The sequence below is a fragment of the Serinicoccus shuyuelongi genome (assembly GCF_045032955.1).
In the GTDB taxonomy this organism is placed as follows: Bacteria; Actinomycetota; Actinomycetes; order Actinomycetales; family Dermatophilaceae; genus Ornithinicoccus.
Window position 1 is genome coordinate 1 of sequence record NZ_JBJFZU010000016.1, and the last position, 55,521, is coordinate 55,521.

The window sequence follows — 55,521 nt, forward strand, 5'->3', positions numbered from 1 at the left end:
GATCGTGTACTCCACCGTCAACGGGTCCTCAGAGGTCTGCTCGTAGGAGCCGAACCACTCGTTCGGGTAGACCGTGCCGTCCGTGCCCCAGTACCAGAAGCCACTGAGCAGTTGGTTGTTCACCACCGCGTTGTAGGTGGAGTTGGTGCCCGGCGTCTCGGAGTTGTAGGCGTTGTACTCCTCCGCACCGCTGGAGAAGGACACCGTGTCCGACATCGTCTGGACATCGCCGAGGTCGGTCTTGGAGGTGTCCCCCTCGGCCATCCCGTCGGAGGTCTCTTCGGCAGTGTCGTCGGAGGTCTCCTCGGCCCCGTCACCTTCGTCACCTGCACCTGCGTCGGTGGTGCCTTCGTCCTCGGAGCCGGTGTCGGACGTGCAGCCCGCCAGCGCCAGGGCACCGGCCGCCACGACGGCCATCGTTGCGCGCCTGATCTTCATGTTGTGCTCCTCGGTCTCGGTCCGCGGCCAGTCGGTGCGGAAGCAGATGATCTGTGCAGTCTAACTGCACACCAAGGACCGCCACGACGCACGACGCGCCGAGATCCCCTACCCCTGCGACCCACCGCGGTAGGTACGTGTTGCTAGGACGACATCACCCACCGCGGTGGCTGGCGTTGGTGGGCCGACCGCGGTGGGTATGTGTTGCCAGGGCTACCCCTACCCACCGCGGTGGCGTTCCGTCGGGGCTGCGGACGGACGCTTCGATCCCGCCCGTCGCCGTCGTACCTATTCGCTGTTGACAGGGCGTCGAGCCGCGGCGTCCCGGATCGCGCGGACCCCGTGCACGGCGGCATACCCGAGGAAGCAGACCGCGACCAGGATTACACCGACGCGCCTCTGGTCAGAGTCCAGCAAGGCTGCGGCCCTGCCCGCCCAAGGCACGTCGTAGCGGACCACCCCACGGAGCTGGGTCGCCGTCACCGTGTCGGCGTCATCCTGCTCGTTGGCGTCCCCACGGGTGATGAAGGAGGGGTCCCCGCCCGTGGTGGCCCCGACCGCGGTGACCCGGTGGGTGACGAGCGTCGGGTCTTCCGGGCGCGGCATGAAGGTCACCACGTCGCCGACCTCGATCCGTTCGAGCTCGGCGGGGTCCGGACCGACCGGGTCGACCACGACCACGCTGCCGACGGGGATCGCCGGGGACATCGAGCCCGACTGCACGGTCAGCGGGACCCACCCGAGCAGACGGGGGACGACGACGGTGAGGCAGAGGACGAGCAGGACCGTGCCGGCGAGCGTCCACAGGACGGCGGAGAGGACCCCCTTCACGGAGCCGGCTCAGCGCTGATGCAGCTGACCCCGCCGAGCAGGCCGCGTTCAACCCTGACCGTGAAGGTCGCGGGGACGGGCGACAGCGTCGCGTTCGCCGGGACGGCGACGATGCGTACGTCGAATGTGCTCTGCGGCAACAGGCTTCCAGGCACGGAGATCGAGCGCGGCCTCCCGTCGGAGGTGGCACTACCGATGTTGACCCATTGTCCGGACGACAGTCTCTGCAGCCGCCACGCCGCTACGGCAGGGGAGTCGGTCGTCGTCGCGGCCCCGGCCCAGGACCACCTGATCTGAGCGGAGGTCAGGGTCGTGGAGGACTGACACACCGCGCCAAGAGTGAGTGTCGCCCCGGGATGGGTGGGCCGGGGGAAGGGGACCGCGTGCCGGGTGGTGACCGTGTCCTGCGCCGACCACCTCCGGGGCGGGCTCGCCGTCGTGGTCACCGTGGTGTCGACCCGGACCCCGGCCCCGGCGTGGCTGCGCACGAAGGCGTTGCCCTGCAGGGTGGTGGAGGAGACCAGCAGGTCCAGCCCGCTGGTGCCCCGCGGGGTGTACCCGAGCGTCACCTGCGCTGCCAACCCGCTGTTCCACCCCTGCGCCTGGGCCACCCCGGTCCCCGTCGACGTGCCGGACAGGCGCGAAGGGACGACCTGGGTGGAGATGACGCTCGAGGAGGTGGTGCCGCTGAAGGTCGAGTCGGCCGGCGCAGTGGCATCGAGGACCATCGCCGCGTTGCGCACGGGGTCCAGCGCCACCCCACGACTGGCGTCCCATGCGGCGTGGGTGCCTCCCCACGAGGTGAGGGTGAGCAGCACCGCTGCGACGACCGCCAGCGCCAGCGGTCGTCGCAGCGCGCGGTCACCCCGGCTCACGAGCCCGGCCTGCGCGGGTGGCGCCTCATCCCTCCGACGGGTCGACCTGCTCCAGGCTCAGCACCAGGTCCTCCAGGTCGAGGACCGCCAGCTGGCTCTCGTTGCCCGAGCCGACGGGCAGGGTGACGTCGACCTCGATCGGGACCGCGACGCCGCTGTCGGCCTCGGTCAGCTCGGCCCCGCCGTCCGGCAGGGTGGCCGCGATGGTCCAGTGCTCACCTCCACCGGGCACCGTGGAGCTGAGGGTGGCCCGCAGGGTGTCGCCCACGATGGTGGGGGTCACGGTGGCCTCGTAGGTGAGCGTGTCCCCGGGCACCATCCGGAAGGTGGCGACGTCCACCTCGGTCTCCCCCAGGAACCAGGTGCCGCCCCCGACCGCGAGCGCCAGCTCACCATCGGTGATGTCCCCGGCGTCGACGGTCTCCTCGTCCGACCAGAGCGCGAAGGTCCCCGCGCCGCCGCCGAGCAGCAGGAGGCCCAAGGCACCCGCCGCGAGGGCCTTGACGGCAGACGAGCGGGGCCGCGCCGACACTCCACCCATGGTCGATGTTGCGGAGGTGGACTGACCGGGAACAGACATGGATATCCTTCGGAGGTGACGGGTCGACAAAGATCGCGATGGAATCGCGACAAGGGACGCGAGACCCAGACCCTGGCCCCGCCAGATCCGGAATGGCCGACATCGTGACGGCCCCTCGCTGAAATCAAGCGTAACCGCAGGAAATGGGGAAACACAAGACAGCCAGAATGAATCGCACAGTGATACGGGTCACATGTGTTCACCTGAAAGGATGAGGCATGAGCCGCCGATTCGAAGAACTGTCCTGGGCCCCCACCCGCATGGGTGAGGTCAGCCTGCGACGACGCGTCGAACCCCTCACCGGGCAGGACGTGTACGAGGTCAAGCTGGGTGACGAGTTCCTCATGTCCAGCATGTTCACCGCGGCCGAGGAGGCGATGGCCGACCTGGCCCTGAGCCTCTGGGGCTCCTCCCCCGCCCGGGTGCTCGTCGGCGGCCTGGGACTCGGCTACACCGCGGTGGCCGCCCTGGCCCACCGGCAGGTCAGCGCCCTGCACGTGGTGGAGACGCTGCAGCCGGTCATCGAGTGGCACCGGGACCGCCTGCTGCCGTGCTCGGGGGCGCTGATGGAGGACGCGCGCACCACGGTGGTGGAGGCCGACTTCTTCGCGGTCGCGGCCGGCACCGAGTCACCGCGGGCGCTGACCCCGCCCTACGAGTGCGTGCTGCTCGATATCGACCACGCACCGGACCTGGTGCTGGACTCCTCCCACGCGGGGCTCTACACGGCGGCGGGACTGGTCGCCCTCGGTCGGCTGCTGACTCCGGACGGGGTGCTGGCGCTGTGGTCGGACCGTGCACCTGACGCGGACTTCAACACCGTCCTCGCGGGAGCGTTCGAACGGACGCACGCCGAGGTGGTCGCCTTCCCTAACCCCCTCACCGCAGGGACGTCGACGAATACGGTCTACCTCGCCCAGAATCCGCGGAACGACCTCTAGGGTCATCGCGGGAAACGCACTCAGGAAGGATCGGAAAGCAGGCCACGCCGCCGGGCGGCGCGAACGGCTTCGCGCCGGGTGCCGACCTCGAGCTTGCGATTGATCGATTTCAGGTGCTGTTTCACGGTATTCACCGAGATGTTCAGCTGGGCCCCGATCTCGACGTTGGTGCTCAACGTCGGCAGGTATGCCAGGACGGACAGCTCACGCTCGGTGAAGACCACGGACCGGGCCGGGTCCGCCGAGGGTCCCACCGTCAGCTCCCCGGGGCCCTCGCCCTGTGCCAGGACCCGGACGACGAACGCCTCGTGGCCGCCGAGAACCGCGACATGTCTGCGCAGCAGCAACGCCAGCCGCTCGCCGCGGTGCAGGAAGCACTGGACGGCGCCCTCGACCTCGCCGTATCCCAGGGCCCGCGACAGGGACTCCATGGCCGAGGCGTCCTGGCGGAGCCGGTCCTGGGCCAGCGCGGTGATGAGCCAGGCCTCGGCGCTGACCGCTCCACCCGCCCGCAGGAAGGGCTCCACCACCTCCTGCGCCCACCGTGGCCGACCGGTGGCCAGGTGCACGTGCCCCCGGACCAGCTGCACGCGGTCCGGCCCGGACCCGTCGGCGTCCCCGGCCACGGTGAGCCTGGTGTCCAGGTCGGTCAGGACGGCGGCGGCCACCTCCGGCAGTCCCGCCGCCAGCTCGATCTCCACGCCGAGGCATCCGCGCATCACCGACACCAGGGTGAGACCGGGGTGCTCCAGCACCCACCGGTCGACCGCGACCAGGGTCCGCCGGGCTCTGCGCAGGTCTCCGCCGGCCAGCGCACTGCGTGTCTCGACCAGGTCCATCACCGCGCCCAGGAACGGGTCCCGCAGCTCGATCCGGGTACGACGGGCCAGCGCCAGGCACCGTTCGGCGTCGTGAACCTCAGCGCTCTGCAGACCTGTGACTGCGCGCGCCAGCCAGGCGGCCCCCGACTCCTGGGCCTGGCTCCACCCACTCACCCTGGCGGCCTCCAGGATCCCGTCTGCCCGTCTCCGCCCGCACCGGACCTGTCCGCGCAGACTCTCGGACAGGGCGACCAGGCCCTCGTGGTAAGCGGCGGCGCTCGGGCCGAGCACCCCGTCCCCCGTCTCGAGGGTAGAGCTGCGCAGGAGCTCCTCCGCCTGACCCTGGTGCCCGAGCCAGAGCTCTGCGGCACCGAGCAGGCTCATGGCCACCACCCTCAGCTGCGGCAGCACCGGGCTCGCGTCGGCGGGCACCGCCTCGGCGGCCGTCAGCGCAGCCAGCGCGGCGGTGCGCATCCGCCCCGGGTCCCCCAGGCGCCGGGACTGGGCGGCCAGGAGCATCTGCAGCTCCGCCGTGGCGATCTGCCGGCGCGGCTCCGGGAGCACGTCCAGACCGTGTTCGGCCCACCGCAGCCACGTCAGGGTGGCCTCGTCGTCACCGTTGCCGTAGTGCGCGAGCGCCCGGCACAGCTGGCGCTCGGCGTCGTCGGGGTGTGCCGGGGAGGCGGAGAGCGCGAGCAGCGCCTGGGTCAGGCGTGCCCGCTCGGGGGTGAACGCCAGCACCGCTGCCGACCGCAGGGCCAGCTGCGCCGCCAGCTGCTCGTCGCCGGCACGGACGGACTGGGCCAGCGCCTCGAGCCACTCCCCCGCGTCCTCGAACCACCGTTGCGCCCGGCGGTGCAGGTCCGTGACCAGGGTGGGGTCCCCGGACGTCAGCCGGGCCCGGAGCATGTCCAGCAGCATCGGGTGATAGCGGTACCACCCGGTGTCCTCCAGGGCGGAGACGAGCACCTGGTCCGAGACCAGCCGTTGGAGCACCTCGCCCGCGTCCGGGCGGTCGGTCAGGGCATACGCGAGCGGCGCGCAGACCCGGTCGACGACGCTGGTCCGCAGCAGGACCTCGACCTGGTCCGCGCCGAGGCCGCCGACGACCTCCTCCAGCAGGTATGCCGTGGCGAGCGGCGTGCGCCCGCCGAACCGTCGCACCACGGTCGCCGGGTCCCGGTCCAGGTCGACCGCGGCGATCGCCAGCCGCAGCCCGGCCGCCCAGCCCTCCGTGGTCGCCATCAGGTGGTCCACCGCCTCCGCCGGAAGGTCGAGACCAGCGGCGTCCAGGAGCTCGACGGCCTCCGCCCGGGTGAAGGCCAGCTCCGCGGTGCGGATCTCGGCGAGGGTGCCGGCGAGCCGCATGCGCTGCAGGCGCAGCGGCGGGTCGTGACGCGAGATCAGCAGCAGCCGGTGCTGGCGGGGCAGCGCCTTGCGCAGCTGCTCCACGGACACCCGCGCCCTGTCGTCGTCGAGCTCGTGCAGGTCGTCGAGGACCAGGACCACGGGGGTGCTCAGTGCGACCAGCACGGAGCCCAGCCGGTCCACGAAGTCCTGACCCGGTCTGGCCGGCACGGCCAACCCCTGGACCCCCGGTGCGTCGAGCACACTCTGGAGGGCCCCGACCACGGTCAGCCAGAAGCGGCGGGGATCGGCGTCCGCCGCGTCCATCGACGCCCAGCAGACCTGCATACCCTCCTGGGTCGGACCGGCTGACCACATCGCGACCGCGGACGTCTTGCCGGCGCCGCTCGGACCGACCACGACCACGAGCGGTGCGCTGCGCAGCGCCGCGGCGATCCGGCGCGTGAGACGGGGGCGGGCGACGGCGTCCTCAGCGGGCACCGGGGCGGAAGACCGGGCGTCGTGGAAGCCGACCGGGGAAGCATGGAGCGTCACGGGCCCTCCTCTGCGCCAGGGCGGCCACCGCCCTGCCGGTCACGCTACCGGACCTGAACCACCCGGAACGGGTGTCCATTCGGCCCCGAGACCCCCGCACCCTGGTCGGGGTGCCGCGCTCGCGGTGTCCCGACCGCGACCAGGGAGCAGCGCATGTCAGAACTCATCATCATCGGCTACGAGGACCACCGGACCGCCGACCGTGCCTTCGCGCGGGTCGAGCAGCTGCAGCGTGACTTCGTCGTCGACCTGGCCGGCCTGGCCGTCGTCCGGGTCGACGAGGACGGCAAGAAGCACGTGGACACCGCCGCTCCACCCCGGGGCACATCCACCGCCTCGGGAGCCCTGTGGGGGATGTTGGTCGGCATCCTCTTCCTCGTCCCCGGGCTCGGTGCCCTGGTCGGCGGTGCCATGGGGGCGCTGAGCGGCAAGCTGGCCCGCAGCGGCATCGACCGTGCCTTCCGCGAGCGCGTGGACGGGCTGCTGCAGCCGGGTGGTGCCGCTGTCGTGGTGATGACCCGCAAGCTCACCGAGGACAAGTTCTCGGCGGCGATGGGCGAGTTCGGGGGGACGGTCCTGCAGACGTCGCTGTCCGACGACGACGAGAAGGGACTGGCCGAGGAGCTCGCCACGGCGGAGCACTGATCCCTCAGTCCGGCTCGTCCAGCATCCTGCGCACGGTGGCGCGGCAGAACAGCAGGGTGACCACTAGCAGGGTGACCGGGACGAATCCCCCTAGGTCCACCGCGTCACCGAAGACCAGGTCGATCAGGGTCAGCAGCACCAGCTTGCTGCCGGCGGCCACCACCCACAGCAGGGCGCCGGCCACCACTTTCCCCGTCCGGGTCCGCGCCGCACGGAACCGGGCGAGGACGGCCGCCTTGAGCAGCAGGACGCCCTCCAGTACGACCTTCAGCAGGACGGCGGTCAGCAGGGACAGCGTGAACGTCTCGCTGATCACCGAGGGCAGGTACTCGACGGCGAGGTTGAGCACGACGACGTAGACGGCGACGTCGACGAGGTCGAGCGGTCGACCTCCCAGCCAGCGCACGGCGCGTCGGACCGGGCCGCCGTGCCGGATGTCGGTCACCACGGGTCGTCCTCCGTCCCTGGGCAGGTCGGGCATCGCACTGCCCCAGTTGCCAAGGCTGCCCACATCTCGGCTGCGGCGGACCACCCGGAACGGGTGAGCACCGCTGCGTCCGGGGCGGAGCACGCTGACCACCATGGAGACCCTCACCGGCGTCAGCGCCGTCGCACCCTCCCTGCAGCACCCGGTCCAGATCCGGGTGGTCGCCCACGACGACCCGCTGGAAGGCATCGACGCCGTCAGCGTCCCGGTCACCAGCACGCACCCGGTGCCACCGCTGCTGGGGGTGGACCACGAGGGCCTGCGTCGGGCCGGGTTCCGGCCCACGGTCGGTCACGCGCTGCCGTTCCCGGGCGGCGGTATGCCCGTGCCGGTCGCCGTGGGGGTGGGGGACCTGGACGCGCTGGACGCGGCCGGCGTCCGGGACGCGGCCGCCGCGTTCGCCTCGGCGGTGCCCTTCGACGCCCACCTGGCGACGCGGGTCCCGGTGTCGGAAGACCTCGGCCCGGCTGCGGCGGCCGCGGCGGTCGTCGAGGGGGTGCTGCTCGCGCGGTACCGGTTCAGCCTGCGCAGCGCCACGACCGAGGTGGTCGACGTCGCCACGCTGACGCTCGTGGCACCGGCCGGCGAGGAAGCCGCGGTCCGGGAGGGTGCGGACCGTGGGCGACTGATGGCCCGGGTGGCGATGCTGAGCCGTGACCTGGCCACCTGCCCGGCGGGGATGCTGACCGCCACCGCGATGGCCGACCTGGCGCTGGCACTGGGCCCGGACGCCGGTCTCGAGGTGCAGGTGTCCGGCACGGAGGAGCTGGAGGCGATGGGTTGCGGGGGCCTGCTGGGGGTGAACCGGGGAAGCGTGCAACCACCCAGGATGGTCCGGCTGTCATACGTGCCCGAGGGCGGCGGGTCCGAGGGCCATCTCGGTCTCGTCGGCAAGGGCATCATGTACGACTCCGGGGGCATCAACCTCAAGCCCAGTGACGCCTCGCACTCCCAGATGAAGAACGACATGTCCGGCGCTGGGGCCGTGCTGGCGGCGATGACGGCGCTGCGCGAGATCGGCTGCCGGAGCCGGGTGACGGCATACCTGATGTGCACGGACAACATGCCGTCCGGCTCCGCGGTGCAGCTCGGGGACGTGCTCGTCACCCGCAACGGCACCACCGTCGAGGTGATGAACACCGACGCCGAAGGACGGCTGGTCATGTGCGACGCCCTGGCGCTGTGCGTCGAGGACGGGGTGGACGCCATCGTCGACATCGCCACCCTCACCGGGGCGTGCCTGCGGGCGCTCGGTACCGAGGTGGCCGGGGTGCTCGGCAACTCCCCGCGGATGGTGGACCTGGTCCGGTCCGCGGGTGAGGCGACCGACGAACCGGTCTGGGAGCTGCCGCTCATCCGCCGCTACCGCGCGCAGCTGGACTCGACGGTCGCCGACATGACCAACCTCGGCGGCCCGTATGCCGGCTCCATCACTGCCGGGCTCTACCTCGAGCACTTCGTGGACGGCACCCCCTGGGCGCACATCGACATCGCCGGGACGGCACAGGTCGAGACCGGCAGCCGGTGGCTGCCCAAGGGGCCGACCGGCTTCGGTGCGCGCCTGCTGGTGGAGCTGGCGACAGGCTTCGGCGCCGGGCGGCCATGGGCCCGGTGACGCTGACCCTGCTGATCCTGGTTCTGGCGGTCCTGGCGTTCATGTCCAACCGGATCCCGCTGGGCGTGGTGGCGATCGGGGTGTCGCTGTCGCTGTTCCTCACCGGGCTGCTGGACCTGGACCAGGCGCTGGCGGGCTTCAGCGACCCGACGGTGATCTTCATCGCCACCCTGTTCGTCGTGGGCGAGGCGCTCGACTCCACCGGGGTCACGGCCTGGGCCGGCCAACAGGTGCTCACCCATGGCGGCGGAGGACGCCGTTCGCTGCTGGTGGTCATCGGTGTCCTGGTGGCGGTGCTCACCGCACTCATCAGCGTCAACGGCGCCGTGGCGGCACTGCTGCCGATCGTGGTGGTGGTCGCCGCGCGGGCCGGGATCGCACCGTCCCAGATGCTGATGCCGCTGGCCTTCTCCGCGCACGCCGGGTCGATGCTCGCCCTCACCGGCACCCCGGTCAACATCATCGTCAGCGAGGCCGCCGCCGACGCGGGGGCGCGCCGCTTCGGCTTCATCGAGTTCGCGGCCGTGGGGGTCCCGCTGCTGGTCGGGACGCTGGCGGTGGTCGTCCTGCTCGGACACCGGCTGCTGCCGGAGCGGGCGCCCACGTCGCTGCCCCAGGACCTGGGTGAGCTGGCGGAGACGCTGCGCACCCAGTACGCGATCCCGGTGGGCAAGGAGCTGGTCGGTCTGGAGCGGGGCGTCGCCGAGGTCCTGGTCCCGCCCCGCTCCCCGCTGATCGGGACGCACCTCTTCCCCGGCATGGCCACGCCCAGCGGAGACCTGGTGGTGCTGGCCGTGCACCGCGGCGGGGAGGACCTCCGGGATCCCGAGGACGTGCTCCGCACCGGGGACACGCTGGTCCTCAGCGGTGCCTGGGACAAGCTCGCCCAGCACACGAGCGGCGAGGAGGTGCTGGTCGTCGACGACCCGGGCGTGCTGCGCCGCAGCGTGCCCCTGGGCAGGGCCGCCCGGCGCGCGACGGGCGTGCTGCTCGTCATGGTGCTGCTGCTGGCGACCGGCCTGGTGCCCGCGGTGGTGGCCGGCCTGCTCGCCGCCACCGCGGTGGTGCTCACCGGCGTGCTCAGCCCGCACCAGGCATACCGGTCGGTGTCCTGGACCACGGTGGTGCTGGTGGCCGGGATGATCCCGCTGTCGACCGCATTCGTCGTGACCGGCACCGCGGACGTGATCGCCGCCGCGCTGCTGGACCTCGTCGGCACCGGGTCCGCGCACCTGGCCCTGCTGGCGGTGTGCCTGCTGACCATGGTGCTCGGCCAGCTCATCAGCAACACCGCGACGGTGCTGATCATGGCGCCGATCGCGACCGTGGTGGCAGCGGACCTGGACGTCTCCGTACTGCCCTTCCTGATGGCACTGGCGGTCAGCGGCGCCGCCTCCTTCCTCACCCCGGTGGCGACCCCGGCGAACACGATGGTGCTCGAGCCGGGCGGGTACCGGTTCGGCGACTACTGGAGGCTGGGACTGCCGCTGCTGCTGCTCTTCCTCGGCGTGGCCGTGCTCTACGTGCCGCTGGTCTGGCGCTTCTGAGCCTGCTCCTCGTAGCGCCGCAGCCGTCCCAGCACGAGCACCCAGACGGCGACCGCGGGTGAGGACAGCATGGCGCCCAGCGCACCGGCCAGCGCTGCCCCCACGATCGTGGCCCCGAGCGTGACGATGGGGTGCAGCCGGAGCGCGGTGCTGGTGAGGCGGGTCAGCACGATCGTCTGCACCACGTTCTGGACGACGAGGACGACCAGCAGCATGAGGAGGGCGGTCCCGGCGTCGGTGGCGCCCAGGGCGATGAGGGTGGCGAAGGCGCCGGAGAAGATGGCCCCCAGGTAGGGGACGTAGGAGGTGACCAGGGTGACGACGGCGATGGTCAGTGCCAGCGGCACGTCCAGCACCAGCGCGGCACCACCGATGAGGACCGCGGTGACCAGGGCGGACAGGGTCAGGCTGCCGAAGTAGGTGCGGACCGCGCCGATCGTGTCCAGCACGATGCCGGTGCCCAACTCCGGGTCCGGACCCAGGTGCCGGGCAACCCACGCGGTGAGCGCGTGCCAGTCGGTGATCACGTAGTAGACCAGGAAGGTCCCGACCGCGGTGCCGAGGGCGAAGGAGGCGGTGCCGGTGAGCAGGCCGGGGAGGTAGGCGGACGCGCCACCGAGGGAGGCCGAGACCAGCTCGTCGGCCTGCTCGCGCAAGGACCCCTCCACGACCGGGACGCCGCGCGCCCCCAGCCACCCCTCGACCGCGTCCAGCCCGGCCGCCATGGACGCGCCGATCTGCGGCGCCTGCTCGGCGACACCGACCACCATCAGCCATCCGGAGACGGCCAGCACCCCGGCGAGGAAGGCGATGACCAGCAACCCCCCGACCGACCGGGGCACCCGGTGCCGGGCCAGCAGGTCGACGGCCGGCGCGAACAGCGCGCCCAGCACCATGGCGATCACCAGGGGCACCGCCAGGCCGGAGACCTGCCCGAGCACGGTGACGACGACCGACGCCCCGACCGCGACACCGCCCAGCAGCCAGCCGCGGACCCCCCACAGGTGCAGCCGGGAGGGCCTCCCGGCCGGGATCGAGGTGCCCACGTGCGCGGTCCCTCGGGTCTCAGCGGCCGATGGCGCCGGCGAGGATGCTCGTCACGACCACCGAGGTGATGGTGACCGTGGAGAACCCGGCCACGATCATCTTCGGCAGGATCTCGCCCTCGATCGCGGCGACCTCCTCGGGGCTCTCCCCCGCTCCCTTGGCCGCCTCCTGGGACAGGATCATCGTGCCGGGGAAGCCGTAGAGCGAAGTCAGCCCGATCGCCACCGACATCGGCACGCTGTAGCCCACCAGCTTGCCCACCAGGGCCGCGAAACCGGCGATCCCGACCACCCCGAACAGGAAGGCCAGCAGCAGCGGGAACGCCAGGGCCGCGACGTCGGAGGGCTCGACCGTCGCCAGCGGGGCGAAGACGAGGATCATGATGGCGAGCATCATCAGACCCAGCGCGTCGATGCCGGAGAGCACCGAGGGCCGCAGCACACCGGCCGTGCGCAGCGCGATGCCGAGCAACAGCGCCACCACGAAGGTGTTGAGGATGCCGTCGGTGAGGTTGTTGACCCCGAGGCTGACCAGGACGACGACCCCGACCACCACCAGGGTCCCGGGGGTGGTCTGCAGCGCGGCCGGCAGGCGCGAGGGCGCGACCTCCGCCTGCTCCTGCGTCGCGGGCGCGGCGAGCCGCCCGGCGCGGTACTCCTCCCGGAGCCGCCCGGCCTCCTTGCGCAGGATGAGCGAGGTGAGCGGGAACCCGACGAGCCCCTGGAGAGCGGCGATGAGGACCGGGAAGATCGCGATGCTGGTCAGCCCGACCCCGAGGGCGGCCTCCTGCACGATGAGCACAGAGATGGTGCCCCCGCTGAGCGAGCCGGTGCCGGCGACGATGAAGTCGAGCGCCTGGGCATACCCGTCCGCGGCGGTGCCGCTGATCCGGGGACCGAAGATGAGACCCGCCAGCAGCAGGGACACCCCGATCCCCAGCACGGTGGCCACTCCGACGAGGAACGTCTTCCACTGCTTCTTGAAGTCGTCGAGGCTGATCATCGTGCCGAGGTGAACGATGATGAAGCCGACCACCACCCCGGCCAGCCCGAGCAGGGAGGAGCTGGAGAGCAGGTCCTCGGGGAAGATGTCGGTGAGGAAGCCCACCAGGAAGATGATCGAGGCGACGAAGAGCGACGACAGCAGGGACTGGGTCCTCTTCGCGACGAAGTCGCTCACGGTCCAGACCAGCATGACGACGACGAAGGCAAGGATGGGGTTCATCGGTCCTCCCCTCGAAGGCGGCGACAGGTCGTGACCAGCGTCACCGCGGTGGAGGAGGTCGGCACCACCCGCTTCGGGTGGCCCGGGCAGGACCGGATCGGCGCAGGCTGGGGCCATGGTCCGCTTCCTCGCGTCTACGGCTCTCTACCTGCTCGCGAACGCCCTCGGGCTGCTCGCGGCGGCCACTCTGCTCGACGGCTTCACGCTGCGGCCGTTGGGGTTCGTGCTGAGCGTGCTCATCTTCACCGCGGTGGAGACCCTGCTCGGACCGTTCGTACTCAAGGTCGCGATCCGGTATGCCCCCGCGCTGCGCGGCGGGATCGCCCTCGTCACCACCTTCGTCGGTTTGCTGCTGACCAGTGTCCTGACCGACGGACTCCGGATCGAGGGGGTGCTGACCTGGGTGCTGGCACCCTTCGTGGTGTGGGCCTTCGTGCTGGTCGCCGCCATCCTGCTCCCCCTGGTGCTGTTCCGGAAGGTGCTGGGCGAGCGCAGGTCCGAGACCCGCACCGTGCACCGGGCCTGAGGACCTGCCCGGCCCCTCAGCGGCCCCGGCGCCGCCCGCCCACGACCGACCACGCCAGGGGCAGCAGGGAGGCCCCCATCAGGATCTGCCCGAAGCCCGGGTCCGAGGAGTGCAGGACCGCTCCGGCGAGCAGGAGTGCGGCGAAGACCAGCACCGAGGTCAGCCGTACCACCGACCGCTCCACCCTCGCCACCTGGGCGGTCAGGGTGGGGATCCGGACCACCAGCTCGCCCCGCTCGGCCTGGGTCAGCACCCGATCGGCGCGGCCCGGCAGCACCAGCGCCAGGCGACCCAGAGTGAGGGCCTCGTCGGCCACCGTCCGGGGAAGGCCCTGCCGCTCCTCCTCGAGCAACCTGCTCGCGTAGGGGGTGATGGTGCCCCAGGCGTCGAACTCGGGGTCCAGCCCGGTGCAGATACCGGAGAGGATCCCCATCGACCGACCGAGCAGCAGCAGGTTCTCCGGCACCTGGAACGGCAGCTCACGCAGCAGCTCCCGGAACTGCAGACCGAAGCGCACCAGGTCCTCCGGCGGTATCTGCTGGAGCTCATCCATCCGGAGCCCGCCGAAACGCTGGAACACCTGCTCGGCCGCGGACTCGACCAGGGAGAGGTCGGCGCCGGGGAGCAGCAGGTCCAGCCGGGTGAGTCCCCCGACGAATCGGCCGGCGTCCCGCAGGCCCACCGAGACCAGGATCTCGCGCAACCCGTCCCGCAGCTCGCCCGGGACGTGGCCGACCATGCCGAAGTCGATGAACGTCAGCGTCCAGTCGGGCGCACCGGGTGCCGCGCCCTGCCGGGGGGTCACGAAGAGGTTGCCCGGGTGCGGGTCGGCGTGGAAGAAGGCGTCCGTGAAGATCTGCTGCAGGAAGGCCTGTGCCAGCACCTGGGCGACCTCACCGCGGTCGATGCCGGCGGACGTGATCGCGGCGGTGTCCGCCAGCTTGATGGCCGAGACGTCCTGCAGCGTGAGCACCCGGCGGCTGCTGAGCTCCCACACCACGGCGGGCACACCCACCCTGGGGTCGTCCGCGAAGTTCGCGGCGAAGGTCTCCGCGTTGCCGGCCTCCGCGACGTAGTCGACCTCCTGCAGGGTGGTGGTGGCGAACTCCTCCACGAGCGCCCGGACGTCGGCGCGCTGACGGATGGGGCGGTAGCGCTCCATCCAGCCGCCGACGCGCCGCAGCGCGGCAAGGTCGACCTCGATGACCTGCTGGATGTGCGGACGCTGCACCTTGACCACGACGTCCTGGAAACCCAGCTCGTCAGCCTGCACCTGCCGCAGCCGGGCGCGGTGCACCTGTCCCAAGGACGCCGCGGCGAGCGGGGTGTCCTCGAACCAGGCGAAGCGTTCGTCCACGGGACGGTTCAGCTCGGCGGCGGCGACGGCGCGGATCGCAGCCACGTCTTCGGCGGGAACCTCGTCCTGGAGTCCTGCCAGCTCCTGGGTCACCTCGGGCGGCAGCACGTCCAGGCGCGCCGACAGGAACTGGCCCACCTTGATCATCAGGCCCCCCATGGACACGGCGAGCGCGCGGAAGCGGACGGCCGTGCGGCGGGCCCGCTCGGTGCGGGTGCGCTCCGTGAGCCGTCGCAGCCCCAGCCGCCGCAGCACGATCTCCCACCAGATGAAGGCCAGTGTCACCTGGGCGAAGAACAGGACGATGCGCCAGTAGCGGATGCGCAGGTCTGCTGGCCTCATCGGGTCTCCGGACGGGGTCGGGGAAGGGTAGGCGCCGGTGGCGCCCACCTCAGCCTGCCCCACCGGGGCGGCCGGTGCCCGGCGGGGTCGTCCGCCTGGCACGGCCCACCGGGCGATGACAGGGTGCGAGAGGACCCCACGGCCACCCGTACGGCCGTCCGCCCCCTACCCAGGAGGTCATCCTCATGGACGCACCCCGCTACGACGACCTGCGCGCCCTGCTCGTCAACTGCTCGCTCACCCCCGATGCGGACCGCTCCCACACCGGGCGGCTGCTCGACGTGGTGGACCACCTCATGACCGGCGCCGGGGTGCAGGTCGACCGGCTGCACGCGGTCGAGCACGAGATCGCCCCCGGTGTGCAGCCGGACATGCGTGGGCAGGGCTGGGAACGTGACGCGTGGCCGGACCTGTGGCCCCGGGTGGCGGCAGCAGACATCCTGGTCATCGGAACCCCGCTGTGGCTGGGTGAGGAGTCCTCCGTCTGCCGACGGGTCGTCGAGCGGCTCTACGCCATGTCCGGCGAGCTCAACGAGGCCGGACAGTCGATCTTCTACGGAAAGGTCGGCGGAGCGGTCATCACCGGCAACGAGGACGGGGTCAAGCACACCTCGATGTCGTTGCTCTTCGCCCTCCAGCACCTCGGCCTGATGATCCCGCCCCAGGCGGACGTGGGCTGGCTGGGGATGATCGGCCCCGGACCCTCCTACGGCGACCCGCAGGAGGGTGAGACCCCGGTCGGGTTCGACCACGCCTTCACCCGCCGGAACGCGACGATCATGAGCTGGAACCTCATGCATACCGCCGCCATGCTGCGCCGCGCCGGCGGCCTCCCGACCTATGGCAACGACCGCGACGCGCTGCAGCAGGGCGAACTCTTCGGCTACGCCGACCCTGACCCCGTCCGCACGCAGGAGTGACCGTCCCGAGCGGCCGCCGAGGTGTCCCTAATACCCCTAGGGGGTATACGCTGAGGCATGACCTCGCACCAGCACCACGGTGGGCAGACCACCTCACCGACGCCCGGCGACCACGCGGAGAACGGCGGGCACCCCGCTCACGGTGACCATGTCGCCCAGTTCCGGCAGCTCTTCTGGCTCATGCTGGCCCTGGCCGTGCCGGTGGTGGGGTTCAACGAGACCTTCGCGCACCTGATCGGCTACCACCTGCCCGAGGCCGGGTGGGCCCGCTGGGTCTCCCCGGTGCTGGGCACGGTGATGTATGCCTGGGGCGGGCGACCGTTCCTCACCGGTGCCGTCGACGAGGTCCGTTCCCGGGCACCCGGGATGATGCTGCTCATCGCCCTGGCCATCACCGTCGCCTTCCTCTCCTCCTGGGGAGCGAGCCTCGGGGTGCTGGACGCCGAGCTCGACTTCTGGTGGGAGCTGGCGCTGCTGGTGGTCATCATGCTGCTGGGCCACTGGATCGAGATGCGTTCCCTGGCCCGGACGACCTCCGCGTTGGACTCCCTGGCCGCGCTCCTCCCGGACGAGGCGGAGAAGGTCGACGGCGACGACGTCGTCACGGTGGCCCCCACCGACCTGGTGGTGGGGGACGTGGTGCTCGTCCGCCCCGGCGCGAGCGTGCCGGCCGACGGACGCATCATCGACGGGTCGGCGCACCTGGACGAGTCGATGGTCACCGGTGAGTCCCGGCCCGTGCGACGCGAGCGAGGGGACGACGTGGTGGCCGGCACCGTGGCGACCGACTCGGCCCTGCGCGTGGAGATCACCGCGACCGGGGGTGACACGGCGTTGGCGGGGATCCAGAAGCTGGTGTCGGATGCCCAGGGGTCCTCCTCCCGGGCGCAGCGCCTTGCTGACACCGCTGCGCGATGGCTGTTCTGGTTCGCCCTGTCCGCGGCCGCGCTCACGGCGCTCGTCTGGAGCCTCGCGGGTCTTCCGGACACGGCGGTGGTGCGGGCCGTCACCGTGCTGGTCATCGCGTGCCCCCACGCGCTCGGCCTGGCCATCCCCCTGGTGGTCTCCATCGCCACCGAACGTGCCGCCCGCGCAGGGATCCTCGTCAAGGACAGGCTCGCGCTGGAGTCCATGCGGAACGTCGACGTCGTGCTGTTCGACAAGACCGGCACCCTGACCGAGGGGCAGCCCACCGTCACGGGCGTCGAGCCGGTGGGAGAACACGGGGGCGACGAGGTGCTCGCCCTGGCGGCGGCCGCCGAGTCGACGAGCGAGCACCCCCTGGCCAGGGCTATCACGGGAGCCGCGAAGGACCGCGATCTGGACGTGGCCCACGCGCAGGACTTCTCGTCCTCGCCTGCGGTCGGGGTGAGGGCCGTGGTCGCGGGCGCCGTGGTCGAGGTCGGCGGCCCCCACCTGCTGGAGCAGCACGGCCTACCGGAGCTACCCGTCGCAGACACCTGGCGTGCCGAGGGCGCCATCATCCTGCACGTCCTGGCCGATGCCGAGGTCATCGGCGCACTCCGGCTGGCCGACGAGATCCGGCCCGAGTCCCGCCACGCCGTCGACGACCTGCACGCCCGGGGTGTGCAGGTCGTCATGATCACCGGCGACGCTCGGGCCGTCGCCGACACGGTCGCCCGGGAGCTCGGGATCGACCGTGCCTTCGCCGGGGTCCGACCCCAGGACAAGGCCGCCACGGTCGCCGAGCTCCAGGCCGAGGGACGCGCTGTCGCCATGGTCGGCGACGGGGTCAACGACGCCCCGGCCCTGGCCCAGGCCGACGTCGGCATCGCCATCGGTGCAGGCACCGACGTGGCCATCGGCTCCGCCGGGGTCATCCTGGCCAGCTCGGACCCGCGCGCGGTGCTCTCCGTCATCGAGCTCTCCCGAGCCAGCTACCGCAAGATGAAGCAGAACCTGTGGTGGGCCGCCGGCTACAACCTGCTCTCCGTCCCGCTGGCCGCCGGGGTCCTGGCCCCCGTGGGCTTCGTGCTGCCCATGAGTGTCGGCGCCATCCTGATGTCCGCCTCCACCGTCGTCGTCGCCCTCAACGCCCAGGTGCTGCGCCGTCTGGACCTGACGCCCGCGACGGTGGCGGGGAGGCAGCCTGGCGGGCACCGTGTCATCGGCTCAGGATGACCTTCAGCGCCCCCGTGTCGGCCGCCCGGGCGAACGTGTCGTAGGCCTCCAGGATGTCGGCCAGTGCGAAGTCGTGGGTCACGAACCGTTCGGCGGACAGCTTGTCCTGGGTGACCAGCTTGAGCAGCATCGGCGTGGTGGAGGTACTGACCAGTCCCATGCTGATGGTGAGGTCCATGATCCACAGGTCCTGGAGCGCCAGCTCGACCGGTGCACCGTGCACCCCCACGTTGGCCACCGAGCCGCCGGGTCGGACGATCCGGGTGCAGGCCTCGAACGTCTCGGGAATGCCGACCGCCTCGATGGCGACGTCCACACCCAGTCCGTCGGTCAGGGCCATCACCTGCTCGCGCCAGTCGTCGGTCGAGCTGTCGACGCCGTCGGTCGCCCCGAAGCCCGTCGCCTGCTCGAGCCGGTGCGCGTTGGTGTCCAGCGCGATGACGCGCGCCGCGCCGTAGAGCTCCGCCGTCATCATCGCGGCCAGACCCACCGGCCCCGCCCCGACGACGGCGACCACGTCACCCGGGGTGACCCGGCCATACCTGACCCCGATCTCGAACCCGGTCGGCAGGATGTCGGAGAGCATGACCGCAGCCCGGTCGCTGACGCTGTCGGGGAGCCGGTAGACCGAGTTGTCGGCGAAGGGGACCCGCACCAGCTCCGCCTGGGTGCCGTCGATGAGATGGCCGAGGATCCAGCCGATACCGCTGGCGCCCTCCTCCGCCAGGCAGTGGGCGTAAAGACCCTGGTGGCAGTACGAGCAGGCACCGCAGGCGCTGATGCACGAGATCAGCACCCGGTCCCCCACCGCCACCGAGGTCACCGCGGACCCGACCTCGGTGATCGTCCCGACGCCCTCGTGCCCGAGGGTGCGCCCGTCCGTGACGGCGGGCACGTCACCCTTGAGGATGTGCAGGTCGGTGCCGCAGATGGTGGTCGTGTCCACCCGGACGATCGCGTCGGTGGGCCGCAGGAGCACCGGGTCGGGGACCTCCTCCCACGCCGTGCGACCGGGGCCGTGGTAGACGAGCGCCTTCATGATGCTTCCTCTCGACGGGGGGCGGCCGGTCTGTGCCGGCTCGGCTTCCAGCCTGCTCCCGGCCCGCAGGGCGTACCAGGGTCGAAGGTCCTCACCTGCGTTCCGCGTCCGTGATCAGCTGGGAGACGAGCCTCTGGCCACGGTCCAGGGTCTCCTCCAGCGCGACCAGCGCGGCGTCCACCCGTCCAGCCTCCATCGACCACTTCGCGGCGGCCATGCCCTGGATCAGGTTGTCGTTGATCTCCACCGCCTGCCGGTGGCGCAGCTCCCGCCCCTCGAGCCGCGACCGTGACTCCTCGGCACGGGCCAATCGCTCCGACGCGTCTCCCAGCAGTGCGCCGACCATCACGACCGGCACGGTCTGGGACAGCCACGCCAGCCACGACAGTGCCTCCGACGTCCCCGCAACCCCCACGACGACGAGCCCGGCGGCCACCAGACCGGTGCCGATCCCGCCGGCCCGACCGCACCCCATCGCCACGAGGCTCACCGGGAGCGCGTAGAGCATCGCCACGCTGACGGACGCGTCGTCGAGCACCACCCCCAGCAGGGCGACCGTGAGGAGGAGCGCGGCGCCGACGGCGACGGTGAGACCGGGTCGTCGCCGGAACCAGGGGCCGGCGCGGGCCTGGGTGGTCATGGGAACCTTTCGGTCGTCGTGCACTCCATCCTCCGGTGCACCGGGGGCTGACGGCAGAGGCCTTCGGGACCGATCAGCAGGGCCCAAAGGCCCGACACCGTCGCTCTGGACCGCCCACCCGATACGGTGAAGGGCATGACCACCACCCGCGCGGCCCCCGAGCACATCCGGGTCTACCTGCTGGACGACCACGAGGTCGTGAGGCGGGGCATCCGGGAGCTGCTGGAGGCCGAGCCGGACCTCGAGATCGTCGGCGAGTCCGGACTCGCGGCCGAGGCGACCCGGGGCATCGTCGCGCTGCAGCCGGACGTGGCGATCCTGGACGCGCGGCTCCCCGACGGATCCGGCATCGACGTGTGCCGGGACGTGCTCTCCCAGGTCCCGGGTGTCGCCGCCCTCATCCTCACCTCGTACGACGACGACGAGGCGTTGTTCGCCGCGATCATGGCCGGTGCCTCGGGGTACGTCCTGAAGCAGGTGCGCGGGAGCCGCCTTGTCGAGATGGTCCGCACCGTCGCCTCCGGCCAGTCGACCCTCGACCCCGCGGTCACCGCGAAGGTCCTGGACGGCGTGCGCCGTGGCCGTTCCGGGGGCGCGGACGTGCATGCGCTGACCGGGCAGGAGCAGCGCATCCTCGACCTCATCGCCCAGGGCCTGACCAACCGGCAGATCGGCGCCGAGCTCTTCCTGGCCGAGAAGACGGTCAAGAACTACGTCTCGTCGATGCTGGCGAAGCTCGGCCTCTCCAGCCGGACCCAGGCCGCCGTGTTCGCCGTCCAGCACCCGCCGCACCCCCCGCGATGACACCCCCTGGCCGACCGCTGTGACGGGCACCGACGCGAACTACACGGACCAGGGACCGGCGGTCGACCGGCCCCTCGGCGAGGCCGACTTCGAGGACCTGGTCCAGGAGGTCCGCCACCGGATGGACGGCGCCCGCGATGAGCAGGCTCGTCTGCGCCTGCTCATCGACGCCGTGGTCACGATGGCCGCCGACCTCGACCTGGACAGCGTCCTCGCCCGGATCGTCAGCATCTCCAGCCGTCTGGTGGATGCCCGGTATGCCGCGCTGGGGGTGCTCGAGACCGGACCCGGGCAACGGCTGCGCACCTTCATCCACCACGGGGTCGGCGCCGAGGTCGTCGCCGAGATCGGGGAGCTCCCGGCGGGACACGGGCTGCTCGGTCGTCTGATCGACCACCCTGAGCCGCTGCGCCTGCACGACCTGGCCGACCACCCCCAGTCCTACGGTTTCCCCCCCGGCCACCCCCCGATGCACTCCTTCCTCGGGGTCCCGGTGCGCATCCGCGAGACCGTCTTCGGCAACCTGTACCTCACCGAGAAGGGGGGCGGGGTCGACTTCACCGCCCAGGACGAGGCGATCGTGGTCGCGCTGGCCGGCGCCGCCGGTGTGGTGATCGAGAACGCCAGGCTGTACGAGGAGGCGGCCCGGCGGGAGCGCTGGCTGCAGGCCACCGCGGAGGTGACGGCGCTGCTGTCCGGCTCCGACGACCTGACCGAGGCCCTCGCGATGGTGGTCGGCACGGCGCGGGTGGCCGCCGAGGCGGACGTGGTGTGGATCGTGACCGGCACCGACACGACCACGTTCAGCATCCGGGCAGTCGCAGGCGTCGGCATACCGGAACAGGACGGGCTCCCGTCGGCACCCGCGTCCCCGACGGTCCGCCACGTCATCGAGCAGGGAGAGTCCGTCTCGATCGAGGACCTGGACCAGGAGGAGGGGTTGTTCCCCGACGGCCACCCGCAGGGGTGGCCGCTGCTCCGGTCGGCGGTCCTGGTGCCCCTGGGGCCACCCTCCGGTCTTCAGGGTGCCCTGGTTCTCGCCTGGACGCCCGAGCACGCGGACCGGCACCGCGTCGTCCAGGAGCAGATGCCGGCCGGGTTCGCCCGGCAAGCCGCGCTGGCGCTGCAGGTACTTCGAGCCCGCGAGGACCAGTTCCGGCTCGCCGTCCTCGAAGACCGGGACCGGATCGCCCGGGACCTGCACGACCTGGTCATCCAGCGGCTGTTCGCGCTCGGGCTGCGGCTGCAGGTCATCGCCCCGCAGACCGGTCCGGAGATCGGCCCTAGGCTGGAGAACGCCGTCGACGAGCTGGACACCACGATCAAGGACATCCGGCGGACCATCTTCGCGCTCGGCGCCGCGCACCCGACCGAGGACGTGCAGGCCGAGGTGAGCCGCATCGTGGACCGGGCCGCCGCGACCCTGAAGTTCCGCCCCGAGCTGCGCTTCGACGGACCGGTGCGCACGCTCATCCCCGAGGCCCTGGTGCCCGACCTGCTCGCCGTCGTCGGGGAGGCGTTGTCGAACGCCAGCCGGCATGCCGACCCCTCGAGGGTGCACGTCGTGCTGGCCGTCGGTGACGAGGTGGTCCTCACGGTCACCGACGACGGTCGCGGGATCCCTGAGGGCGTGTCCGAGAGCGGGATCGCCAACCTGCGTCACCGCGCCGAGCATCACGGTGGGGACCTCGCGGTGGAGTCCGCCGAAGGAGGGGGTACGACCCTGCGGTGGCGCGTCCCCCTGCGGTGATCCTCGGCTCAGCGCACGACGTGGACCGGGCAGCGCGCCGACTCCAGCACGCCCCGGCTCACCGACCCCAGCAGCAGCGACCGGAGGTCACCCCGGCCACGGGCTCCTACGACGACCACCGCCGCACCCCGAGAGGCCTCCGCGAGCACCGACGCCGGTCGGCCCTGCAGCACGTGCTCCTCGATGACGAGACCCGGGTGCTCCTCCTGGAGCTTCGCCCGCGCCGCCGTCACGTGCGCCTCGGCGCCTCGCCGGGCGGACTCGAGGCTCTCCTGCCGCCATTCGTCGTCGAGCAGGTACACCCGGCTCCAGTGGTCCGCGGCAGGAGCGTCCCAGGCGCTGACCAGGTGCAACGGGGCATCGTCACGGACGGCAAGATCTGCTGCAGCCGACAGGGCGCGTGCACTGCCCTCGGAGCCGTCCAGGCCGACCACGACCGGTGCCTGCGTGCCGGACTGCCCGGGTGTCTCCGGGGGCACGACCACCACCGGGCAGTCCGCGCCGGCCGTCACCGCGAACGCTACCGACCCGACCACGGCCCCGGTCACCCGATCGTGACGACCGTCCCCGACGACGACCAGGTCGGCCCGGTGGGAGAGGCCGACCAGCGCCGCGGCCCCCGCCAGCGTGCTGGTGCGACCGCGGACGACGAGGCCGGGGGCGACCTCCCGGGCGAGCCGGACACCCGAAGCCACACGCTCCTCGGCCCGGGTCCGCGCATCCGAGGGAGTCCAGGCCCGGACGAGGTGCGGTGCCGTCCACAGGTCGAGGTCGTAGGCGAAGACGACCACGAGCTCCTTCCCGCGTCGGCGTGCTTCGTGCGCAGCCCAGCGCACCGCCGCCTCCGACTCCGGTGACGCGTCGTAGCCCACGACCACCGTGCCCTCGGTATCGTTCATCGGTCCTCCTCCGGTCCTCCGGCCGGTATGCCGGGACCCCTGTCGACGCTAGGCGCGGGTGCGCGGCCGCACCAGGGGCGAAGGTCCCGGAGGAAGGGCCTCCCGGGCCGGGCGGGGAGAGCCTGCAGGCAGACCCGTCGCTGGGTCGGTTGCGGATCACGCCCGGATGGGCGATCCTGGTCTCGCCTCTAGAGGGATGGGCAGCCACCACCGCCGAAAGCGTGTGCATGTCCAGCTACCCCTCCTTCCGCGACCGCCCCCGGATCGCCGTGCTCACGGCCGCCTCGCGGGACCACGACCACCTCCTCGGCCACGTCGACGGCCTGGCCGTCAGCACCTGGCCACCCGACGCACACGTCGTCGTCTCGGTCCAGGACCGCGCGCTGACCCGCGGGCGCCTGCCGATCCGCAGCGACCGGTGGAGCACCGACGTGCACGTCCTGGCGTCGCGGCACCCCCACTGGCTCCTTCCGGCGATGCATCTCGCCGCAGCTCGGGCGCTACGGCATGCACCCGACGTGCTGATCTACCTGTCGGTCCACTGCATACCGTCCCCGCGCCTGATCAGGACTCTGGTGGAGGAGGCGATGGCCAACCCGTCCACGGCACCGACGCTGTGGTCCGGCAAGGTGGTCCCACTGATGCCCTGCCCCGGTCCCGCCTACCCGGTGCGTCAGCTGGATGAGCTGATCCTGCGGGCACCGGGCATCCAGGAGGACAGCACCTCCCCACCCTGGTCGGAGGCCTTCGCTGTGCGTGCCACCGACTGGTCCTCCGTCTGGTCGAGGGTCGAGCAGGAGCTGCCGTTCACCAACGACCTGGCGGCCGTGACCCAGGTGCTGCGCGATTGCCGGGTACAGATGCGCACGGTCAGCGGCGGCGTCGCCTACCGTCAGCACGGGTCTCCCGCGCGCACCGCCGTCGCAGCGGCTGCCGGGGCCTGAGGAGCGACGGGCAGGGGCATGGGCCTGTCGGACTCCGGGCCGACGGCTCGGTCGCACCCCGACCTCCCTGTTCCTGCATGCTGCTGACCTCTCCGCCGACGGCATGGACACCGACCGCCGCCACCTGGACCGGCGTGCAGCGAGCCCACCCGAGGGAGGACATCAGGGCTCGCTGCGGAGCGGACACCCGTCGAGACCAGGGTGTGCCGACGCCGGTGGGCTGGGTAACGTGTCCGCCATGCCAGGAGGAGATATCCACGCGCGCATGCGTCAGGTCGCCCGCGAGGTGGACGCTGCCGACGACCTCGAGCAGGCCGGCGACCGGATCTGTGCTGCAGCCGTGGAACTGCTCGGAGGACATGCTGAGGCTGGGATCTCCTACGCCCAACGTGGTCGGGGGGTGGAGAACATCGGTGCCACCTCGGACTCTGTCCGACACGGGGACGCGCTGCAGGTGGAGCTGGGCGAAGGTCCGTGCCTGGACGCCGCCTGGAACCAGGAGCAGGTCGTCGCCTCCGACCTGGCCCACGAGCAGCGGTGGCCGCGTTGGGGTCCGACCATGGTGCGTGAGTACGGGATCACCAGCATGCTGTGCACGCAGCTCTTCACCACGAGGGAACAGCTCGGTGCCCTGAACATCTACTCCACCGACCGCGATGCCTTCGACGAGGAGGCACAGGAGCTCGCGCGGCTGCTGGCCGTGCACGCGGCGCTCACCGTCGCGGCGGCACAACAGGTCCAACACCTGACGATCGCCATCGACAGACGAACGACCATCGGCAAGGCGTTGGGCATCATCATGGTCCAGCACGACCTCGACGACGCGCGCGCCTTCGCCGTCCTACAGCGTCTGTCCAGGCACGGGAACCGGAAGCTCTACAGCATCGCCGAGGAGGTCGTCCGCACCCGTCGGCTCACCGGCATCGACTCCTGAGCTCGGGGTGGCGCGGTCTCTTGCACACGTGCGCCCCGGTGCTCTAGCGTCTACCCGTCGCCACTTGTTGGCGGTCGTTGCCCCGGACCCGGCAGCGCGTCCATGCACGCCTGACGCAGCTACCAGTCACGGGGGTCTTCCTTGTCAGCACATCTAGATCGTCGTCCGCCACCTCTCGCGCTCCTGGCGCCTGCGCGCACCCACGCCACCGACGAGGTCGACGAGATCTCCTTGCCGCCGCTGCTCCGACAGGACCGCACCGACAGGGGGGCTCGCAGATGATCCCCTACCCCTGGGAGATCGGCCGTACCTGTGAGGACGTGCCGCAGGAGGAACGCCGGGCACGGCGGAACCCGGGCAGGTCCCCTGCACCGGATGAGCCGCATCCCGAGACATCGCAGACTGCATCCACCTCGCCTCGACCGCGCACCTCGCCACCGTGGACCGAGCGTCGGTAGATGGTCGGCGGAGGCGTCGGGAGAGCGTCGTCGTCGGAGCGGCGGGCGCGGGCATACTGCGGGCCTGCTCACGGGCAGGCGTGGGACCTCCAGGGGGCTACCGCTCCGCCCCTCCTGTGGGAGTCAGGTGCGGACACGGGGAGTGTGAGCTACCGGCTGGTGCACCATCCGGTGACCCGCCGGCCGGCCCGTGACCATGGGGGAAACCTCATCTACATGCCGGTCAGGTACGGGTTCGAGACATGAGGCGACCGGTGGCGGACGCAACTGGTGGCGAGTGCGCCCGAGCGACTACGGTGAGGGCCGACGTCCGGACACACCAGTTCAGAGCTCGAGCGGCACGGGAGCGACATGGATGAAGGGCGGATGGGCCGTATCCGGCACCTGTTGAGCCACGAAGGGGATGCGGACACGGACCCCAGCACTGCTGTCGGCCAGCTGACGCGGCAGTGCCGCGCCCTGGCTCGGGCGGTGTCGGCCTGCGGTGCTGGGATCAGCGTCATCGACGCGGAACGCCTCGGGATGTCCCTGGCCACCTCCGGGCCGCGGGCCACCGAGCTCGACGGACTGCAGTTCACCGTCGGGGAGGGCCCGTCGCTCGAGGCCTTCGACCTGCGCCGTCCTGTGCTGGAGCCGGACCTCAGCATCGGCGGTGGGACACGCTGGCCGGGGTATACGCCGGCGATCTCCGAGCTGGGGGTCCGGTCCGTGTTCGCGTTCCCGATGCAGGTGGGTGCCGCGCGGCTCGCGGTGCTGGCCCTCTACCGTGAAGAGACGGGGCCACTGCCCTCGGCATCCTTGAACGACGCGCTGGACTTCGCCGCCCTGGGGGTCGAGACCATGCTCACCAGCGCACCCAACGGCGACCTCATCCAGGACGCCGAGGGTGTGCTGGACCACCACGCCGAGGTCTACCAGGCCCAGGGCATGGTCATGGTGCAGCTCGGGATCCCCTTGGACGAGGCCATGGTCCGGATGCGCGCGCACGCCTATGGCCACAACATCCCCCTGTCGCGGCTGGCCACCGATATCGTGGCCAACAGGACCACCCTGGACGGGGATCACGTCGATGGGACCCGACCAGATGCTTGAGGAGACGCAATGAGCACCATTCCCGCTGACCGTCTGGCGGCGGCCTTCGTCGAGATCGCCGACACCCTGGTCGACGAGTTCGACCTGATCGAGTTCCTCCAGATGGTCACCACCCGGACTACCGAACTCACCAGTGTCGCTGCCGCCGGTCTGCTCCTCGCGGACCCGCAGGGCAACCTGGCCTTCATGGCGGCCTCGGACGAGTCGGTCAAGCTTCTGGAGCTGTTCCAGGTCCAGAAGGTGGAAGGTCCGTGCCAGGACTGCTTCCGGCAGCGGGCACCGGTCGTCAACGCCGACCTACGCCACGCGCGCGACTCCTGGCCGGCTTTCGCCCCCCGAGCTGTCGCCGCCGGCTACCGCTCGGTCCACGCCATCCCGTTGCGCCACCGCTCCGAGGTCATCGGAGCCCTCAACCTCTTCGGCACCGATGTCGGCCACCTGGCGCCCAGCGACGTCCGCATCGTGCAGGCGTTGGCTGACATCGCGACGATCGGGCTGCTCCAGGAGCGCAGCATCCGACGGAGCCACGTGCTCTCGGAGCAGCTCCAGGGGGCCCTCAACAGCCGGATCATCGTGGAGCAGGCGAAGGGTGCGCTGGCCCAGCTGCGCGGGGTCAGCGTGGACGAGGCCTTCCTGATGCTGCGGGCGTACTGTCGCCGCACGGGGCAACGGCTCGGTGAGGTGGCCTCCGAGGTCATCGTGGACACGTCCAGCCACCCGGACCTCACCCGAAGACCCTGAGAGAGCAGCCTCGTCGCACGCGGGTGCGAGGCTCGACCGTCCGATGACGATATGGACGATGTCCCCCGACGTTCGGGCACGAGGAGGGTGCGGTGGTGACACGGCGTCACGACTCGTCGCGGCCGCCGAGCAGGGGTGAGGGCGCTCTCCTGGCCGGGGTGGTGGCCCTGCTCTTCGTGATCGTCCCCGTCATCGGTGACGTGGTCGCGGTGCCGGTCGCCCTCGTCGCGGTGGTCCTGGGACTGCGGGGCTACCTGCGCGAGGAGGCGGGCAGCTCCTGGCGATACGTCGTCGGCGCGGCCGCCGGGCTGTTCTCCCTCTTCGCCATCCTGCTGATGATCGCCGCGACGGGGCTGCCGTGAGTGGAACTGATCACACCTTCACCAGCCGCATGAGCGGCTTCCGGTCGTTCTGGTGTCCGGAGGGGGACTTGAACCCCCACGCCCGTTAAGGGCACTAGCACCTCAAGCTAGCGCGTCTGCCATTCCGCCACCCGGACAGGGTGTGCTGCTCACTCGTGGGGAGTGGGCAACGACAGACAAGGCTAGCACGCTCAGGAGGGCGGTCCGCGCCAGTCCGGAGGCCCGGTGCGGACCAGTGCCGGGTCGTCCTCGGCGAAGCTGCGCACCGGCCCCGGAGGGGTCAGCGGGCCCTCGAACCGGACCGTGACGACACCCCTACCACTCCCCCACACCCACCCGGCACCGTGCTGCGCGTGGTGCACGTCCTGACCGGTCCGCCACCCCGGGCGTTGCCCGTCGGCGCCCTGCTCGACCAGGTCGTCGGCGCCCGCCGGCACGGGCTCGTCCGCTCCGCCGACGACGTCGGGCAGGTCCGCGACGTCCGCACCGGGGTAGGCGGTGTCCAGCAGGAGCTCCTCCTGCGCGTGCGCGGTGAGCCCTGCCACCCCCAGGCCCAGCAGCCGCAACCCCGAGCTCACGTCGACGGCCCCGAGCAGTCTCCGCGCCTCCCGGAGGATGACTGCCTCCTCCCCGGTGGCGAAAGCCAGGGTCCCGGAGCGGGTCTGCGTGGTGAAGTCGTGCTGGCGGGCCTTGACGGTGATGGTGCGGGCGAAGACCCCGGTGGCCGCCAGCCGGCCGGCCAGGCCGTGCGCCATCCGGGCCAGGTCGGCCTCCAACCGGGCCCTGTCGGTGACATCGGTCTCGAAGGTCTCCTCCGAGGAGATCGACTTCGCCTCCCGCTCGGTGACGACCGGACGCTCGTCCTGCGCGCGGGCCAGCCGGTGCAGCGCCCCTCCCTGGGCGGCACCGAAGATGGCGACCAGGTCCGGCTCCGACATCCGCTCGAGCTCGGCCACGGTGTCCACCCCGAAGCCGTGCAGCCGGGAGGCGGTGGCCGGTCCGATGCCCGGGATCGCCCGCACGGAGAGGGCGTGCAGCACCCGCAGCTCCTCCCCCGGGGGCACCAGGGTGATCCCGGCCGGCTTGTCCATCTCGCTGGCCAGCTTGGCCATCATCTTGCTGGTCGCGACGCCGATGGACGCGGTCAGCCCGCCGGTCTCCGCGGTGATCCGGTCCAGCAGCGCGGTGCACCAGCCCCGCAGCTCGTCGCCCTCCCAGCCCGGCGGGTCCGGGGCCGCCCCGAGATCGACGTAGGCCTCGTCCACGGAGACCTGCTCGACCAGCGGGGACTGCTCCCGCAGCAGCTCCATCACCACCCGCGAGCTGGCCCGGTATGCCTCGAAGCGGCCACCCAGGAACGCGGTGCCGGGCGGGCACCGGCGCCGGGCCTCCGCGGTGGGCATCGCCGACCGCGCCCCGAACCGGCGCGCCTCGTAGGAGGCGGTCGCCACCACCCCGCGGCCCGCGGTGCCGCCGACGACCACCGGGCGCCCCCGCAGCGAGGGCTTGTCGCGCTGCTCCACCGCCGCGAAGAAGGCGTCCAGGTCGAGGTGCAGGATGCACCGACGCGTCTCACCCGGCATACCGCCAACTGTGTCACGCGGCACCGACCATCGTGTGCGGCGCCGACCGGCCCGGGTTAGGTTCGGAGCATGAGTCTTGAGCGCACCCTCGCACCGCACCCGACCGAGAACCTCCCCGCCGCACCGGCGGAGCTGACGGTCACCAGCACCGACTTCACCGACGGCGGGCCGCTGCCGGAGAGCGCCGGCTTCGGTTTCGGCAACACGTCCCCGCAGCTGTCCTGGAGCGGCGCCCCGGAGGGCACCCGCTCCTACCTGCTGGTCTGCCACGACCCGGACGCCCCGATCGTCGGCGGCTTCACCCACTGGGCGATCGTCGGCCTCCCGGCCGAGGTCACCGAGCTGGCCACCGGCGCCGGCAGCTACGGCAGCCAGCACGGGGAGGGCTCCGCGACGCTGGCCAACGACTTCGGGACCAAGGACTGGGCCGGCTGCGCCCCGCCCGAGGGCGACGTGGCCCACCGCTACGTCTTCACCGTGTGGGCCCTGGACACCGACAACACCGGCCTGGACTCCTCGGCCTCGGTCGCCAAGGCGCAGTTCCAGACCCTCGGCAACGTGCTGGCCCGGGGTTCGGTCACCGGCACCTACCAGCTGTGAGCACGGACTGGGTCCCCGCCCTGGATCGCCCGGACCTGCTGGCCGCACCGGTCCTGCACGCCCTGCGGTCGATGCAGGACGCGGGCACCGACGTGGACCGGGTAGAGGTCACCGAGATCGACCCTGACCAGGCCGACACGGCCGTGCTCGTCGAGGCCACGGGGTGGGCCATGGAGGACATGGCCAACTGCATCGTCATCTCCGGCAGCCGGGCCGGGGAGGAGCGGGTGTGCGCGGCGCTGGTGCTCGGGCATACCCGGGCCGACGTGAACACCACGATCCGCAAGACGCTGGACGTCCGAAAGTGCTCGTTCATGCCGATGGACGCCGCGGTGGAACGCACCGGCATGGAGTACGGCGGCATCACCCCGGTCGGCCGCCCCGACGACTGGCCGGTGCTGGTCGACGCCCGGGTGACCGGTCGCGAGCACATCGTCATCGGCTCCGGGGTGCGCCGCAGCAAGCTGCGTCTGCCGGGGGCGATGGCGGCGGAACTGCCGGGCGCCCGGGTCGTCGACGGGCTCGCCGTGGAGGTCCCGGCCGGATGAGCGTCACGACCGCGCCGACGGCCGCCGAGGACCGCAGCGCCTACCGGGCGGTGACCATCTTCCCGCTGCTGGTGCTCGCCGCCGGCGCCCTCGGGTATGCCTTCGCCGGCCCGATCTCGACCCAGTCCGGGCTGATCACCCCGCTGCTCGGGGTGATCATGTTCGGGATGGGCCTGACCCTGACGCTGCCCGACTTCCGTCTGGTGCTGACCCGCCCGCTGCCGGTGGTGCTCGGGGTGGCCGCCCAGTACGCGGTGATGCCGCTGGTCGGCCTGGGGATCTCGCTCGCGCTCGGGCTGCCGGACGAGATCGCCGCCGGGGTCATCCTCGTCGGCTGCGTCCCCGGCGGCACCGCCAGCAACGTGGTGGCCTACCTGGCGCGCGCCGACACCGCCCTGTCCGTGACGATGACCTCCGTGTCCACGCTGCTCGCGCCGGTGCTCACACCGCTGCTGACGTTGTGGCTGATCGGGGAACGGCTCCCGGTGGACGGGATGGGGATGGCCACCACGATCGTGCAGATCGTGCTGATCCCGGTCGTCGGCGGACTGCTGGTGCGCACCTTCCTGCCCGGCCTGGTCCGGCGGGTGCTGCCGGCCCTGCCGTGGTTCTCGGTGCTGGTCATCTGCGTCGTGGTGGCCGTCGTGGTGTCGCTGTCGGCGGACCAGCTGCTGGCCGCCGGTCTGCTCGTCACGGTCGCGGTCGTCCTGCACAACGGGCTCGGTCTCGGCCTGGGGTATGCCCTGGGCCGGCTGACCGGTCTCGGCGAGCGCTCGGCGCGCACCATGGCGATCGAGGTCGGCATGCAGAACTCAGGCCTGGCCTCCGGGCTGGCCGCGACCTTCTTCACCCCGGTCGCGGCCCTGCCGGGCGCGGTCTTCTCGGTCTGGCACAACCTGTCCGGCGCGATGCTCGCCGGGTGGTTCCGGCGCCGGGACGCCCGCGCCGCGCGGGACGCTACCTGAGGGCCCAGAACGCCACCGCGGAAGCCGCGGCGACGTTCAGGCTGTCCACTCCCCCGCCCATCGGGATCGTCACCACCAGGTCGGCGGCCTCGACGGTGCGGGGGGACAGCCCGTCCCCCTCGGTGCCGAGCACCAGGGCCAGGCGCCCTGGCGGGTCCCGCTCGAGCTCCGCCAGGCTCACGGCCCCGTCGGCCAGCGCCAGGGCCGCCACCGTGAAGCCGCGCTCCTGCAGCGCGGCGACACCCTCCGGCCAGGGGTCCACCCGGGTCCAGGGCACCTGGAACACGGTGCCCATCGACACCCGCACGGACCGGCGGTAGAGCGGGTCCGCGCAGCGGGGGGTGACCAGCACCGCGTCGACCCCGAGGGCGGCGGCGGAGCGGAAGGCGGCACCGACGTTGGTGTGGTCCACCACGTCCTCGAGGACGGCGACCCGGCGGGCGCCGGCGAGCACCTCGTCCAGGGCGGGCAGCTCGGGGCGGTGCATGGCCGCGATCGCCCCCCGGTGCAGGTGGAAGCCGGTCATCTCCTCGATCACCCGCGGGTGGCCGATGTAGACCGGGGTGCCCGCGGCCAGCGCCGGCCCGACCAGGTGGCCGAGGTCGCGCGCCCAGCGGGGCGTGAGCAGCAGCGAGCGCATCCGGTGCCCGGCGCCCAGGGCCCTGGCGATCACCTTGTCGGACTCGGCCAGGTAGAGGCCCTGCTCCGGCTCCAGCACCCGGCGCAGGGCCACGTCGGTGAGCCGGAAGTAGTCGCGGACCCGGGGGTCGTCCGGGTCGTCCACGAGGACGACCCCGTCCGGCAGGTCCTCGGGCGCCACCTCGCTCATGTGAGGAGCAGGTTGACGATGGCGACGGTGCCGATGACGACGATGACGCCGCGCAGCAGGGCCGGTGGCATCCGACGCCCGACCCGGGCCCCCAGCACCCCACCGAGCAACGAGCCGCAGCTGATCAGCAGCACCACCGTCCAGTCGACCACCTCCGGCGCGACGACCAGGAAGACGAGGGCGGCGACCAGGTTGACGATCATCCCGAGCACGTTCTTGATCCCGTTGATCTGCTGCAGCGAGTGCGGCAGCAGGATGCTCATCAGGCCCAGCAGCAGCACCCCCTGGGCGGCGCCGAAGTAGCCGCCGTACATGCCGGCCACCAGGACGCCCAGCAGCAGCGCCACCCACCGTCCCGTGCTCACCTGGCCGGTGCGTCCGGTGCTCGTCGTGGCGGCCCAGCGCTGCAGCCGCGGCCCGGCCAGCACCAGCACCAGCGCGAGCAGGATCAGCACGGGCACGATCGCCTCGAAGGCCGCTGGCGGCAGCACCAGCAGCAGCAGGGCGCCGGTGACCGAGCCGAGCAGGCTGGCCGGTGCGAGCCGGCGCAGCATCGGGCCCAGGCTGCGCAGCTCGTGCCGGTACCCCCAGGCGCCGGTGAGGCCCCCCGGCACCAGTCCCAGGCTGTTGGAGATGTTGGCGGTGACCGGGGCATACCCGAAGAACAGCAGGGTGGGGAAGGTGATCAGCGTGCCCGAGCCCACGATGGTGTTGATGGTGCCGGCCGCGAGGCCGGCCAGCACGATCGCCGCGATCTCGAACGCGCTCACCGCGGTTCCGGCTGGGGCGCCTCCGGCTGCGCGGCCCGTGCCGCCCACCGCTGGCCGTGCCGCTCCACGACCAGGGGTATGCCGAAGGTGCTGGACAGGTTCTCCGCGGTGAGGGTGACCTCGATCGGGCCGGCCGCGACGACCCGGCCGCCGCTGATCATCAGGATGTCGGTGAAGCCGGGCGGGATCTCCTCGACGTGGTGGGTGACCAGCACCATCGCCGGGGCCTCCAGGTCGAGGGCGAGCTCGCTGAGACGACCCACCAGGTCCTCCCGGCCGCGCAGGTCGAGGCCTGCCGCGGGCTCGTCCAGCAGCATCAGCTCGGGGTCGGTCATCAGCGCACGGGCGATCTGGACCCGCTTGCGCTCACCCTCGGAGAGGGTGCCGAAGCGGCGGGTGGCCAGGTGCGAGACCCCGAGCGTCGAGAGCAGCTCTGCGGCGCGGCGCTCGTCGTGCTCGTCGTACTCCTCACGCCAGCGGCCCAGGACACCGTAGGCGGCGGTCACCACCACGTCGCTGACCCGTTCCTCGGCGGGGATCCGGTCGGCCACCGAGGCGCTCGAGACACCGATCCTAGGGCGCAGCTCGAAGACGTCGACGGTGCCCAGCACCTCACCGAGGACCCCGGCGACGCCGGTGGTGGGGTGCATCCTGGCCGCGGCCAGCTGGAGCAGCGTGGTCTTGCCGGCGCCGTTGGGGCCGATCACCACCCAGCGCTCACCCTCCTCGACCGACCAGTCCACCCCGGTGAGCAGGTCCGTGCTGCCCCGGCGCACTCCGACACCGGCGAATTCCAGGACATCGCTCATGGCGGATCACTCTAGTCAACGCCCGACGACCTACCATCGCCCCCATGCCCGATCACGAGCTGCCCGCCAGCGTCCGCGTCGCGCTGTGGGCCACCACCGCCCTCTCCGGTCGCATCGACCCTGCCGAGGTGGCGCCCAGGGCGTTGCCCGACCTCGACGACTGCACCGGCCTGCTGGAGACGTTGACGCTCTGGCAGAGCCTCGGGGAGCATGCCGTCCTGGTGGCACTCCCCCGCCCGGGCGACCTCACCGGCCTGCCGCCGAGCGGGCCGGAGCTGCAGGCCGCCGCCGCGCTGGCCCAGGAGTGCGTCTACATCCCGGCGCTCGGCGGGGCGCTGGTGCCGACGCTGGAGGAGTACGGTCCGGTCGCGGACCGCGGCTGGTCCGTCCGCTGGGACACCTACCCCGCGGGGCCGGTCGCCACCCACCGGGTGGAGGCCCTCGACCTCGGGCAGGTGGAGCTGTCGCTGCGCACCGAGCTGGCCGAGCTCACCGAGCAGCTGCTGGCGGTGGGCGGCGCGCCCTTCGGTCCGGGAGCCGGCGAGGGCCTGGCGCGGGCCCGCAGCGCCACCGACCAGGGCAGGTGGGGGCTGCCCGAGGGCATACCCGGGCGGGCGGCACGGCTGATCAGCCTGGCGGGGACGGTGCTCACGCTCACCGACGCCGGGCTGGACCCGGCCTCGGAGTCCGCGGACCTGGCCACCACGCGCAGCCGCGCCCAGGCCCTGCAGCAGCTGCAGCGCAGAGCCTCAGGGGCCCTGGCCGATGCCACCAACACCGCTGTTCTGCACCTCGCGGGGTGGCGCTGACCTGCACCGATGTAGGTGAAGGGTCAACAGACCCAACTTTTGCCCAGTGCATACCCTCCCTTGACCCACAGCCGAGCGCGACCTCCCTAGCGTCGTGGGTATCCACTGGACGCAACGGGAGGAATCGTCATGGACACGGCCAGCACCAGGGATGACCACGGGGCCGGGGAGCACGAGACCGGGAACCAGCAGGACGGACGGGGGTGGCGGGTCAGTCGCCGGACGGTGCTGGGGGCCATGTCGGTCGCCGGTGCCGGCATGCTGGGGACGCCGGCCTGGGCCGAGGAGACCCGGGACGCTGCGGCACTGCCCGCGGAGCACCTGCCGAGCGCACGGGAGATGGACGCGCAGGCGATGCGCAGCTTCTCCCGGATCCGCGGGGTGGAGGTCTACTACGGCACCCAGACCTCACCGCTGCGCACGTGGAGCTGCACGTCCGGTTTCTACGGCCGTCTGGGCGACTGGATGGACACCTTGTCGGCGTGGTCCGGCCAGGCGGGTCACGGGCCGGTGAAGTCCATCGGGAGCGCCGGGTTCTACGTGAACAAGGCCGGTCAGCACGGGGCGGGCACCGCCATGGACCTCAGCATCGTGCGCTGGTCCGGCGGGCGGAACAGCAACATGTTCAACGGCGATCACGCCTCGGGGAACCGCACCCGGCGGCGGCGTTACTTCGCGGTGGAGGCGACCTTGCGGCGGCACTTCCGCTACTGCCTGGACGGCAACTACAACGCGGCCCACGCCAACCACTTCCACGTCGACGTGGGCGGTCTGCCCAACCGCCGGCTGCTGCACGGGTCCCGCGCGGACACCGTCTTCGTCCAGGCGGTCGCCAACAACTTCCTCGGGGCCGGGATCGCGGTCGACGGGGTCTGGGGGTCGCGCACCCAGCAGGAGGTCACGAAGCTGAAGAACCGGCTCGACGTCTCCGGCGACCTGCAGCGCAACCAGGCGGCGGTCGGCAAGCTGCTGCGCGGGATCGCCGTCCACGGCTTCCGTGACCAGGCCATCTGAGGGGAGCTGACGATGACGCACGGATCACAGGACGGAACCCGGGCCGATCGGCCGGGCCGGCGGATGTCACGACGGGCGGTACTCGGAACTGCCTCGGTGGCCGGGGCCGGCCTGCTGGGCGTCCCCACGGCCGCACGCGCCACCACGGGCCGAGGGTCGCACGTCCCGGCCCCCGCGTCGATGGCACCGCTGGACCTCATCGCCTTCTCCAGCATCCAGGGCGTGCCGGTCTACTTCGGGCTGCAGACCTCTCCCCGCACCTGGTACTGCACGTCGACCTTCAGCAGCCGGTTGCAGACCTGGATGAGCACCCTGGCGTCGTGGTCCGGCGCCGCCGGCTACGGCGCGGTGTCCTCGATGGGCAGCGCCGGCTTCTACGTCGACAAGGCCGGTCAGCACGGCGCCGGCACGGCGATGGACGTGAGCATCGTGCGGTGGACCGGTGGCCAGGTCAGCGACATGTTCACCGGTGACCACGCCTCCGCCAGCCGCACCCGGCGACGCCGGTACTTCGCGGTCGAGGCCACCCTGCGCCAGCACTTCCGGTTCGTGCTGGACGGCAACTACAACGCCGCCCACGCCAACCACTTCCACGCGGACGTCGGGGGTATGCCGGAGCGCCGGCTCCTGCAGGGCTCGCGCTCGGACGTCGTCTACCTCCAGGCGGTGGCCAACGACTTCCTCGGTGCCGGCATCGCGGTGGACGGGATCTGGGGCCCGCAGACGCAGGGACAGGTGGACACCCTGAAGAGCCGACTGGGGGTCGCCGGGGACCTGCAGACGAACCAGACCGCGGTGGGCACCCTGCTGCGGGGCATCGCGGCCCGCGGGTTCGCCGACCAGGCGATCTGAGCCGGACCGGACCTCTGGGCCGGAGGGCGGGGCGCTCAGCCCAGGCGGGGTGCCCTGCCCTCCAGCACGGCCCGGTAGACCTCGACCGTGCGCTCGGCCACCGTCGTCCAGCTGAAGTGCTCCACCGCGCGGGCGCGTCCCTCCTCGCCCCGACGGCGCGCCTCCTCCGGGTCGGCGACGGACTCGACCAGCGCGCGACCGAGGTCCGCGACGAAGGCCTCCTCGTCGACCGGGGTGCCGGTGCCGTCCTGAACCTGCTCGATGGGCACCAGCCAGCCGGTCGTCCCGTCCACCACGACCTCGGGGATGCCCCCGGTGGCGGTGGCCACCACCGCCGCGCCGCAGGCCATCGCCTCCAGGTTCACGATGCCCAGCGGCTCGTAGACCGACGGGCAGACGAAGACGGTGGCGTGCGAGAGCACCGCGATCACCTTGTCCCGGGGCAGCATCTCCCCGACCCAGACGACCGCGGCGGCATCCGGGCCACGGTCCTCGCGCAGCTGGTCGACGAGGGCGATCACCTCGGCCTCGATCTCGGGAGTGTCCGGGGCACCGGCGAGCAGGATGATCTGCACGTCGTCGTCGAGGGCCCGGAGCGCCTTGAGCAGGTAGGGCAGGCCCTTCTGACGGGTGATCCGGCCGAGGAAGACCACGCTGCGCGCCTCGGGGTCGAGGCCCCGGTCGCGCAGCACCTGGGCTGCTCCCGGGGAGGTGTCCCGCTGCCAGAGACCGGCGTCGATGCCGTTGTGCACGACGTGCACCTTCCCCGGATCCACCGACGGGTATGCCGTCAGGATGTCCGAACGCATCCCGGCCGAGACGGCGATGATGCCTGCGGCGCCCTCGTAGGAGACCTTCTCCGCCATCGAGGAGATGCCGTAGCCGCCGCCGAGCTGCTCGGCCTTCCACGGCCGCAGGGGTTCCAGGCTGTGCGCACTGACCACGTGCGGCACCTCGGCAAGCAGACCCCCCAGGTGCCCGCCCATGTTGGCGTACCAGGTGTGGCTGTGCACCAGGTCGGCGCCTCCCTCGGCGACGTCCCTGGCCATCAGCAGGTCCACCCCCAGGGTGCGCAGCGACCCGTTGGCGTCGACGAGGTCAGGCGGGACGGCATACCCCGTGGTGCCGGGCTCGTCCACCGGCTCGTCGAAGGCCCTGACCTGCACCTCCATCCCCTCCCGGGCGCGTAGCGCACGGGTCAGCTCCGCGACGTGGACACCGGCCCCTCCATAGATGTGGGGCGGGTACTCGCGGGTGAGGATGTCGATGCGCACCCGCCCAACCTAGCCGGGCGGAGCCGCCCCTCGCCAGAGGTTGACGCAGCGTCTAGGTTGTTCCCATGGCAGCGCAACGAGGCACTCGGCTGAAGGTCCTGGCGATCGTCCTGGCGGGCGGGGAGGGGAAGCGGCTGATGCCGCTGACCGCCGACCGCGCCAAGCCGGCGGTCCCTTTCGGCGGGATCTACCGCCTCATCGACTTCGCCCTGTCGAACATCGTCAACTCCGGCTATCTCAAGATCGTGGTGCTGACCCAGTACAAGTCGCACAGCCTGGACGCGCACATCACCAAGACCTGGCGGATGTCGACGCTGCTCGGCAACTACGTGGCGCCGGTCCCGGCGCAGCAGCGGCTGGGCAAGAACTGGTTCGCCGGGTCCGCCGACGCGATCTACCAGAGCCTGAACCTGGTGCACGACGAACGGCCCGACATCGTCGTCGTGGTCGGCGCGGACCACGTCTACCGGATGGACTTCGCGCAGATGGTGGAGCAGCACGTGGAGACCGGGGCCGCATGCACGGTCGCCGCTATCCGGCAGCCGATCGGGCTGGCGGACCAGTTCGGCGTGATCGACGTGCAACCGGAGGACCCGCGCAAGATCAAGGAGTTCCTGGAGAAGCCGCAGGACCCGCAGGGGCTGCCGGACTCCCCCGGCGAGGTGCTGGCCTCGATGGGCAACTACGTCTTCACCGCGGACGCGCTGGAGGACGCGGTGCGCACCGACGCGCTCAACCAGGGCTCCAAGCACGACATGGGCGGTGACATCGTCCCGGCCTTCGTCGAGCAGGGGGACGGCTGGGTCTACGACTTCAAGAACAACGAGATCGCCGGCGCGACGGACCGGGACCGCGGGTACTGGCGCGACGTGGGGACGCTCGACTCGTACTACGAGGCGCAGATGGACCTCATCTCGGTGCACCCGATCTTCAACCTCTACAACGAGGAGTGGCCGATCTACACGAACGCCGGGCCGCACCCGCCGGCCAAGTTCGTGCACGGCTCCGGGGACCGGGTGGGCCACGCCGTCAACTCGGCCATCTCCCCCGGCTGCGTCATCTCCGGCGCCACGGTCAGCGACTCGGTCCTCTCGCCGCGGGTGAAGGTGCACAGCTTCAGCCACGTCACCGGTTCGGTGCTGATGGACCGGGTGGAGATCGGGCGGTCCTGCCAGATCCACCGCGCGATCGTGGACAAGGACGTCTTCGTCCCGGCCGGGGTGCACATCGGGGTCGACCACGACCACGACCGGGCGCGCGGGTTCACCGTGACCGACTCCGGGATCGTCGTGGTCGGGAAGGGCACCGTCATCGAGTCCTGAGCGTCACGGCGCCCGCCCCGGCAGGACGACGACGGCCGACAAGGTCTGTCGGTGGGGCTTCGTACGGTTGTCCTATGTCGGAGTCGTGGGGTGGTGAAGTGGTCCGGGGGCGGGCCGCCGAGGTGCTGCGCGAGGGGTTGCCGGCCGCGGCGCCGGTGGGTGAGGTGCTGCTGGGCACGCTGCGCTCGGCGCAGCGGGAGCTGGCCCTGGGCGTGCTGGCGGGGATGCAGGTCGGTGAGCTGGCCGACGCTGACGTGGAGGCGGGTCTGGTCGCGGTCGCCTCCGCTCAGGAGTTGCTGGTGCGGGCCCGGTTGCGGTTGGCGTGCGAGGTGGCGCGGCGAGGGCTGCACGTGGGCAGCGGCTTCGGGTTGGCCGACTGGCTGCAGATCCGCTGCCCCGAGCTCGAGGCGCCGGTGGTGCGCGACCTGGCGAGGTTGGCCGACGCGTCACGCGAGGGCGTGCACGCCCCGCTGGTGGACGCGGTCCTGGACGGGGGTATGCCGATCGCGCGCGCCGCGCGGATCCACCGGGCCACCGAGGGGATCCGGGGTGCGCTGACCCCGGCGCAGCACCAGGACGCCGTGCAGCTGCTGACCGAGACCGGGACCGACGAGGTGTTCGGGGACAAGGACGTGCAGCGGGTCATCGACGAGGTGGTCCGCCGGTGTATGCCGGAACGTGAGCACGAGGACCGGGCACTGGCACAGCGGGGGCTGCGGGATCTGCACGAGTCGTCCCCGGCCGGTGGGTCGCTCCGGCGGATGATCCTGACGTTCGGCGACGACGCCGACTACGAGGCGGTGCGGGCGATCATCACCTCACCGCTGGCCGCGCCCGCCTCGCTGCAGGAGCAGCAGGCCACCGGGCAGCCGGAGACCCGGACGCCGGGGCAGCGCCGCTACGACGCGTTCATGACGGTCCTGACGCGAGGGGTCGCCGGGACCCAGGGACAGCCGGCCACGCCGAAGGCCACGCTCATCGTCACCATGGACCTGGAGGCGCTGCGCCGGCAGGTCGGGACGTCCTCCGCCGATGGTGCACCCGGAGCGGGTGCGACGCTGGAGGGCGCCAGCATCGCGGCGTCGGTGATCCGGCGCCTCGCGTGCGAGGCGGAGATCATCCCGATGGTCCTGGGCGGACCCAGCGAGATCGTCGACCAAGGACGCGCCCGACGCCTCGTCACGCCGGGGCAACGGCTCCAGCTCGCCGTCCGGGACCGTGGGTGCACGATCCCGGGGTGCACCGTGCCCGCCACCTGGTGCGACGCCCACCACGTCGTGCACTGGGCCCGCGTCGGCCGATCAGACCTGTCCAACTACGCCCTGGCCTGTCCCAGGCACCACACCTTCGTCCACGAGCACGACCACAGCGCCACCATCGACGAGTTCGGCGTCCGATGGCACCTGCGATGACCCCGCCCCGCACCCGACCAGACACGGTCGGGCCAGAAGCATGCCCGGGCGTCAGAAGCCGGTCGCGTGGAACCCGCCGTCGACGTGCACGATCTCCCCGGTCGTCATCGGGAACCAGTCTGACAGCAGCGCCACGCACGCCTGCGCGGCGGGCACCGGGTCCTTGACGTCCCAGTTCAGCGGGGAGTGGTCGCTCCACTTGGCGAACTGGTCGAACTCCGGGATCGACTTGGCTGCGGTCGTGCCGATCGGTCCCGCCGAGACCAGGTTCGACCGGATGCCCTTCGGTCCCAGGTCACGCGCCAGGTAGCGGTTGGTGGCCTCGAAGGCGGCCTTGGCCACACCCATCCAGTCGTACACCGGCCAGGCGTACTGCGCGTCGAAGGTGAGACCCACGACGCTGCCACCGGCACTCATCCGGGGCAGCGCGGCCACCGCCAGGGCCTTGAGGGAGTAGGCGCTGACGTGCATCGCGGTCGCGACGTCGTCCCACTCGGCCTCCAGGAAGTTGAAGGCACCCTGCGGCGCGAAACCGATCGAGTGCAGCACCCCGTCCAGATGGTCGACGTGCTCGCCCACCCGCTCGGCGAGGGTGTCCAGGTGCTCGGTGTTCTGCACGTCCAGCTCGACCACCGGCGCCGGGCGCGGCAGCCTCCGCGCGATCGTCTGCGTGATCCGCATGGTCCGCCCGAAGGAGGTGAGCACCACCTCGGCACCCTGCTCCTGCGCCAACCGGGCGACATGGAAGGCGATGGAGGAGTCCATCAGGACGCCGGTGATCAGCAGTTTCTTTCCCTCGAGGAGCATGAGGAGGACTCTAGTCCGTGCCGGACCGAACCCGTGGAAGGCGTCCCGTGGTGGTCAGTGACCCATGCCGAGGCCGCCGTCGACCGGGATGACCGCGCCGGAGATGTACCCCGCGTCCGGGCCGGCCAGGAAGAGCACCGCCCCGGCCACCTCCTCGGGGGTCGCGAAACGGCCGGCCGGGATGCCCGCCAGATAGCTGGTCCGCCGCTCCGGCGGCAGCTGCTCGGTCATCTCGGTCTCGATGAACCCGGGGGCCACCACGTTCGCGGTGATCCCCCGCCCCCCGAGCTCCCGGGTGATCGACCGCGCCAGACCCACCAGGGCCGACTTGGACGCGGCGTAGTTGGTCTGCCCCGGGGAACCGTAGAGCCCGACGACCGAGGAGATCAGGATGATCCTGCCGGCCCGCGCCCGGATCATCCCCTTGGAGGCCCGACGGGCGCAGCGGAAGGCCCCCGCCAGGTTGGTGTCGATGACGCTGTCGAACTCCTCGTCGCTCATCCGCATGAGCAAGGTGTCCTTGGTGATGCCCGCGTTGGCCACCAGCACGTCGACCGGACGCCCCAGCAGCTCCTCGGCCCGGGTGAACGCCGCGTCCACGCTGGACGAGTCGGTGACGTCGCAGACGACCCCTTGCAGCCCCTCGGGAGGCTGTCCGCTGCGGTGCGTGATGACCACGTCGTCACCGGTGGCGGCGAACGCCCTCGCGATGGCCAGACCGATCCCCCGGTTGCCCCCGGTGACCAGGACGGCGGACGGTGTGCGGGTGCTGCTCTGATTCGTCACCCGGACACCGTAGCCGTATCGTGGAAGGGTGCCCAGCAACTCCTCCGGCCGCGTCCGCGCGCGTCGTCCCGCGCAGTCGGCGACGAGCGCACGCCGCTCCGTCGAGGACGACCGCAACCGCCGGATGTGGCAGTACCTGATCGCCATGGGCATCCGTACGGCCGCCTTCCCCGTGGCGGTGTGGGCGTTCCTCAACGAGCACGTCGTGCTGGCCTGGATCGCGGTGTTCCTCGCCGTGGTCATCCCGTCCTTCGCCGTGATGCTGGCCAACGCCGTCGACACCCGCCAGGGGCCGAGCTCCACGCCGCGCTCCCCCACCCGAGGGCTGGGTCCGGCCCCCGAACCGGCCCCCGCCCAGGACCGGCGCCCCGCGGGTGAGGTGATCAGCGGCACTGTCGTCGGCGGGCCCTCGCCACGCGACCCCGGCCCGCCCAGCTCCACCGGGAGCACCACACCCTCGTGACGCCCAGGGAGCCCGCCGACCTCGTCTGCAGCGCCAAGGCCTGCCGTGGAACCGCCCGGCACGCCGTCGTCTGGCGCAACCCCTCCCTGCACGTGCCGGGACGGCGCAAGGTCTGGCTCGCCTGTGAGGACCACCGCGAGCACCTGCGGGACTTCGTGCAGCTGCGCGGCTTCCTGCTCGAGGTCAAGAGCGTCGACGAGCTCACCGAGGAGGACGGCTGACGTGTGGCGGGTCCTGCGCCGCCCCCGGTGGATGGGCTACCTGGGGCTCGCGGTCGTCTTCGCCGTGATCACCTCGCTCCTCGGGCTGTGGCAGTGGAACCGGCACGAGGACAAGGTCGAGCGGCGGGCCGTGGTCGAGTCGAACTACTTCGCCGACCCTGTCCCGGTCGACAGCGTGCTGCCCGACGCCGAGCCGTTGGACCCGCAGGACCAGTGGACCCGGGTCAGCGTCACCGGTAGCTACGCGGTCGACGACGAGCACCTCGTCCGCAACCGTCCGCACCAGAGGGTCTACGGGTACGAGGTGCTGGTCCCCCTGGTCCTCGGCGACGGCACCGCGCTGGCCGTGGACAGGGGGTGGGTGCCCAACGCCGCCTCCGCCCAGCAGCTCCCCGAGGTGCCTCCCGCCCCGGAGGGAGAGGTCACCGTCACCGGGTGGCTCCGCCCCTCCGAGCCCGACCTGGGGCGCGAGATGGTCCCCGGCCAGCTCGCCTCCATCGACCTCCCGCAGCTCGCGGAGACCACCGGCGAGCAGCTCCGCGGAGGGTATGTCGTCCTCGAGCAGGAGACGCCCGCCCCGGCTGCGCGTCCCGCCCCCCTGGACCCGCCGGACACCGGCCTGGGGTCGCACCTCGCCTACGCGCTGCAGTGGTGGCTCACCGTGCCGGTCGGGCTGGTGCTGGTGCTGGTGATGGCCCGCCGCGAGGCGGAGGAGCCCACCGAGGAAGGCTCACCGGCGCCCGCGTCCGGCCGACGGCGCGAGCGGGCCGGCCGCCCCCGGAAGGTCCGGATCTGGGACGAGGAGGACGCCTGAGCCGGTTCTGCTCACTCGCGGAACTGGGTGCGGTAGAGCGCGTGGTAGAGCCCGCCCTCGGCGAGCAGCTGTTCGTGGGTGCCGCGTTGCACGACGCGTCCGCCCTCCATCACCAGGATCAGGTCCGCGTCCCGCACCGTGGAGAGCCGGTGCGCGATCACCAGCGACGTGCGGCCCTGCAGCGCCTCGTCCAGCGCCCGCTGCACGGCCGCCTCGGACTCGCTGTCCAGGTGGGCGGTGGCCTCGTCCAGCACGACCACCGCCGGTGACTTGAGCAGCAGCCGGGCGATCGCCAGCCGCTGCTTCTCACCGCCGGAGAGCCGGTGCCCCCGGTCCCCGACGACGGTGTCCAGACCGTCCGGCAGGCGCCGCACCAGGTCGCCGATCCTGGCCCCGTCCAGGGCTGCCCACAGCTGCCCCTCGGTGGCCTCGGGGCGGGCGTACACCAGGTTGGCGCGCACGCTGTCGTTGAACATGTGGGCTTCCTGGGTCACCACCCCCAACGTCTCGCGCACCGAGTCGAAGGACGCCTCCCGCAGGTCGACGCCGTTCATCGTGATGCTCCCGGCGGTGGGGTCGTACAGCCGGGTGACCAGGGTGGTGAGAGTGGTCTTGCCAGCCCCGGACGGCCCCACCAGGGCCACCATCGAGCCGGCCTCGATCTCGACGTCGACGTCGGTGAGCACCTGGTGGCCGTCCAGCGTCTCCGCCTCGGGGCGGTGCTCCAGCGAGGCCAGCGAGACCTCGTCCGCGGCCGGGTAGGCGAAGCTGACGCCGGACAGCTTCACCGCGACCGGTCCGCCGGGGATGCGACGGGGGTGCTCGGCCTCACGGACCAGCGGCCGCAGGTCCAGCACCTCGAAGATCCGCTCGAAGCTGACCAGGGCGGTCATGATGTCGACCCGCACGTTGGACAGGGCGGTGAGCGGCCCGTAGAGCCGGGACAGCAGGGCCGCCATCGCCACCAGGGTCCCCGTAGTCAGCTCCCCGGAGACCGCCATCAGGCCTCCCATCCCGTAGACCAGTGCCGTGGCCAGGGCCGCGACCAGCCCGAGCCCCGCCATGAAAACCACCCGGTTGACGGAGATCGACACCCCTGCGTCACGCACGCCGGCGGCCCGCTCGGCATACTCCTGGTTCTCCTGGGCGGGGCGGCCGAAGAGCCGGACCAGCAGGGCGCCCGCGACGTTGAACCGCTCCGTCATCCGGCTCTGCATGTCGGCGTTGAGCATCATCTGCTGGCGGGTCAGCGACGACAGCCGGGCCCCCATCAGCCGGGCCGGGATGAGGAAGATCGGCAGCAGCAGCAGCGCCAGCAGGGTGATCTGCCAGCTCATCGTGAACAACGCGCCCAGGATGAGCAGCATCTGGACGAGGTTGCTCACCAGGCCGGACAGGATCGAGGTGAAGGCGGTCTGCGCACCGATGACGTCGGTGTTCAGCCGGGAGACCAGGGCCCCGGTCTGCGCCCGGGTGAAGAAGCCGATCGGTTGGCGCAGCACGTGCGCGAAGACCTCGCGGCGGAGGTTGTAGATCAGCCCTTCGCCGATCCGGGACCCGAACCACCGGCTGACCACGGTGACCAGCGCCTCCAGCACCGCCAGGCCGGCCACCACCCAGCCAAGCTGGATGACGACCTCACGGACGCCCGGGTCGACACCGTCGTCGATGATCCGGCGCAGCAGCAGGGGGACCGCGGTGACCAGCGCACCGGCCAGGATGGTCAGCGCCAGGTAGATCGCGATGTCACGGACGAACGGTCGTCCGTAGCCGGCGACCCGCAGCGCTGTCTCCCGGCCGATCCTGTGGTTGCGGACGTCCCGGTCCTTGGCGAACGACCGGAAGGTCCCCCCGCGCATCCCGACGCTGCTCATCCGGCCCTCCCGTCATGGTCCCGGCGGCCCGCCGGTGGGGGTTCTCGCCGGCGCGGACTCATGCCAGCGAGATCAGTTCCTCGTAGTCGCGGCCCCAGAGGTCCTCCACGCCGTCCGGCAGGAGCAGCACCCGCTCGGGTTCCAGGGCCTGCACGGCACCCTCGTCGTGGCTGACCAGGACGACCGCACCCTCGTAAGAACGCAGGGCGCCCAGCACCTCTTCCCGCGAGGCGGGGTCGAGGTTGTTGGTGGGCTCGTCGAGCAGCAGCACGTTCGCCGCCGAGACCACCAGGATCGCCAGCGCGAGACGGGTCTTCTCCCCGCCGGAGAGCACCCCGGCCGGCTTGTCCACGTCGTCGCCGCTGAACAGGAACGAGCCCAGCACCTTGCGGGTCTCGGTCTCGTCCAGGTCCGGCGCCGCGGACTTCATGTTCTGCAGCACGCTCCGGTCGACATCCAACGTCTCGTGCTCCTGGGCGTAGTAGCCCAGCCGCAGGCCGTGCCCCGGACGCACCTCCCCGGTGTCCGCCGCGTCCACGCCGGCGAGCAGCCTCAGCAGGGTGGTCTTGCCCGCACCGTTGAGTCCCAGCACCACCACCCGCGAGCCGCGGTCGATGGCCAGGTCCACGTCGGTGAAGATTTCCAGGCTGCCGTAGGAGCGGGACAGCCCCTGGGCGGTGAGGGGCGTCTTGCCGCACGGGCTCGGGCTGGGGAAGCGCAGCTTGGCGACCTTGTCCGACTGCCGCTCCCCTTCCAGCCCGGCCATCATCCGCTCGGCCCGCCGGGCCATGTTCTGCGCGGCGACGGCCTTGGTGGCCTTGGCCCGCATCTTGTCGGCCTGGGCCAGCAGCGCGGTCGCCTTCTTCTCGGTGTTGGCGCGCTCCCGGTGCCGACGCCGCTCGTCCGCCTCGCGCTGGGTGAGGTAGGCCTTCCAGCCCATGTTGTAGATGTCCATGATCTGGCGGTTGGCGTCCAGGTAGAAGACCTTGTTGACCACGGTCTCGATCAGCTCGACGTCGTGCGAGATGATCATCAGCCCACCGGTGTAGGTCTTGAGGTGCTCGCGCAGCCAGACCACCGAGTCGGCGTCCAGGTGGTTGGTCGGCTCGTCGAGCAGCAGGGTGTCGGCACCGGAGAAGAGGATCCGGGCCAGCTCGATGCGGCGGCGCTGACCACCGGAGAGGGTGCTCAGCGGCTGGGCCAGCACCCGATCGGGCAGCCCCAGGCTGCTGGCGATGGTGGCGGCCTCGGACTCGGCGGCATACCCGCCGCGGCTGGTGAACTCCGACTCGAGCCGCGCATACCGCGACATCGCCTTCTCCCGCTGCTCCGGGTCGGTCGCCGCCATCCGCTCCTCGGCGGTCCGCATCCCCCGGATCACCTCGTCCAGCCCTCGGGCGGACAGGATGCGGTCCCGGCCCAGCACCTGCAGGTCCCCGGTGCGCGGGTCCTGCGGCAGGTAGCCGACCTCACCGTTGCGGGTGATCGTGCCGGCGGCCGGCTGCCCCTCCCCGGACAGGATCTTGGTCAGCGTCGTCTTCCCGGCACCGTTACGACCGACCAGGCCCACCCGGTCCCCGGCCGCGACCCGGAAGGTGACGTCCTCCATGAGCAGGCGGGACCCGACACGGATCTCGACTCCGGAGGCGGCAATCACGAGGGGCACTCTCTTCCACGGGCGGGCGCGACCTCGTCACGGAGGGCGCAGATATGGGGGTGGGGGTCGTACGGTCCGGCGGAGCGGGTTCATCCACAGGACTGCTCTAGTCTACGCGCTAGGCCGGGGCCCCTGTCCCGGCCCCCGAGACCGGAGGCGAGCGGTATGACGTTCAGGGAGAACGCGAACATCAGCACCGGACGGGCGAGCCGGGGCGGCGGTGGCGGGACGGGGCTGGCCGTCGGCGGCGGCCTGGGTGCCCTGGTGCTGGCGCTGGTCGTGCTGCTGCTCGGCGGCGACCCCGGGCAGGTGCTCGGCGGCGGGCAGTCCTCCTCGCCGGTGGCCCAGGAGAACACCGACCTGCAGGAGTGCCGCAGCGGCGCCGACGCCAACGCCGACGTGGACTGCCGGATGAAGGCGACGATGGTCTCGCTGGAGGACTACTGGACCCAGGTGCTGCCGGACGCGCCGGCGACCGAGTCCGTCCTCTTCAGCGGGGGCGTGGAGACGGGGTGCGGCTCGGCCACCAGCGCGGTCGGCCCCTTCTACTGCCCGCTGGACTCCCGCATCTACCTGGACACCTCCTTCTTCAACCAGCTCGAGGGGCAGCTGGGCGCGGACGGGGGCGCCTTCTCCCAGATGTACGTCCTCGCGCACGAGTACGGGCACCACGTGCAGAACCACACCGGCGCGTTGCAGGCGAGCCGCCAGGATACCCAGGGACCGGAGTCCGGGGCGGTCAGGGTGGAGCTGCAGGCCGACTGCTTCGCCGGAGCCTGGGCGGGGAACGCGACCGCCACCACCGACGACGCCGGCACCGCGCTCCTGGAACCGCTGAGCCGCCAGGACATCGAGTCGGCGCTGTCCGCGGCGGCCGCCGTGGGCGACGACTCGATCCAGGAGCAGGTCCAGGGGGAGGTCACCCCGCACACCTGGACGCACGGGTCCTCGGAGCAGCGGATGGGGTGGTTCCTGCGCGGCTACGAGTCCGGCGACGCCGGGACCTGCGACGTCCTGAATGCCGCCAGCGTGGACGACTTCAACGGGTGATCGACCTCACAACCCCAACGCCGGAATAGGACATCGATAAGCACCTGTTGGGACGAGGGTGCCCTGCTCCTCCGTGCGTGGGCACCGTCCCCGGCCACGATGGCCGGGTCCTGCCCGACGGAAGGTTCTCCCCGTGTTGTCCCGACTTCGCCGTGTCTCGTTCGGCGCCCAGGTCCTGATCGGCCTGGTGCTGGGTGTCGTCCTGGGGCTGGTGGCCCGCGCCACCGGCGCCAGTGCCGACAACCCCACCTGGCTCTCCGAGACCCTGAGCATCATCGGGTCCTCGTTCGTCACCCTGCTGCGCACCATCGTGCCCCCGCTGGTGTTCCTGGCCATCGTCTCCTCGATCGCCAACCTGCGGGAGGTCACCAACGCGGCCCGGCTCGCCTGGCAGACCCTGCTGTGGTTCGCCATCACCGCGCTGATCTCCGTCTCCATCGGCCTGGTCGTCGGCTGGCTCATCGACCCGGCCAGCGGTGCGGGCGTGACCTCGGCCGACGCGGCCGCCCCGGCGAGCACCGGCGGCTGGCTGGACTTCCTCACCGGGCTGGTCCCGGCCAACGCCCTGGGCCTCTCGGCGGACGCCGGTGACGAGGGGGTCAGCCTGTCCTTCAACGTGCTGCAGATCCTCATCCTGGCGATCGCCGTCGGGATCGCCGTGGTCAAGGTCGGCAAGGACGCGGACCCCTTCCTCTCCTTCACCCGGTCTGCGCTGACGGTCGTGCAGAAGGTGCTGTGGTGGGTCATCCTGCTGGCCCCGCTGGCCACCGTCGGCCTGCTCGGCAACGCGATCGTGTCCTACGGCTGGGGCACCATCGGCTCGCTGGGACGCTTCACGCTGGCCATCTACGTCGGTCTGCTGCTGGTGGTCGGCGTGCTCTACCCGGTGCTGCTGCGCCTGCACGGGCTCTCGGTGAAGCAGTTCTTCACCGGCGTGTGGCCGGCCATGCAGCTCGGTTTCGTGTCCCGGTCCTCGATCGGCACGCTGCCGGTCACCCAGGCCGTCACCGAGCGCAACCTCGGGGTCCCACGTGCCTACTCCGGCTTCGCCGTCCCGCTCGGCGCGACCACCAAGATGGACGGCTGCGCCGCCGTCTACCCGGCCATCGCCGCGATCTTCGTCGCCCAGTTCTTCGGCGTCTCCCTCGGGGTGACCGACTACCTGCTCATCGCCTTCGTCGCGGTGATCGGCTCGGCCGCCACGGCCGGCGTCACCGGGGCCACGGTCATGCTGACGCTGACCCTGTCGACGCTCGGGCTGCCGCTGGAGGGCGTCGGTCTGCTGCTGGCCGTCGACCCCATCCTGGACATGGGCCGCACCGCCACCAATGTCACCGGTCAGGCCCTGGTGCCGACCATCGTCGCCAAGCGTGAGGGCATCCTGGACCGCGAGGCCTACGACGCCGACCGTCAGGGTCTGCCATGGCGGCAGGAGGAGCCGGCGACGGCCGACGCCTGAGATCAGGCGTTCCGGACCTCGACCCTGACCGCACGGCCGGAGCGCACGGCGTCGTCCAGCACGGCGCGGCGAGGGTCCGGCAGGTCCCACAGCTCGCGGCGGGGAACCTCCAGCACACGGCGGAGGTTCCCCGCCGCGAGCATGTCCAGGGTCTGCCCGGCCAGGCTCCGGTCCCCACCCAGCACGAGACCTGCGGCCCGGCGGCCGAGCCTGGTCTCCCCCTCCTCCAGCACCCGGGCCCCGTGCCCGGCGACCGCCTCCACCAGGGCGTCGGCCTGGTTGCCGCGGCGGCGGGCATACCGCTGCTGGGACCAGCCGCCGGCCGCGGTGCGCGACTGGACGTGCCGGGTGCCGACCTTGTGCGCGACGAGCTCACCGGCCTCGGAGACCAGGGCGACGGCATACCCGCCGCGCCGCACGAGCACCACGAGCAGCACCGGCGGCCGCGGCCAGGACGGGTCCTCGGCTTCCTGCCAGCCGGTCAGCCTGGCCCAGGAGCCGTCGGCCGCGGCCAGCTCCCACGACGACGGGGAGGTCCCCCGGTCGCATGACCGGAAGACCTCCCCGTGCGCGGTGCTGAACCTCTCGACCCACCCGTCGAGGCGCTCGGGGGCGACCTCGACGAGGCGGGGTGCGTTCATCGGTGTCGGAGCATCCTCAGACGTTGAACCCGAGGGCGCGCAGCTGCTCGCGGCCGTCGTCGGTGATCTTGTCCGGTCCCCACGGCGGCATCCAGACCCAGTTGATCCGGTGGCTGGTGACCAGCCCCTCCAGGCTCTGGGCGATCTGGTCCTCGATGACGTCGGTCAGCGGGCAGGCGGCCGAGGTCAGGGTCATGTCGACCACGGCGTGGCTGGCGGCGTCGACGGTCACCCCGTAGACGAGGCCGAGGTCGACGACGTTGATCCCGAGCTCGGGGTCGACGACGTCGCGCAGGGCCTCTTCCACGTCGGCGACGTTGGGCGGTGTGGTCTGGGTCATGGTCCCTCCAGGATATCCGGGGTCGGGGTGGTGGGTGTCGCGGTCAGGGTTCAGGTGTCCCGGCTGGCGCCGGAGATGTCGACGCCGGCCCGGGCCAGGGCGTCCAGGTAGGCGGTCCAGGGCAGCAGGGCGCACTTGACCCGCGCGGGGTAGCGGGCCACCCCGGCGAAGGCGACTCCGTCACCGATCTGCTCGGGGTCGCCCGGGTCGGTGCCGCGGCTGGTGAGCATCGCGTGCAGGTGCCGGTAGGTCACCAGGGTGTCGGGCACCGGCTCACCCAGGGTCTCCTCGGCGAGCACCGAGGCGGAGGCCACGGAGATCGAGCAGCCCAGCGCGTCGTAGGAGACGTCCTGCAGCACCTGCTGGCCGTCCTGGGCGCCGCCGGTGACGGTGCGCACGTGCACCCGCAGGCTGATCTCGTCACCGCAGGTGGGGTTGACGTGGTTGACCTCGGCGTCGAAGGGCTCCCGGAGCCCGGCGTGCTGGGGTCGCTTGGCGTGGTCGAGGATGAGCTCGCCGTACAGGTCCATCAGGCGCTCACCCCCATCCCGAAGATCTCCGGCACCCGGTCCAGGGCCTCGGCGAAGGTGTCGATCTCCTGCGGGGTGGTGTAGACCCCGAAGCTGACCCGGGTGGACGCGGGGACCCGCAGGCGCCGGTGCAGCGGCCACGCGCAGTGGTGGCCGGTGCGGACCGCGACGCCGGAGTCGTCGAGCACCTGCCCGACGTCGTGCGGGTGCACCCCGTCCACGACGAAGGCGACGCAGCCGACGCGCCTGGCCGGGTCGGCCGGGCCGAGCACACGCACCCAGGGCCGCGCGGACAGCACCTGCAGGGTATGCCGCATCAGCTCCTGGTCGTGCTCCGCGACCCGGTCCAGCCCCAGGTCCGTCAGGTAGTCGAGGCCCGCGGCCAGGCCGACCGCCTGGGCGGCCATCGGCACGCCGGCCTCGAACTTGGCCGGCGGCGGCGCCCAGGTGGAGCCCTCCATCCGGACGATCTCGATCATCGAGCCGCCGGTGAGGAACGGGGGCATCGCCTCGAGCAACTCACGGCGGGCCCACAGCACGCCGACACCGCTGGGGCCGAGCGTCTTGTGGCCGGTGAAGACCAGCGCGTCCACCCCGGAGTCCGGGGCGGTCAGCGCGGTGATGTCCAGGTGCGGCGCGGACTGGCAGGCGTCCACGACGACCAGCGCACCGACCGCGCGGGCCGCGGCGAGCACGGGCGAGGTGGGGCCCAGGTCGTTGAGCGTGCCCAGCACGTTGGACACGTGGGTGAGGGCGACGACCTTGGTCCGCTCCCCCACCACTGCGCGCGGGTCCTCGAGCTCACCGTCGTCGGTGACCCCGACCCAGCGCAGGGTGGCGCCGGTGCGTCGGCACAGCTCCTGCCAGGGCACCAGGTTGGCGTGGTGCTCCATCTCGGTCACCACGACCTCGTCACCCGGGCCGAGGCGCAGCCGTCGCGCCCAGTCCTCGTCGACGCCGTCCAGGGCGCCCGGCGCGGCCGCGTTGGAGAAGGCGTAGGCCAGCAGGTTCAGGCCCTCGGTACCGTTCTTGGTGAAGACCACCTCGCCGGCGTCCGCACCGAGGAAGGTCGCCACCCGGTGGCGCGCCCCCTCGAAGGCGTCCGTCGCCTCCTCCGCCAGCTGGTGCGCCCCCCGGTGCACGGCGGCGTTGTGCCGTTCGTAGAACTCGCGCTCGGCGTCCAGCACCACGCGCGGCTTCTGGGAGGTGGCACCGCTGTCCAGGTAGACGAGCGGCCGACCGTCACGGACGGTCCGCGCGAGCAGCGGGAAGTCCGCCCTGACGCGGGTGAGCTCCACCTCGCTCAGCGGCTGCGTGATCGGTCGGCCGGTCGTCATCGTCACTCGGCTCAGACGTCCGCCGTGGTGAGGAAGCGGTCGTAGCCCTCTTCCTCGAGGCGGTCGGCGAGGTCGCGCCCGCCGGACTCGGCGACCCGACCGTTCACGAAGACGTGCACGTGGTCGGGCTGGATGTAGCGCAGGATGCGGGTGTAGTGGGTGATGAGCATGACGCCCAGCCCGGTCTTCTCCTTGACCCTGTTCACGCCCTCGGAGACGACCTTGAGCGCGTCCACGTCGAGCCCGGAGTCGGTCTCGTCGAGGATGGCGATCTTGGGCTCGATGAGCTCCATCTGCAGGATCTCGTGGCGCTTCTTCTCACCGCCGGAGAAGCCCTCGTTGACGTTCCGCTCGGCGAAGGTCGGGTCCATCCGGAGCAGCTCCATGGCGCCCTTGACCTCCTTGACCCAGTGGCGCAGTTTGGGGGCCTCGCCGTCGATGGAGGTCTTGGCGGTCCGCAGGAAGTTCGAGACGGTCACGCCGGGGACCTCGACCGGGTACTGCATGGCCAGGAACAGCCCGGCCTGCGCACGCTCGTCGACGCCCATGGCCAGCACGTCCTCGCCGTCCAGCAGCACCTCACCACCGGTGACGGTGTACTTCGGGTGGCCGGCGATGGCGTAGGCCAGGGTCGACTTGCCGGAGCCGTTGGGGCCCATGATGGCGTGCGTCTCGCCGGAGTTGATGGTCAGGTCGACGCCGCGCAGGATCTGCTTGGCTGCATCCTCTGTCTGAACGCTGACCTGCAGGTTCTTGATCTCCAGGGTGGTCATGCTCTCTCCTTGGTATGACGTGGGGTGGGTGCGTCAGGCGCCGGCGGCCGAGCCGTTGACCGTGACGTAGACGCCGCCGTCGTCATCGACCGTGAGGTCGTGGACGGCGATCGGCTGGGTGGCGGGCAGCTGGACGGGCCGGCCGGTGGTCATGTCGAACTGCGAGCCGTGCAGCCAGCACTCGATGAAGCCGTTCTCGATCTCGCCCTCGGCGAGGGAGACGTTCGCGTGGCTGCAGGTGTCGTCGAACGCATGGAGACGTCCCTGCGAGTCCCTCGCGATGGTGACCTTGCGGCCGTCGACGAGGGCGACGACGGCCCCCACCGAGGTGGGGAGCTCGTCGACCGTGCAGACCCGGACGGGTGCGCTCATGCCTCGCGCGAGGCTGCCTCGGCACCCATGGTGAGCGCGAGCTCCTCGTCGATCGCGACCATCAGGGTCTCGACCACCTCGGTGACACCGATCTTGGCGATGATGTCGGCGAAGAAGCCGCGGACCACCAGCCGGCGGGCCTCGTCCTCGGTGATGCCGCGCGACATCAGGTAGAACAGCTGCTCGTCGTCGAAGCGACCCGTCGAGCTCGCGTGCCCGGCCCCGGCGATGTCCCCGGTCTCGATCTCCAGGTTCGGGACCGAGTCGGCGCGGGCGCCGTCGGTGAGCACCAGGTTGCGGTTCAGCTCGTAGGTCTCGATGCCCTCGGCCTCCTTGCGGATGAGGACGTCGCCGACCCACACGGTCCGCGCGGACTCGCCCTGCAGGGCACCCTTGTAGGTGACCAGCGACGTGCAGCGCGGGGCGTTGTGGTCCACGAAGGAGCGGTGCTCCAGGTGCTGACCGGCGTCCGCGAAGTAGACGCCGAGCAGGGTGGCCTCGCCGCCGGGACCGGCATACCGCACGTTGGAGTTCATCCGGACGATGCTGCCGCCGATGCTCACCGCGATGTGCTTGTAGGTGGCGTCCCGGCCGACCAGCGCCTCGTGCTGAGCCAGGTGCACCGCCTCGTCGTCCCAGCGCTGCAGGGAGACCACGGTGAGGTTGGCGCCGTCACCGACGACGATCTCGACGTTGCCGGTGTGGTCGGCGGAGCCGGTGTGGTCCAGGATCAGCAGCGCCTTGCTGTGCGCACCGGCCTCGAGGACCACGTGCGAGTTGCTGCGGCGACCGGCACCCAGACCGTCGACCGTGACCCGCAGGGGCGCGTCGTGCTCCACCCCGTCGGCGATCTTCAGGTGCAGGGCCTCGGCGGTGTTGCTGCTCGCGACGGCTGCGCCGCGGTCCTCGGGGACCAGCACGCTGCCGCGCGGGGCCTGGCCGGGGGCCAGCGGGGCCTGCAGCACGCCGTCGGGCAGCTCGAGGGCGAAGTCTGCCGCCTCGACACCGTCGCGGACGTCGGTCGGGGCGTCGCTGAAGACGTTCCCGAGCCGGTCCACCGGGGTGAAGCGCCACTCCTCCTCGCGGCCCGTGGGCACACCGAAGGCGTCGACGTCGAAGGACCGGGTGCGCGCGGCGCGCGACTGGTCCGGGATGCGGTGGTCCCCACCCAGCTGGGACTGCGGGTCCAGGTGACCCGCGTGGGTGTCTTCCTCGTTGATCAGCAACGACATCAGCCGACGGCTCCTTCCATCTGCAGCTCGATGAGGCGGTTCAGCTCGAGGGCGTACTCCATCGGCAGCTCACGGGCGATCGGCTCCACGAAGCCGCGCACGATCATCGCCATGGCCTCGGTCTCGGACATGCCTCGGGACATCAGGTAGAACATCTGGTCCTCGGACACCTTGGAGACCGTCGCCTCGTGCCCCATCTGCACGTCGTCCTCGCGGATGTCGACGTAGGGGTAGGTGTCGGACCGGGAGATCTGGTCCACCAGCAGGGCGTCGCAGACCACCGAGGAACGGCTGTGGTGCGCGCCCTCGTTGATCTGCACCAGGCCGCGGTAGGAGCTGCGGCCACCGCCACGGGCCACCGACTTGCTGACGATGGTGCTGGAGGTGTGCGGTGCGGCGTGCACCATCTTCGAGCCGGCGTCCTGGTGCTGGCCCTCGCCCGCGAACGCGACCGAGAGGGTCTCGCCCTTGGCGT

General features: G+C 71.7%; 55 protein-coding genes, 1 tRNA gene and 1 pseudogene (1 of these 57 only partly in view). 27 read left to right on the forward strand and 30 right to left on the reverse strand.

Annotation, left to right across the window (positions count from 1 at the left end):
* From ACI3EY_RS15945 to ACI3EY_RS15960, 4 genes and pseudogenes are all read right to left on the reverse strand, one after another.
* Positions 1–438: pseudogene (locus ACI3EY_RS15945) on the reverse strand (ABC transporter family substrate-binding protein); the annotation flags it as partial.
* Positions 439–726: 288 nt separating this feature from the next.
* Positions 727–1,269: a signal peptidase I gene (locus tag ACI3EY_RS15950; RefSeq protein ID WP_405041079.1), complete on the reverse strand. Its 543-nt coding sequence runs from the start codon at positions 1,267–1,269 to the stop codon at positions 727–729.
* The gene (locus ACI3EY_RS15955) at positions 1,266–2,144 is read right to left on the reverse strand and encodes a hypothetical protein (RefSeq protein WP_405041080.1); all 879 of its coding nucleotides are present in this window, start codon (positions 2,142–2,144) and stop codon (positions 1,266–1,268) included. Before ACI3EY_RS15955 ends, ACI3EY_RS15950 begins: the two co-directional genes overlap by 4 nt.
* A gap of 25 nt (positions 2,145–2,169) precedes the next feature.
* Positions 2,170–2,685, reverse strand: a complete 516-nt coding sequence (locus ACI3EY_RS15960) for an alternate-type signal peptide domain-containing protein (RefSeq protein ID WP_405037278.1) — start codon at positions 2,683–2,685, stop codon at positions 2,170–2,172.
* 257 nt (positions 2,686–2,942) lie between these two features.
* Here ACI3EY_RS15960 and ACI3EY_RS15965 point away from each other — a divergent pair, with 257 nt between their 5' ends.
* Positions 2,943–3,665 (forward strand): polyamine aminopropyltransferase, encoded by a 723-nt coding sequence (locus ACI3EY_RS15965; protein WP_405037279.1) that lies wholly within the window; start codon positions 2,943–2,945, stop codon positions 3,663–3,665.
* A gap of 20 nt (positions 3,666–3,685) precedes the next feature.
* On the opposite strand, the gene ACI3EY_RS15970 is transcribed toward ACI3EY_RS15965, so the two are convergent.
* The gene (locus ACI3EY_RS15970) at positions 3,686–6,388 is read right to left on the reverse strand and encodes a LuxR C-terminal-related transcriptional regulator (RefSeq protein WP_405041081.1); all 2,703 of its coding nucleotides are present in this window, start codon (positions 6,386–6,388) and stop codon (positions 3,686–3,688) included.
* Positions 6,389–6,541: 153 nt separating this feature from the next.
* Between ACI3EY_RS15970 and ACI3EY_RS15975 the strand changes: the two genes are divergently transcribed.
* A complete protein-coding gene (locus tag ACI3EY_RS15975) occupies positions 6,542–7,033 on the forward strand; it encodes a DUF1269 domain-containing protein (protein ID WP_405041082.1) in 492 nt (163 codons plus the stop codon).
* Positions 7,034–7,037: 4 nt separating this feature from the next.
* Here ACI3EY_RS15975 and ACI3EY_RS15980 read toward each other — a convergent pair whose 3' ends face one another.
* Positions 7,038–7,481: a hypothetical protein gene (locus ACI3EY_RS15980; protein WP_405041083.1), complete on the reverse strand. Its 444-nt coding sequence runs from the start codon at positions 7,479–7,481 to the stop codon at positions 7,038–7,040.
* Between the two features lie 133 nt (positions 7,482–7,614).
* On the opposite strand from ACI3EY_RS15980, the gene ACI3EY_RS15985 reads away from it, so the two are divergent.
* Complete coding sequence (locus ACI3EY_RS15985; RefSeq protein ID WP_405041084.1) at positions 7,615–9,135, forward strand: leucyl aminopeptidase family protein; 1,521 nt, start codon at positions 7,615–7,617, stop codon at positions 9,133–9,135.
* On the forward strand, positions 9,123–10,682 hold the full coding sequence (locus tag ACI3EY_RS15990; protein ID WP_405041085.1) for an SLC13 family permease: 1,560 nt from the start codon (positions 9,123–9,125) through the stop codon (positions 10,680–10,682). The genes ACI3EY_RS15985 and ACI3EY_RS15990 overlap by 13 nt, the downstream gene beginning before the upstream one ends.
* On the opposite strand, the gene ACI3EY_RS15995 is transcribed toward ACI3EY_RS15990, so the two are convergent.
* Complete coding sequence (locus tag ACI3EY_RS15995) at positions 10,655–11,728, reverse strand: AI-2E family transporter (RefSeq protein ID WP_405041086.1); 1,074 nt, start codon at positions 11,726–11,728, stop codon at positions 10,655–10,657. The two genes, ACI3EY_RS15990 and ACI3EY_RS15995, sit on opposite strands and share 28 nt — an antisense overlap.
* A 19-nt stretch (positions 11,729–11,747) precedes the next feature.
* The gene (locus ACI3EY_RS16000) at positions 11,748–12,953 is read right to left on the reverse strand and encodes a hypothetical protein (RefSeq protein ID WP_405041087.1); all 1,206 of its coding nucleotides are present in this window, start codon (positions 12,951–12,953) and stop codon (positions 11,748–11,750) included.
* A gap of 115 nt (positions 12,954–13,068) precedes the next feature.
* Here ACI3EY_RS16000 and ACI3EY_RS16005 point away from each other — a divergent pair, with 115 nt between their 5' ends.
* Complete coding sequence (locus ACI3EY_RS16005) at positions 13,069–13,479, forward strand: phage holin family protein (protein WP_405041088.1); 411 nt, start codon at positions 13,069–13,071, stop codon at positions 13,477–13,479.
* 16 nt (positions 13,480–13,495) lie between these two features.
* Here ACI3EY_RS16005 and ACI3EY_RS16010 read toward each other — a convergent pair whose 3' ends face one another.
* A complete protein-coding gene (locus ACI3EY_RS16010; RefSeq protein ID WP_405041089.1) occupies positions 13,496–15,178 on the reverse strand; it encodes an ABC1 kinase family protein in 1,683 nt (560 codons plus the stop codon).
* 185 nt (positions 15,179–15,363) lie between these two features.
* On the opposite strand from ACI3EY_RS16010, the gene ACI3EY_RS16015 reads away from it, so the two are divergent.
* A complete protein-coding gene (locus tag ACI3EY_RS16015; protein ID WP_405037289.1) occupies positions 15,364–16,098 on the forward strand; it encodes a flavodoxin family protein in 735 nt (244 codons plus the stop codon).
* 57 nt (positions 16,099–16,155) lie between these two features.
* Positions 16,156–18,240 (forward strand): heavy metal translocating P-type ATPase, encoded by a 2,085-nt coding sequence (locus tag ACI3EY_RS16020; protein WP_405041090.1) that lies wholly within the window; start codon positions 16,156–16,158, stop codon positions 18,238–18,240.
* On the opposite strand, the gene ACI3EY_RS16025 is transcribed toward ACI3EY_RS16020, so the two are convergent.
* Complete coding sequence (locus ACI3EY_RS16025) at positions 18,224–19,279, reverse strand: zinc-dependent alcohol dehydrogenase family protein (RefSeq protein WP_405041091.1); 1,056 nt, start codon at positions 19,277–19,279, stop codon at positions 18,224–18,226. The two genes, ACI3EY_RS16020 and ACI3EY_RS16025, sit on opposite strands and share 17 nt — an antisense overlap.
* Positions 19,280–19,370: 91 nt before the next feature.
* Complete coding sequence (locus tag ACI3EY_RS16030) at positions 19,371–19,919, reverse strand: hypothetical protein (protein ID WP_405037292.1); 549 nt, start codon at positions 19,917–19,919, stop codon at positions 19,371–19,373.
* Positions 19,920–20,054: 135 nt separating this feature from the next.
* Between ACI3EY_RS16030 and ACI3EY_RS16035 the strand changes: the two genes are divergently transcribed.
* Together ACI3EY_RS16035 and ACI3EY_RS16040 are read left to right on the forward strand one after the other, a co-directional pair.
* Entirely contained in the window at positions 20,055–20,723 is a 669-nt protein-coding gene (locus ACI3EY_RS16035; RefSeq protein WP_405041092.1) for a response regulator, read from the forward strand.
* A gap of 19 nt (positions 20,724–20,742) precedes the next feature.
* Positions 20,743–22,473 carry a sensor histidine kinase gene (locus ACI3EY_RS16040; RefSeq protein WP_405041093.1) on the forward strand — a complete coding sequence of 577 codons (1,731 nt, stop codon included), beginning with the start codon at positions 20,743–20,745 and terminating at the stop codon, positions 22,471–22,473.
* 8 nt (positions 22,474–22,481) lie between these two features.
* On the opposite strand, the gene ACI3EY_RS16045 is transcribed toward ACI3EY_RS16040, so the two are convergent.
* On the reverse strand, positions 22,482–23,372 hold the full coding sequence (locus tag ACI3EY_RS16045; RefSeq protein ID WP_405037295.1) for a universal stress protein: 891 nt from the start codon (positions 23,370–23,372) through the stop codon (positions 22,482–22,484).
* 227 nt (positions 23,373–23,599) lie between these two features.
* On the opposite strand from ACI3EY_RS16045, the gene ACI3EY_RS16050 reads away from it, so the two are divergent.
* The 5 genes from ACI3EY_RS16050 to ACI3EY_RS16070 all read left to right on the forward strand — a co-directional run bounded on the left by ACI3EY_RS16050 (position 23,600) and on the right by ACI3EY_RS16070 (position 27,903).
* Positions 23,600–24,316, forward strand: a complete 717-nt coding sequence (locus ACI3EY_RS16050; RefSeq protein WP_405041094.1) for a hypothetical protein — start codon at positions 23,600–23,602, stop codon at positions 24,314–24,316.
* A gap of 265 nt (positions 24,317–24,581) precedes the next feature.
* Complete coding sequence (locus ACI3EY_RS16055; protein WP_405041095.1) at positions 24,582–25,250, forward strand: GAF and ANTAR domain-containing protein; 669 nt, start codon at positions 24,582–24,584, stop codon at positions 25,248–25,250.
* An 824-nt stretch (positions 25,251–26,074) separates the two neighbouring features.
* Positions 26,075–26,800 carry a GAF and ANTAR domain-containing protein gene (locus tag ACI3EY_RS16060; RefSeq protein WP_405041096.1) on the forward strand — a complete coding sequence of 242 codons (726 nt, stop codon included), beginning with the start codon at positions 26,075–26,077 and terminating at the stop codon, positions 26,798–26,800.
* Between the two features lie 9 nt (positions 26,801–26,809).
* Positions 26,810–27,541 (forward strand): GAF and ANTAR domain-containing protein, encoded by a 732-nt coding sequence (locus ACI3EY_RS16065; RefSeq protein ID WP_405041097.1) that lies wholly within the window; start codon positions 26,810–26,812, stop codon positions 27,539–27,541.
* A 95-nt stretch (positions 27,542–27,636) separates the two neighbouring features.
* A complete protein-coding gene (locus ACI3EY_RS16070) occupies positions 27,637–27,903 on the forward strand; it encodes a hypothetical protein (protein WP_405041098.1) in 267 nt (88 codons plus the stop codon).
* 50 nt (positions 27,904–27,953) lie between these two features.
* On the opposite strand, the gene ACI3EY_RS16075 is transcribed toward ACI3EY_RS16070, so the two are convergent.
* Both ACI3EY_RS16075 and ACI3EY_RS16080 read right to left on the reverse strand, forming a co-directional pair.
* Positions 27,954–28,040 (reverse strand) — tRNA-Leu (locus tag ACI3EY_RS16075).
* 54 nt (positions 28,041–28,094) lie between these two features.
* Positions 28,095–29,486 carry a DNA polymerase IV gene (locus ACI3EY_RS16080; protein WP_405041099.1) on the reverse strand — a complete coding sequence of 464 codons (1,392 nt, stop codon included), beginning with the start codon at positions 29,484–29,486 and terminating at the stop codon, positions 28,095–28,097.
* Between the two features lie 69 nt (positions 29,487–29,555).
* Here ACI3EY_RS16080 and ACI3EY_RS16085 point away from each other — a divergent pair, with 69 nt between their 5' ends.
* Genes ACI3EY_RS16085 through ACI3EY_RS16095 form a run of 3 tightly spaced genes read left to right on the forward strand, consistent with a single transcriptional unit; the run spans position 29,556 to position 31,599 of the window.
* Positions 29,556–30,086 (forward strand): YbhB/YbcL family Raf kinase inhibitor-like protein, encoded by a 531-nt coding sequence (locus ACI3EY_RS16085; RefSeq protein WP_405041100.1) that lies wholly within the window; start codon positions 29,556–29,558, stop codon positions 30,084–30,086.
* Positions 30,083–30,634 carry a YbaK/EbsC family protein gene (locus tag ACI3EY_RS16090; RefSeq protein WP_405041101.1) on the forward strand — a complete coding sequence of 184 codons (552 nt, stop codon included), beginning with the start codon at positions 30,083–30,085 and terminating at the stop codon, positions 30,632–30,634. Before ACI3EY_RS16085 ends, ACI3EY_RS16090 begins: the two co-directional genes overlap by 4 nt.
* Complete coding sequence (locus tag ACI3EY_RS16095) at positions 30,631–31,599, forward strand: bile acid:sodium symporter family protein (protein WP_405041102.1); 969 nt, start codon at positions 30,631–30,633, stop codon at positions 31,597–31,599. Before ACI3EY_RS16090 ends, ACI3EY_RS16095 begins: the two co-directional genes overlap by 4 nt.
* Here ACI3EY_RS16095 and ACI3EY_RS16100 read toward each other — a convergent pair.
* Genes ACI3EY_RS16100 through ACI3EY_RS16110 form a run of 3 tightly spaced genes read right to left on the reverse strand, consistent with a single transcriptional unit; the run spans position 31,592 to position 34,007 of the window.
* The gene (locus ACI3EY_RS16100; RefSeq protein ID WP_405041103.1) at positions 31,592–32,428 is read right to left on the reverse strand and encodes a TrmH family RNA methyltransferase; all 837 of its coding nucleotides are present in this window, start codon (positions 32,426–32,428) and stop codon (positions 31,592–31,594) included. The two genes, ACI3EY_RS16095 and ACI3EY_RS16100, sit on opposite strands and share 8 nt — an antisense overlap.
* Positions 32,425–33,198, reverse strand: a complete 774-nt coding sequence (locus ACI3EY_RS16105) for a sulfite exporter TauE/SafE family protein (protein ID WP_405041104.1) — start codon at positions 33,196–33,198, stop codon at positions 32,425–32,427. Before ACI3EY_RS16105 ends, ACI3EY_RS16100 begins: the two co-directional genes overlap by 4 nt.
* Positions 33,195–34,007: an ABC transporter ATP-binding protein gene (locus ACI3EY_RS16110; RefSeq protein ID WP_405037308.1), complete on the reverse strand. Its 813-nt coding sequence runs from the start codon at positions 34,005–34,007 to the stop codon at positions 33,195–33,197. Before ACI3EY_RS16110 ends, ACI3EY_RS16105 begins: the two co-directional genes overlap by 4 nt.
* Positions 34,008–34,051: 44 nt before the next feature.
* On the opposite strand from ACI3EY_RS16110, the gene ACI3EY_RS16115 reads away from it, so the two are divergent.
* The 3 genes from ACI3EY_RS16115 to ACI3EY_RS16125 all read left to right on the forward strand — a co-directional run bounded on the left by ACI3EY_RS16115 (position 34,052) and on the right by ACI3EY_RS16125 (position 36,682).
* Positions 34,052–34,816, forward strand: coding sequence for a hypothetical protein (locus tag ACI3EY_RS16115; protein WP_405041105.1), 765 nt, complete (start codon positions 34,052–34,054; stop codon positions 34,814–34,816).
* A gap of 129 nt (positions 34,817–34,945) precedes the next feature.
* A complete protein-coding gene (locus ACI3EY_RS16120; RefSeq protein ID WP_405037310.1) occupies positions 34,946–35,830 on the forward strand; it encodes an extensin family protein in 885 nt (294 codons plus the stop codon).
* A gap of 96 nt (positions 35,831–35,926) precedes the next feature.
* Entirely contained in the window at positions 35,927–36,682 is a 756-nt protein-coding gene (locus ACI3EY_RS16125) for an extensin family protein (RefSeq protein ID WP_405041106.1), read from the forward strand.
* Between the two features lie 35 nt (positions 36,683–36,717).
* Here ACI3EY_RS16125 and glgA read toward each other — a convergent pair whose 3' ends face one another.
* The gene (gene glgA, locus ACI3EY_RS16130) at positions 36,718–37,956 is read right to left on the reverse strand and encodes a glycogen synthase (RefSeq protein WP_405037312.1); all 1,239 of its coding nucleotides are present in this window, start codon (positions 37,954–37,956) and stop codon (positions 36,718–36,720) included.
* Positions 37,957–38,021: 65 nt separating this feature from the next.
* On the opposite strand from glgA, the gene glgC reads away from it, so the two are divergent.
* Together glgC and ACI3EY_RS16140 are read left to right on the forward strand one after the other, a co-directional pair.
* On the forward strand, positions 38,022–39,278 hold the full coding sequence (gene glgC / locus ACI3EY_RS16135; RefSeq protein WP_405037313.1) for a glucose-1-phosphate adenylyltransferase: 1,257 nt from the start codon (positions 38,022–38,024) through the stop codon (positions 39,276–39,278).
* Between the two features lie 74 nt (positions 39,279–39,352).
* Positions 39,353–40,690 (forward strand): HNH endonuclease signature motif containing protein, encoded by a 1,338-nt coding sequence (locus ACI3EY_RS16140; RefSeq protein ID WP_405041107.1) that lies wholly within the window; start codon positions 39,353–39,355, stop codon positions 40,688–40,690.
* 51 nt (positions 40,691–40,741) lie between these two features.
* Here the strand turns inward: ACI3EY_RS16140 and fabI are convergent, their stop codons facing one another.
* Together fabI and fabG are read right to left on the reverse strand one after the other, a co-directional pair.
* A complete protein-coding gene (gene fabI, locus ACI3EY_RS16145) occupies positions 40,742–41,497 on the reverse strand; it encodes an enoyl-ACP reductase FabI (protein ID WP_405037315.1) in 756 nt (251 codons plus the stop codon).
* A gap of 54 nt (positions 41,498–41,551) precedes the next feature.
* Positions 41,552–42,283, reverse strand: coding sequence for a 3-oxoacyl-ACP reductase FabG (fabG, locus tag ACI3EY_RS16150; protein ID WP_405037316.1), 732 nt, complete (start codon positions 42,281–42,283; stop codon positions 41,552–41,554).
* A 28-nt stretch (positions 42,284–42,311) separates the two neighbouring features.
* Here fabG and ACI3EY_RS16155 point away from each other — a divergent pair, with 28 nt between their 5' ends.
* The 3 genes from ACI3EY_RS16155 to ACI3EY_RS16165 are packed head-to-tail and all read left to right on the forward strand — an operon-like array spanning position 42,312 to position 43,781.
* Positions 42,312–42,746, forward strand: a complete 435-nt coding sequence (locus tag ACI3EY_RS16155) for a DUF3099 domain-containing protein (RefSeq protein WP_405037317.1) — start codon at positions 42,312–42,314, stop codon at positions 42,744–42,746.
* A complete protein-coding gene (locus ACI3EY_RS16160; protein WP_405037318.1) occupies positions 42,743–42,967 on the forward strand; it encodes a hypothetical protein in 225 nt (74 codons plus the stop codon). The genes ACI3EY_RS16155 and ACI3EY_RS16160 overlap by 4 nt, the downstream gene beginning before the upstream one ends.
* 1 nt (position 42,968) lies before the next feature.
* Positions 42,969–43,781 carry an SURF1 family cytochrome oxidase biogenesis protein gene (locus ACI3EY_RS16165; protein ID WP_405037319.1) on the forward strand — a complete coding sequence of 271 codons (813 nt, stop codon included), beginning with the start codon at positions 42,969–42,971 and terminating at the stop codon, positions 43,779–43,781.
* 11 nt (positions 43,782–43,792) lie between these two features.
* On the opposite strand, the gene ACI3EY_RS16170 is transcribed toward ACI3EY_RS16165, so the two are convergent.
* Both ACI3EY_RS16170 and ACI3EY_RS16175 read right to left on the reverse strand, forming a co-directional pair.
* Complete coding sequence (locus ACI3EY_RS16170) at positions 43,793–45,655, reverse strand: ABC transporter ATP-binding protein (protein WP_405037320.1); 1,863 nt, start codon at positions 45,653–45,655, stop codon at positions 43,793–43,795.
* Between the two features lie 58 nt (positions 45,656–45,713).
* Positions 45,714–47,312 carry an ABC-F family ATP-binding cassette domain-containing protein gene (locus tag ACI3EY_RS16175; RefSeq protein WP_405037321.1) on the reverse strand — a complete coding sequence of 533 codons (1,599 nt, stop codon included), beginning with the start codon at positions 47,310–47,312 and terminating at the stop codon, positions 45,714–45,716.
* Between the two features lie 165 nt (positions 47,313–47,477).
* Here ACI3EY_RS16175 and ypfJ point away from each other — a divergent pair, with 165 nt between their 5' ends.
* Positions 47,478–48,362, forward strand: a complete 885-nt coding sequence (ypfJ, locus tag ACI3EY_RS16180; protein ID WP_405037322.1) for a KPN_02809 family neutral zinc metallopeptidase — start codon at positions 47,478–47,480, stop codon at positions 48,360–48,362.
* A gap of 133 nt (positions 48,363–48,495) precedes the next feature.
* Entirely contained in the window at positions 48,496–49,821 is a 1,326-nt protein-coding gene (locus ACI3EY_RS16185; protein ID WP_405041108.1) for a dicarboxylate/amino acid:cation symporter, read from the forward strand.
* Positions 49,822–49,823: 2 nt separating this feature from the next.
* Here the strand turns inward: ACI3EY_RS16185 and ACI3EY_RS16190 are convergent, their stop codons facing one another.
* From ACI3EY_RS16190 to sufB, 8 genes are all read right to left on the reverse strand, one after another.
* Positions 49,824–50,462 (reverse strand): acVLRF1 family peptidyl-tRNA hydrolase, encoded by a 639-nt coding sequence (locus tag ACI3EY_RS16190; RefSeq protein ID WP_405041109.1) that lies wholly within the window; start codon positions 50,460–50,462, stop codon positions 49,824–49,826.
* A gap of 16 nt (positions 50,463–50,478) precedes the next feature.
* Positions 50,479–50,802, reverse strand: coding sequence for a metal-sulfur cluster assembly factor (locus ACI3EY_RS16195; protein WP_405037325.1), 324 nt, complete (start codon positions 50,800–50,802; stop codon positions 50,479–50,481).
* Between the two features lie 50 nt (positions 50,803–50,852).
* Complete coding sequence (gene sufU / locus ACI3EY_RS16200; protein WP_405037326.1) at positions 50,853–51,332, reverse strand: Fe-S cluster assembly sulfur transfer protein SufU; 480 nt, start codon at positions 51,330–51,332, stop codon at positions 50,853–50,855.
* Positions 51,332–52,669 (reverse strand): aminotransferase class V-fold PLP-dependent enzyme, encoded by a 1,338-nt coding sequence (locus tag ACI3EY_RS16205; RefSeq protein WP_405037327.1) that lies wholly within the window; start codon positions 52,667–52,669, stop codon positions 51,332–51,334. The genes sufU and ACI3EY_RS16205 overlap by 1 nt, the downstream gene beginning before the upstream one ends.
* Before the next feature lie 11 nt (positions 52,670–52,680).
* Positions 52,681–53,442 (reverse strand): Fe-S cluster assembly ATPase SufC, encoded by a 762-nt coding sequence (gene sufC / locus ACI3EY_RS16210; RefSeq protein WP_405037328.1) that lies wholly within the window; start codon positions 53,440–53,442, stop codon positions 52,681–52,683.
* Positions 53,443–53,475: 33 nt separating this feature from the next.
* Positions 53,476–53,814: a non-heme iron oxygenase ferredoxin subunit gene (locus ACI3EY_RS16215; RefSeq protein ID WP_405037329.1), complete on the reverse strand. Its 339-nt coding sequence runs from the start codon at positions 53,812–53,814 to the stop codon at positions 53,476–53,478.
* Complete coding sequence (gene sufD / locus ACI3EY_RS16220) at positions 53,811–55,046, reverse strand: Fe-S cluster assembly protein SufD (protein WP_405037330.1); 1,236 nt, start codon at positions 55,044–55,046, stop codon at positions 53,811–53,813. The genes ACI3EY_RS16215 and sufD overlap by 4 nt, the downstream gene beginning before the upstream one ends.
* Positions 55,046–55,521, reverse strand: part of the annotated coding region (gene sufB / locus ACI3EY_RS16225; protein WP_405041110.1) for a Fe-S cluster assembly protein SufB (this coding region is incomplete at its 5' end). Its footprint extends 627 nt past the window's final position; 476 of its 1,103 annotated nt are in view. The genes sufB and sufD, both read right to left, overlap by 1 nt.

Coding starts and splice junctions, on each gene's coding strand:
- ypfJ (WP_405037322.1), top strand. CDS start 47,478: ATGACGTTCAGGGAGAACGCGAACATCAGCACCGGACGGGCGAGCCGG.
- ACI3EY_RS16055 (WP_405041095.1), top strand. CDS start 24,582: ATGCGTCAGGTCGCCCGCGAGGTGGACGCTGCCGACGACCTCGAGCAG.
- sufD (WP_405037330.1), bottom strand. CDS start 55,046: ATGTCGTTGCTGATCAACGAGGAAGACACCCACGCGGGTCACCTGGAC.
- ACI3EY_RS16005 (WP_405041088.1), top strand. CDS start 13,069: ATGGTCCGCTTCCTCGCGTCTACGGCTCTCTACCTGCTCGCGAACGCC.
- ACI3EY_RS16190 (WP_405041109.1), bottom strand. CDS start 50,462: ATGAACGCACCCCGCCTCGTCGAGGTCGCCCCCGAGCGCCTCGACGGG.
- ACI3EY_RS16035 (WP_405041092.1), top strand. CDS start 20,055: ATGACCACCACCCGCGCGGCCCCCGAGCACATCCGGGTCTACCTGCTG.
- fabI (WP_405037315.1), bottom strand. CDS start 41,497: ATGCTCCTCGAGGGAAAGAAACTGCTGATCACCGGCGTCCTGATGGAC.
- ACI3EY_RS16205 (WP_405037327.1), bottom strand. CDS start 52,669: ATGACGACCGGCCGACCGATCACGCAGCCGCTGAGCGAGGTGGAGCTC.
- ACI3EY_RS16215 (WP_405037329.1), bottom strand. CDS start 53,814: ATGAGCGCACCCGTCCGGGTCTGCACGGTCGACGAGCTCCCCACCTCG.
- ACI3EY_RS16120 (WP_405037310.1), top strand. CDS start 34,946: ATGGACACGGCCAGCACCAGGGATGACCACGGGGCCGGGGAGCACGAG.
- ACI3EY_RS16140 (WP_405041107.1), top strand. CDS start 39,353: ATGTCGGAGTCGTGGGGTGGTGAAGTGGTCCGGGGGCGGGCCGCCGAG.
- ACI3EY_RS15985 (WP_405041084.1), top strand. CDS start 7,615: ATGGAGACCCTCACCGGCGTCAGCGCCGTCGCACCCTCCCTGCAGCAC.
- ACI3EY_RS16085 (WP_405041100.1), top strand. CDS start 29,556: ATGAGTCTTGAGCGCACCCTCGCACCGCACCCGACCGAGAACCTCCCC.
- sufU (WP_405037326.1), bottom strand. CDS start 51,332: ATGGACCTGTACGGCGAGCTCATCCTCGACCACGCCAAGCGACCCCAG.
- ACI3EY_RS16000 (WP_405041087.1), bottom strand. CDS start 12,953: ATGAACCCCATCCTTGCCTTCGTCGTCGTCATGCTGGTCTGGACCGTG.
- ACI3EY_RS15990 (WP_405041085.1), top strand. CDS start 9,123: ATGGGCCCGGTGACGCTGACCCTGCTGATCCTGGTTCTGGCGGTCCTG.
- glgC (WP_405037313.1), top strand. CDS start 38,022: ATGGCAGCGCAACGAGGCACTCGGCTGAAGGTCCTGGCGATCGTCCTG.
- ACI3EY_RS16095 (WP_405041102.1), top strand. CDS start 30,631: ATGAGCGTCACGACCGCGCCGACGGCCGCCGAGGACCGCAGCGCCTAC.
- ACI3EY_RS16025 (WP_405041091.1), bottom strand. CDS start 19,279: ATGAAGGCGCTCGTCTACCACGGCCCCGGTCGCACGGCGTGGGAGGAG.
- ACI3EY_RS16050 (WP_405041094.1), top strand. CDS start 23,600: ATGTCCAGCTACCCCTCCTTCCGCGACCGCCCCCGGATCGCCGTGCTC.
- ACI3EY_RS15965 (WP_405037279.1), top strand. CDS start 2,943: ATGAGCCGCCGATTCGAAGAACTGTCCTGGGCCCCCACCCGCATGGGT.
- ACI3EY_RS16010 (WP_405041089.1), bottom strand. CDS start 15,178: ATGAGGCCAGCAGACCTGCGCATCCGCTACTGGCGCATCGTCCTGTTC.
- ACI3EY_RS16170 (WP_405037320.1), bottom strand. CDS start 45,655: ATGAGCAGCGTCGGGATGCGCGGGGGGACCTTCCGGTCGTTCGCCAAG.
- ACI3EY_RS16065 (WP_405041097.1), top strand. CDS start 26,810: ATGAGCACCATTCCCGCTGACCGTCTGGCGGCGGCCTTCGTCGAGATC.
- ACI3EY_RS16060 (WP_405041096.1), top strand. CDS start 26,075: ATGGGCCGTATCCGGCACCTGTTGAGCCACGAAGGGGATGCGGACACG.
- ACI3EY_RS16080 (WP_405041099.1), bottom strand. CDS start 29,486: ATGCCGGGTGAGACGCGTCGGTGCATCCTGCACCTCGACCTGGACGCC.
- ACI3EY_RS15975 (WP_405041082.1), top strand. CDS start 6,542: ATGTCAGAACTCATCATCATCGGCTACGAGGACCACCGGACCGCCGAC.
- ACI3EY_RS16110 (WP_405037308.1), bottom strand. CDS start 34,007: ATGAGCGATGTCCTGGAATTCGCCGGTGTCGGAGTGCGCCGGGGCAGC.
- ACI3EY_RS16045 (WP_405037295.1), bottom strand. CDS start 23,372: ATGAACGATACCGAGGGCACGGTGGTCGTGGGCTACGACGCGTCACCG.
- ACI3EY_RS16020 (WP_405041090.1), top strand. CDS start 16,156: ATGACCTCGCACCAGCACCACGGTGGGCAGACCACCTCACCGACGCCC.
- ACI3EY_RS15960 (WP_405037278.1), bottom strand. CDS start 2,685: ATGGGTGGAGTGTCGGCGCGGCCCCGCTCGTCTGCCGTCAAGGCCCTC.
- ACI3EY_RS16100 (WP_405041103.1), bottom strand. CDS start 32,428: ATGAGCGAGGTGGCGCCCGAGGACCTGCCGGACGGGGTCGTCCTCGTG.
- ACI3EY_RS16030 (WP_405037292.1), bottom strand. CDS start 19,919: ATGACCACCCAGGCCCGCGCCGGCCCCTGGTTCCGGCGACGACCCGGT.
- sufC (WP_405037328.1), bottom strand. CDS start 53,442: ATGACCACCCTGGAGATCAAGAACCTGCAGGTCAGCGTTCAGACAGAG.
- ACI3EY_RS16115 (WP_405041105.1), top strand. CDS start 34,052: ATGCCCGATCACGAGCTGCCCGCCAGCGTCCGCGTCGCGCTGTGGGCC.
- ACI3EY_RS16015 (WP_405037289.1), top strand. CDS start 15,364: ATGGACGCACCCCGCTACGACGACCTGCGCGCCCTGCTCGTCAACTGC.
- ACI3EY_RS16195 (WP_405037325.1), bottom strand. CDS start 50,802: ATGACCCAGACCACACCGCCCAACGTCGCCGACGTGGAAGAGGCCCTG.